The sequence below is a fragment of the Pseudomonas sp. SGAir0191 genome, from assembly GCF_002812565.2.
GTDB classification, from domain to species: domain Bacteria; phylum Pseudomonadota; class Gammaproteobacteria; order Pseudomonadales; family Pseudomonadaceae; genus Aquipseudomonas; species Aquipseudomonas parafulva_B.
In genome coordinates, this window is record NZ_CP025035.2 from 1,481,893 (window position 1) to 1,539,563 (window position 57,671).

A 57,671-nucleotide genomic window follows, 5' to 3' on the forward strand; every position below is an offset into this window, starting at 1 on the left:
CGCGCTTTGAAGGTTGCCAGGGCGACAGCGCCTCGGCGGGGTACAACCTGGGTGGCACCGTTTTCGATTTCCACATCAGGGCCGAGCTGATCGGTTTGCAGGGTTACTTGGTTGACCCGATAAGGGCGCATGTGCGGGGCCAGGATGTAACCATTGCTGTCGGTGCTGCCACCAGGCACGTTATCGACGCCAACACCGGGCACGTCCGGCACGTGCACCAAGGCAGTGGTCTCCCCCAGGTATTGCCCCAGCACGACGCCGCCCGCGTGCGCCAGCACCGCACCACTGGCGTTGACCGAGAGGCTACGGAAATCATCCGCTTCGGTATAGCCGGCACCCAGGTTCACTTTCTGTGTCTGGTAGCCCACCGAGACCGAGGCCGTCTTGTTCTGCTGTTGGTCGTTGGCCAGCGATGCCAGGTAGCTTAGGCGGTTGTCCTGCGAACCGCCGTTCAAGGTGGCGCGTTCACTGAAGTGGCCGTTGCTTTCCTGTACATCGAAACTTGCAGTGGTTGAGGTGCCCCAGCCCAGCGGAATGGTGACCCCCAGGCCAACGATGCGGTCACTGCCGCTGGTGTCGCTCAGCGACTGCGAGGCATACAGATTGATGCTGACGCGACGGTATTGGGTATTGAACTGGAACTGGTATTGGCGACGCTGGCGGTTGGTGTGCCAGTAATCGTCCTGGGACAGGGTCAGGCTCAGTGAGTTGCGGTTGTTGAACGTTTGGTAGATCGAGCCCTCCACGCGGCTGCGACGGTTGCCCTGGTAGCGGCTGGAGGCGTTGCGCTGCTGCACGGCTTCGTCGAATTCGCGATAACCCTCAGTGGAGTAGCGGTAGCCGGCGAAGCGCAGGCTGGTGCCGGTCTGAAAGGCTTTACCATAGCGTACGGAGTAACTCTGCCCCTGCACCTGGCCGCCTTGTTCGCCCAGGTCGGTACGGGCCTGGGTCACATCCAGCGATACTGCGCCAAGGGGGCCGAAGTCGCGAGCGATGCCAAGGTTGGCAGCATCGTAGTACTCGCTGCCCAGCAGCCCGCCATACAGTGTGGTGCCCCACTTGCCGCCGCGGGCCAGGGTGGCTTGCCACAATGCCGGGTTGTCGATGCCGTCGGCGCCATCATAGCGCCCGGCCACCAGGTTGTAGCGCCACACCCCTTCACGCAGCAGGTTGCTGAGCGTGGAATAAGGCTGGATGAAGCGGCGCACCTGGCCGTCGGCCTCGGTGAGGACGATTTCAAGGTCACCGCTGCTGCCACCAATGCCCAGGTCATTGATTTCGTATGGGCCAGGGGCAACGTAAGTGGTGTAGATCGGGTAGCCGTTCTGCAGCACCTCCAGTTTGGCGCGGGTCTGAGCCACGCCACGGATCACGGGTGCGTAGCTTTGCATCACGTCGGGCAGCATGCCCATGTCGGTGGCCAGTTGTACCCCTTTGATGGGCAGGCTGCGAAATACGTCGCCACTGCTGAAGGTTTCACCCAGGGTCAGTGTGCCCCATTGGCCGGGCAGGTCATGCTGGGCATAGGTGTTGAAGTGCACCCAGTCCTGCCCTTCGCCGTCGTCGCGCCAGCTTTGACTGCTGCGCAGGCGCCAGCCGCCCAGGTTGATGCCACCGTTGAGGTTCAGGTCCTGGCTGCTGTTGGACGTGCCGGCGCGGCCGCTGAAATGCTGTGCGGAGGCCTGATAGCTGACGAATGCGGCATTGATGCCGCTGTCCCAGCGCTCTGGTGCGACGCTGCCGGCCACATCTCGGCGCAGGGCGATCTGCGGAATGGACAGTGCCAACTGCAGTTGGCCGGGGTCCAGGTCGTAGGTGGTATCGGGTACCAGCGCGGGTAGGTCCACGCAGCGCTCGTCACTGGGCAAGGGCTCGGCCAGGCCCTGTTCGCGCAGGCCCAGCTCGCGCAACAGGTTGGCGCTGAGGCACGGCTCCAGGCCCTTGCCGTCGTTGCGTGCACGGAAGTCGATTTCGTGCTTGCCTGCCGGGGCCAGGTTGACCATGACTTCAACCTGGTAGCGGCCTGGCGCCAGCGACGCTTGATTGGCCAGCGTGCGCAGGGCGGCCACGCTGGCGTCGCTGGACTGGCCTGGGGTTTGGCGCATGAAGTTGGGGTTGAACTGCAGGGGGCGTTCTTCTGCTTGGGCCGGATCAGCAAGTAAAAAAGACAGGACGTAACCTGCCATGGGTAGACCCAAGGACAAGTAAGAAAGCGTAAGTTTTTGCCGATGGTGAGTCAGTTGGAACATATTAGGCACCGCTGATGTATGCCGCACATTGACTTTGGCGATCCGTCGGGGGTGGTGGTAGGGCGACGAGGCTACGGCAATATACGATAAGGTCGTGTAGGAAAAAGCTGATATAAAGTCAGAAAATCCTACACGTTGCCCTCTATATTCATAGGCATGAGGGCAACCCGTTTGTGGATTGTCCTTATGCGTGTATTACGATTTGATTGTTGGGGCGTATCCCTCTAGTTGAACTTCGGATTTTTAGGAGGAACGTAGCTGTATTTGGTTCGGCTTGGCCAGTGGAGTGTCCCTTCTTTTATTGCGCCGATCGCACTTCCACTCCAATCTCGAGTGGGCGCCGGAGGTACGACTTGAGCGGGCTCGGTAAACAGATTTTCTAACTGGTAGGAGCCAGTTGAATTACCAGATGCAGTCGACGCCGTGGACGCTGTAGACGCCGTGCTGCGAATCGAGTGTTGTGGCGTCATGGAAGTGGCCGCCTCAGCGAATGTTGTAGGGGCCATCTGCGTGCCTGCGTCAACGCCTATACCTGTTGCCACTGTTTGGGTTGAAATATTATTGTTGAATGGCGTTGTCACTTTGCGCCAGAGGAGTCGTTTGGGAGCATTGAATCTAGGCCCGAAGAAAACATCACCTTCTCTGGGGAGCACTTGCGGTCCGCTCAGCGAAGAGGCGCTGTCAGTTTGGGTGCCAATACTGGCGGCCTTGCCCGCTCCCTTCGCCGCCAACCTGCTGTAACCTATGATCCCCAACGTACTCAGTGCACTGGCAATCCCAAGCCCGAATGCCCAGTCATTAACCGTTTCGTTCATTGTCACCAGTCCTACCACAGAAACAACTGTGGCAGCCACGTCAATTGCCAGGCTGGCTGCGCCGAGCGAGAACGCCATGGTTAAGCCCACCGGCGGCAACAGCATGAAACTGACCACAGCGAAAACAGCACCCAGCGCTACACCAAGCCAGGAGCGCCAGTCGGCCTTGGGCTTGGGTTGTGCAACGGGGGGCACGTACGGGTACTCGGTGCTGTTACGCATGCCGTAATGGCCGCTTGGGTCGTACCAATTGACTGGGTTGCCGCCGCAGTACACATACGGGTTGATACCGGCATTTTCTGGTGACGCCGAGTCCGGGCTGTGGAAGCGCATCAGCCCTGGGTTATAGGCGCGGTAGCCGCGCCCCAGCAGCGACCAGCCTAGGGCGCGCTCGCGGACTTCGCCGTTGAAGCCAAGCAGGCCCACCAATGGGTCGTTGTCCGGTGAGTCGCCATAGGCGCTGTAAGTATTAGCGTGCAGTTCGTCTTTGCTGCATTCACCAATCACGCTGTTCGCCGCGTCGGTCATGAACAAGCGGTTGTCTGCTGTGCTGGCAGGGCGTTGCAGCCCCAGGGGGCGCTCGCCTGCGTACAGGTACTCGGTGAGCAAGTCGGCGTCGCGTGTACTGGTTAACCGGTAGCCCTGGTAACGGCGCGTCACTTCCGCGGCTTGCTCATGGCGCACACCTATCAGGTCGTTGTGGCCGTCATAGCGGTAGCGGTAGAGGGGTAGCCCATCGCTGGAACGTTGTACTTCCTGCAGGCGACCGCGGTCGTCGTATACCAGCTTGTTGCCCTGCTCATCGTTCAGCAAGTTGCCCTCGGCATCGTGCTCGAAGGCCTGGCTGGCTGGGTAATCTGGCTGCAGCGAGTGCTCTGCCAGTTTCAGGATGAAACCGTCGTAGGTGTAGAAAGCCTCGTCCGATGTGCCATCGGCAAAATCGGTGTAGCACTCGGTCAGGTTGTTCAGTTCGTCGTAGACGAAAAACTGATTCTTGATAAACCGCCCAGCCCCGTTTTGTGGCAAGGCAGTGCCTTGGCAGTTGTGCTGCTCCAAGCGGTCGAGCGTATCGTAGTCAAAGGTTTCCAGTAAGAGTTGCTTGCCGTCACGGGTAAGGGTGCGGCTACGTAGCTGGTCATCTTCCTGCCATGTCAGGGCGATGCTTTGGCTGAGGGTGGTGCCATCTTGCCGTGTGAGGGTTTGCTCGCGATTTATTTCCCTACCCAGTTCATCGTAAGTCTGCAGGCACACCAATACCTGGGTGTTGCTCAGGTCTTGGGTGGTGGTTTTCCATAGCCGTCCGAGAGCGTCATACTCGAACTGGGCAACCAGGTTGCCCTGGCAGGTCTTTTCAAGTTGGCCCAGGTCGTTGTAGGTGTGGTCCACCTGAACGCCGTCACTTTCCCGATAGCCTAACTGCAAGCCCTGCAGCGAACTGCGGTAGTCGCAATGGTGGCCGATGGCGCCCTCGCCCCCCCATTGGGTTCTCAGCAGGTAGCCTTGATCGGTGTAGGTATAGCTATGCGTGCCTTGGACGTCGCTGGCCGAGCTGATGGACGAGGTCCTGGCGTCGTAATCGAACGTAGCGCTCTTAACTGTGTTGACGTCGATCTGGCTGGGTTGGGCAGAGCGCGTAGGGCGGTAGTGGTAGGTAAAGGTCCGCTGCGCTGTTGTGCGGGTTTCTACCAGCGAGGTGTTGCGCTTGTAGGTATAGGTTTCCTTTTGTTTGCCGGCCGTCAGGGACTTCAAGCGCTCCAGGCCATCGTAGTCCCGTTGCCAGGCAAGGGTGGGTTCAAGGTCTTTACGCCGCTCGACCAGCAGCTGTTCGGCCAACGGGGCGGCACTGTGCAGCGCGAAGCGGCTGAGCACGGCCGACTGGTCGGGCCGTTCGCTACGGGTCACCCGGCCTTCGGTGTCGTAGGTGTATTTGCTGATCCGGCTGACCGGCTTGTCGTTCCGTTTGAAGGTGTGTTCTTCAAGGGTGCAGCGGCCAAGGCCGTCGTAGCTGAAATCCCGGCGGCCAACGATATTGCCTGCGTCGTCCAAGCGGTATTGAGCTGCCGGTTTGTCGAAGCGATTGCTTTCGGCAACCTGCTGCTGCTGACGCACACCAGGGTTGCCCGGTGTTTCGACCCATTGGGTGACGATGTCGCCTGCTTCGCCGAACGGGGAGAATTCGCTGTGCTGGGTAACGCCGTGGGGCAAGGTGGTCTTGCACAGCTTGCCCCAGGCATCGTATTCGAAGGTGGTTTGCAGCGTCAGGGTCTTGTCGTCGAAGTAGTCGAAAAAGGTTTCGTCTTTCAACTGGCCCAGTTCATCGTAGTTGCGCTGTGCTACCCGCTCACGCTTGCGTGGTTTCTCATCGCCCGCTGCGGTGTCTGGGTCTTGTGCAACTTCCGCTTCGCGTTCTTCGGTCACCATGCGGCTGCAGCCATCGAAGGTGAGCACGGTGATCACGCCGGTACTGCTGGTGACCGACTGCGTGGCCAGCCCGGCAGCGCCTTCTTCGGGATGGTTCACTAGCCCGTACTGATAGTGCTGCTTGGACTCCTCCATGCCCTGGCCCGGCGCTAGGGTTTCCTCCACCACGCGGGCCAGGGCGTCGTAGCGGCGGCGAATGCTGTTGCCGGTGTCATCTTCTTCGTAAACGTTCTGACCATGCAGGCTAGATACGGCCATGCTGGTGGTCTTTTGCACCAGATCGAAGCCGAGCATGGTTTCATCGGTCCAGTACTCCAGGCCATAGACGTCGTCGACGACCTTGCGGTACCCCCATTCGATACGTGAACTGCGGCTTTCAATGGCCCGGCGCACCGTGTCGGTACTGTCGTCACCATAGCGGGTGGTTACCTGGTAGTCGGGGCGGCCGTGCAGGAAGGCATTGTCAGGCAGGTTCAGGTAGCCCCGTTCCACCTTCAGCAGCAGCTGTTCGCGCTCATCGGGCTGGCTGGGATTGAACACTTGCAGCACTTGTTCTTCACAAGGCGCAAGCCACTGGCTCGCCTGGCCAAGGCTGGCTAGCGCCGGGAAGGCTTTGTAGGTTAGCCGCGTACGTTGCACGGGGGCGTCGTTGGGCATATTGGGCACGGGGTAAACCGTCTTGCATTTCAAATTGCGCACAAAGCCCTGCGGGTCAGGCGGACAGGCCCAGGTGTCTCCGTCTTTTTCGCCTTCCTTGTCATAGTACTCGTAGGTGGTGCGTACACCGGTGGGGGCTTGCTCCTCGGTGACGTTGCCGTAATCGTCGAAATGGGTGATCGCGGTTTCCAAGTGCAACTTGCTGGCGTCATCACGCAGCTTCCAGCGTTTGGTGATGGTCTTGGGCAATTGGAAGTAGCGCGGCTGATCGTCGAAGCCGATGCCGGGGCGTTCATGGAAAACAGTTTCGGTTTCTTCGATATGGCCATCCTGTTCGAGCGTTTGCCTGGTCATCAGGTGGTAGCGGTTGAACGTCTGTGTCTGCTTGCGTGCGACCTTGCCTGCTTTCCAGTAATGGGCGGTGACGCTGTAGCGGTAGGAGGATTGTGCGCGGTACAGGTTGTCTTCGCCGTCGTCACGCCAGCTGATACCGCTGTTGCTGCCGACAAAGCTGTGTGCCACTTCGATGTTGTTTTCCTCGTCGAAGTGCTTGTAGGTGTAGGTCGTCCTCATCGGTGGCTGATCGGCGCGGGGCTTGACTTCATGGCTGGTTACCCGTGGCCAAGCCCTTTGAGGGTTTGTCCCGGGCAGCAGATGGCCAGGGTCGTCATTCTCACCGTAGCGGATTTCCTCCACGGTGCCCGAGGGTGCGGATACTTTGGCAAGGCAGGTTAGACCGCGGGCGGTGGTGTAGCCGAAGCGCCAGTTGCCGCCCACTTCAGGAGGCAGCTTTACCTCAACCAGTACTCGGTTTTTAAGTTCCAGCATGTAGCGCATGAACGGAAGGCCTTCAGGACCGGCCCCAGGGTGAACATCAATGGTTACCCTGCCATCGGTGTACTTCAACGCCAGCAGCTGTGCGCCATAGTCATCAACGATTTTTTCCAGCCGGCGGTTTTCAGGGACGTAGCTGAGGGTTATCCCGTGGCCGGAGGGCGCCCTGACTTTGCTGGGCAGCGCAATAGGGTTGAGCACATCGTGCAGGGTCAGTATTTCCACAAGGCCAGACTTGTGCTCCACCCGGTACGAGCCATTTTCGCCGTCGTCGTAAAAGTGAAAGCTATGAATTTTCTTTTCACGCATAGCCGGTTGCGGACCACTGCCTGTGACCTTGTAGCTTTCCCCCGTGTGCAAGGTAAGCATCTGGGTTGCGGGGTCGTATCGGGTCAATGCTAACTGCCAGCCGGTGCCAAACCCCGAGTCTTGTGTGTTGAACGGGCTGTACGACAGGCGCAAGGGCAGGTTGGGGCCGGTCAGGTCATTGCCGGCCGGCATTTGCAAGTCGATCGCCAGGTTGTATTGGCCCGTGCGCTGGTCGATCTGGTTTTGTACAGCGCTCTTGAAGTTGGTGGCGTTGCTGTGAGCACCCGCAGAACTGGCCATGTTCAATTACCCCTCTCGGCAAAGGTGACTACGACACAGGCGAGCTCTCCTTGCTTGATTGGGTCACCTTTGCCGGTCACCCTGAAGCCACGGCTTGGCGCATTGCTATCGATGCCGTTGTTGGTCAGGTAGCCCGGTTTCTCGGGGCTACCGGCGTAGGTCCATAATTTGTCGATGCCTATTTTTTCCAGCGAAGCGTTGGCTCGGCTTGTATCGAGTTCAACCCAGGCGCTGTTGACCTTTTCACAACGCTCGTTATTAGTGAGCAGAAGCGTCGATTTGATCGGTACGTTCCGAATGCGGATGGCATGCGGCGCTATGACGCTACCGTCTACTTCCGCGCACTCTTTTTTGGGGAGCAGTTTCTGGGGTAAGCCGCCAGGTATTGCCGTCAGTTCCAGCCCGCAAGCAGGCTCGGTGTTGTTATCCACTGTCTGGTACAGCGCGAGCATAGGCGTTGGGTCGGCCTGGGGTGAATCTGCGGTGCCAGCACCCAAGGCGGCTGTGCCATACACAAGCACGGGTGCGGCCAACATCAACTGTTTCATGGCCGATGGGATGGCTAGGCGCCAGCAGTTTAATGGTCTCATATTTAGGCTCCCTGTTCGTTCAGGTGACTTGAACAGTTAGAAGAAACGTATTTACGTCGTTGGGTGAATAAGGCGGTGTGTTCGGAGCTTATTGAACTTGTTGGGGTGTGACACCTATTAGAATTAACAGGTGCGCTAAAGGTGCCTGCGTGGGCATCGAGGGGCATGCAGTTATTTGAAGGGTTGTCACCTGGTAGATTTATCAGGTGCAAGCGTGCCTTGAGCGGGCGTGCTACCTGTTATTTCTGCCAGTAGCCAGCCATGGGCAGTAGTCTGAAAACTAGGGGCATCTCAACCCGCCTGGAGCCTGTTCATGGTGCCTCAACGCCCAGTGAAAAATAGGGGACAACAGTCCCAGCGTAACCCCGCACCTGAAATCCCCGCGCAAAATGCGTTGGGTGAAATTGATCTCAATGAATTAAATGGCCAGCCGTTGAAGTTTTTGATCAAGGATGCGGACTTAAAGTTCGGTCAGTATATCTACCCAGTCTGGCGAGGCCTCGCCGCAGACGGCACGCCTTTTGATGAACTGGGTGCGCAATGTGAAGTGCCTGTGGACTACGACACTACAAAAATGATGGTGGCCGACGTTTCTAATCGTTATGTTGAACCCTTTGATGGTGGGTGGGCATTTTTATCATACAAGGTTGACAACGCGGCAGAGAGCACCCCGGATTCCCAGCGCATCTTTTGTTACTTGGGTTTGCGCGACCGTGGCGATGTTGCCGAAACCCTGGCGGTTGCTCAGGCGCGAGAGTCGCATGACCGTGTGATTGTCGCAGCAGACCTAGAAACAGAAGGTGTGCGTTTGCTGGCGCCAAGTTACCGGGCCATGCAGGCCGGCGACCGCATCGAACTGGTGGTGCGCAAGTTCAATGCGGCAGGCGACGAGGTAACGCCACCGGCGAGCGAGTTGTTTGAGGTGACCGAGGCCAATGTGGGCGAACCTTTGCAATGGCAGGTGGCCAAGTCGCATTTTATTCGCGTGCAGGAGGGCAGGGTAGCGTTTCAGTACACCGTCACGCTGGTCGGTAACGGCGAAGAAGTTGCTTCCCCTGTGCAGGAAATGGCAGTAGCCAGGGCTTCGAGCCCCGTTGACCTGTTGCCAGAGGCTAAGCTCGATGGTTTTACGGGGGCGCCGCTTGACCCCGGCAAGTTTCCCGGCGGGGTAACTGTGCGTGTGCCGGTAAACCCCGATTTGCAAGCGGGGGACTACTTGCTTCTGCACTGGAAAACACCTCTCAAGACCGAGCCTGAGGTGCAGTTTGCGCGTATGGATGCCAGCAGCCTGGAAAGCGATGAAACCGTGTTTCGAGTTGACGCGGCGTTGCTTGTGCCGGGTGATCACCAGGTGTTCTACCAAATTGCGCGTGCGGGCCATGCGCTGACTTCGCACCGCCTGGATGTCGAGTTCGAAACGGCACGCAACCTTGCTGCGCCAGGCATCGAGCGCGCTAGCGACGATGGCAGTGGCAAGCAAGTGCTATTGGCGGACAGCGCGATTTTAGGGGCTTACGTCACGGTGCCTGATGTGTCTTTGCGCCCCGGCGAACACCTTGAGGTTCACTGGGACGGTTATGAGCACAACGGCAAGCAGATTACCACCACGCCGGTGGAGGAAGGCGGCCGACGCTTCAAGATTGACCCCAGCGTGGTGGCTGCGAACATGCACCAGCCCGGCGCGGACAACAGCAGGCGTTTTAAAGTGTTCTACCACATCGTCGATGACGAGGGGGGGCGCTCGGCGGCTTCCCAAGCTGTGGACTTGCGTGTTCAGCCGCTGACTTTCGATAACAATATCAAGGGCCTGCAAGCCCAGACCAACGGCGAACTTTGGCGGTCCAAACTTGTTGCGAACGGTGCAATGCTCGAAGTGTCCGGCGCGTTACTTTGGCCGTTCGCTGCGCCAGACCAACTGTTCACACTGGCCATTCAAGACGGCGTCATATTACGGGATCGAGTGCCGGTCACACCTGTCGAATTCGCTAACAAGCGGATACAGCAATGGTTGAGTGTTGCAGTTTATAACGGCTTGGACGAAGGCAAACAGTACACCATCAGCGGGACTGTCAGCTTCGACAAGGGCGACAGTTGGCATAAACTTCTGCCGCTATTAATCATTCCTAGAAAGTCAAAGTAAACGAAGCCGGCGTTGGCCTAAATCCGTCTGACGGTCGGGTTGGCGTCGCACCAATCAATGCATGGGACGTGGAGACTAAAGCGATGAAAATTGAAAGTGCTGTAGTGGCTCAAGCGCCAGAAAATCCACTTGAAGCATTTTATAAAGCAATGGATGCGGGCCCTAAAACATGGGGTTGGGACGCGCTGTTAGTGTTTTCCAGGAGCGCTACAAACGCGCTGCTCTCGCAGGAGTACATTGATCGGGCGCATATTCCGGATTTGTTCTTTCCCCCTTTACCCGATGGCAATGTCGACTCCGGGAATGGTATCGAGCATGTCTTGCTCGGGCTGCGTCTCGACAAGGCGAGGCTGTCGTTCGAAAATGCAAACTTGAAGGACCCGAAAGCTAAGTTGCAAATGCGTCTGGTCGGGGGGAAGCATCTTGAAGTGATCGAAACATTTCTGGATGGCAACCCGGTCAGGAGCGTGCAAGCCCTGATCCTCTACAACGCCGCTGCGCACGCTGTGCTGGATATGAACATTACGTTAGACGCCGTGGCCGGTACCGTTGATGAAAGCGGTAAAGTTTTACTTGATATCAATCAAGGTTATGACCATCTGTTCAGTGGTGGCGGCACTGGGCCTGAGCGCGTTCGCTTGGGCTTGTATTTCAGAGATCTGTTTGAAACCTGGGCGAGGGAAAATAAAGAAATGCTGCAGTTCCCGCTCAGCGAGCTGGCCGTTGACGATACTTCGCTGCTCAATCCCGGCGTCTTTATGTTAGGGACTCATGCAGAACCCGGTGCGAAAGTGTTGGGTAGTGCGAATCAGGGGGACGGTGCAGTGGTGGTATTCGTGGCCATGCGCGGAAATCAATCAGGTGGTTATCCTCCAGAGGATAAAGATTTGTTGTACATGCTGCCTGATTCGCCTAACCCGTACACCAGTAATTTAGTGTTGTCGCACAAGCTGGTTGCGCAGCACGTCGTGAAGCTGGGCTTTGACCAGTTTGACTGGATGAAAGGAAAGTTTGACCTGGTGGCGTTGAAAGACGACCTCAACCAAGTGGACGAAAACCGCTACAAATTGGTGGCCAACGCCGTGAGCGGCGGTGGAACCTATGCCGAGTTCAATTACTCTGATGACAACTCTGGTGGGTCACATAACACGTGGCGCTGGAAATTGAGAATGGACGGCGCCACCATCAACCTTTTTGACAAGGGCAGCGAAGTCGTTTTCGATAAAAGAATGCTGAAGATAAACTGGTCCTCCGCTATGCCAGTGGGTACTTTGGTGTATTGGCTTCAGACCAATGATTCCGTCGGCGACACCATTCCTCTGCAGGTCTCTGCGAAGGTAGAAATTCGTGCAGATTGTAAGTTTGATGTTTCGCGGGAGGACAATAAAACCACGCTTAAGTTTTCGGTGAGCAACTTTGAATCGAGTATAGAGATTTCTATTGAAGACGGCTTCCGTTCTGGGGATGCTGGCAACGATGCCAGAGCAAAATCCGAAAATCTAAAAGCGCCACTGGCGGCTGCATTGAGTGAGGCTGCCAAGGCTAAACTTGATAGCCTTAAGGTCATGACGTTCGAAATTGATGCGTTGCGCCTGAACCAATTGCTATTCCGAGGCGATAATGTCGTTGACCCGCGCGACGTGGCGGTGCCGAACGACTTGACCCTGCTCGGTAACTTGGCGCCCAAGCGCACCGCGATGTCCATCACGCCTCTGGAACCGATCGTGGCAAGCGGTGGGTTTATTGATTTCAGCGCCTCGTCTACAAGCGGTATCACCTGGACAGTGGAAAATCTCCCTGGCGAAACTGGAGAAACTGGGAAGTTCGCTACACCGTCGGTGGGGCGATATACGGCGCCATCCGATGACGCCTTGGTTACAGAAGGCCAGCGCCGAGTGATTGTGACGGCCACCAGTGGGGACCAGGTCAGCCGCGCGCTGGTCAGTATTGTACCTAGCCATGTCTCGGTGAACCCTTGGGTGGCGGTGGTAAACCTGGGCAAAAGCTATGCATTGTCGGCAGGCACTCCCGATAATGCCGAGCTGAAGTGGAATCAGCCAGAACTGGGTAAAGTCGATGAGGATACCGACCCGCTTAACCCAGGGGGTCAAAAGTACACCGCGCCAACCTCATTGCCTAAGCGTGAATCAACCCAGCCGAACCATTACAGAGTGCTGCGCCTGGACGAGGTCACCGTTGAGCCGGCTGCAGGTGGCACGCCCGCGACCATCGACATGCTGGTCGTTGGGGCCAAGAGCCCCAACTACTGGATTGAGCCGGCAGTCAATGCCGATGGCTCCGTGGCGCTGCCTTTCTATAGGCTTAGTATGGACATGGAAAAGGTCAAGGTACCTGAGCCAATCGAGTGGCACGTGCTGCGCGGTAGTGGGACCATTGACAGCAACACCCAAACCTATAAGCCCGCACCCGGTTCTGACGACCAGTACGTCATCATATCGGCCTTCTACGTCAACGACTCCCCCGATACCCACGACTATGTGATTTTGCCACTGCCATTCGTACCGGTGCGCAATTACGCCGAGATTCTCAGCCCAACCATCAAGGAGGTTTGAGATGAATACTAAGGCTACTTCGCATGAAAAACAGGAAACATCGGCACGCATAGGCTGGGGTGGCATGCTTGCCTTGGACCGCAGCCTCCTTGACCTTGTGCTACGTGAGCAGTATCTCGATGCGCTTGCTAACTTTGGTGCGATGGACCCTATCCATCTGGAGGCCTATCTTGACGAGGGCGAGCGCATCAGCGTTTCGGTGCAAGGGATGGTGCTGGGCGCGCCCCAGGTAGGCTTCCAGAATGCAACAGGGTTCAGCTCGGACTTGACGCTGCGGATGAACATCATTGCCGGGGAGTACATGCGAATTCTGCATCTTCCTGGCAGGCCTAAGCGCGTCGTGGAAAGCTTCACCATCACCGAAGGCATGGGCTATCGTGTCGAAGCACCGCTGGCCCTGGAGTGTAGCCGGCCAAAGACGAGCCGGTTCGCCTCGCTGGAGTTAAACCTTGCTCGTGCGGTCGAGTTTTCCACCAATCTGGGGCCAACCGAGTATGCCGGGGTCATGATTGGCCGGCGCTTGCAGGAATCGATCAGCTATATGCGGGCTTACCAGCTCACCTATTCCCTGGGCCGTTTCGTCATGGACGACTACCATCCGCTGAGCCCGGATCAATTCATGGTGCGCACCATGCTCGCACCTTGGGGAAAAAGTGAAGGTAGCCCCCGGTACGGGGACGGGGCAGCGCTGGTCTTCATGAAACTGGGGATCGACCTGCGCGCAGGGGGGCAGCCAACCCCGGGTACCGAAATCCCATATCCGATCGCAGAGAGTGCTACCAATTTGCCGGGTACCCTGATCCTTGTTCCGGATATCGCAGAGCTCGGGGCTGGTGGGGTGAAGGATGTGCTGAGTACCTTCAGCCTGCCCAACGGTTACGACTTCGTTACTGGTACACCGCAACCAGGCATCGACCTTGTGGTGCCCGGACAGTGGACAAAAACGCAGAACGCCGCAACGGTAGAGCCTGCTTTGGCGAGCGTGGTATCCGGGCGCACCATCGCCTTCACTGTTGATGGCGCGCCTGGCCCGGTGCAGTGGTCGGCCACCAACCTGAAACGCCCGGCGGCGGTCGGCACATTCAATGGTGCCATCTATAGTCCGCGTCCTGCAGGCAGTTTCGTCGAGGACCAGCAGATGGTGCTGGTGACTGCCACTTCGGCTGAAGGCGGTGACGCAATGCGCAGTCATGCCTTTGTCATGGAAACCGCGCGAGCGGTGCAGGTCGTGCCTCGCGTTGCCACCTGGGTGCAAGGTGAAGAGCCGATCGAGCTGCGCGCCTCTAGTGTCGATGCCGGTAGCCTGCAATGGAGCCTAGTGGAGGCAGTATTGCTGTCGGAGGGGGAGCAGCGAGTTCAGACGCTTGCCGAACCTATAGGGAAACTCGAAGACAAGGGGGGCGGCCGGGCCATTTTCACCCCCGACCCGCCTGGCAGCGACCGCGATTTGTTCAAGGTCCAGCGAATCCGTTGCACCAACCGGCAGAACGGGGACAGTGCTGAAGCTTCGGTGGTGGTGATCAGGTGGCATGCGGGCCTGAATGTGGTGCCGTTCCACGTGGTGCAAGGGCTTTCGGTTCAATCCATACCCTTCACGGTAATGCCTGACGAGCCTGAGCTAGACCTTCGCCGCGATATAACGTGGACTGTGAATGGCGAAGGAGTGTTCGTTGGCAACGTTTACACGCCTCCGGAAGATCCCCGATCACCCATTGCGGTGGTGACTGCGTTCGATGGCGTTGAGCGCACCGGCTACGCCATCGTCGAGTTCAGCGAAAGTCGGCAGGAAACCGCTGGCCTGTTGTCATGGGAGAGCCTTAGCACCTTTGAACTTAAAGCCATCAGCGCGCCGCAGTGCTTCGCCAATGGCTGGCAGCAGATAGAAGTTGAGGTGACCGTTGCTGCGAGTAACGATCACAACGATCAACCGGTCGAGATCTCCGACGCCGATTTGGCAACGTTGAAGTTCTTGAATGTGGACAGCAACAACGAGCTACCTTTCCTGGCGCCGGATGAAGAAGCCTTGGCCGTTGGCAAGGCGGATGAAGAAGAGGAGGACTGGGCGGTAAACAGGGAGGCGAACAACATCAACCGGCAAGCAACAGCGCCCGCTGGGGGGAGCGCGCCGTTGGCGGCCAGAACCCGCCGATTCTACCTGCACTCCCGTAAGGCGGGGGTGATCAACGTGATTGCGTCGATACAGAACACCTTGACGGGCAAGACGGTCACGTCTGCAGCCACCGGCGAGAAAGGTAAGCTCGAGTTGCGCGGGCTGGTCACCCCGTCCTTCACGCAGGAACTGTATTCCTTCAAGCGCACGCGTGTGGCGGGGGATGCGTCACCGTCCGAGGGCGATGAATTCGCTTATGTCGATACCAGTACCGACAACTGGTTGCTTGAGCACGTCCTCAGAGAGGGCCGAGTGATCAAGTTCGCTCGCCTGTTCATCAAGGATACCGAACGAAAATCGGCTGTACGTTGGTCGTGGGAGCCCGGGACGTCGCCGGGGCCAGTCCTGGACGATGATTTCGTCAGCTTCACTGGGTTCTCCTTCCAGTCGGTTGATGGCCGAGTGAAGGACGATGTGCTGTTCGACGGACTTCTTTACCGCATGGCCAAGCATCGAACGTATGCACTGCCGACGCAGGTGCAAGGCACCAAGCCCGGTGCCGGGCAACTGATGATCGTCCTGCAGCGGGATACGGGGTTTGTTCTCTCGAGTAAAAGCGAGGAGTCGGGATATCGCCAGGCGCTTGAAAAAAACTTGGAGTTCACGCTGCTGGATGTGGAAGGTAACGAACATCCCCTGACATTTTCTTTTGCTGTCACGGCTGACGAAGAGAGGCAGGGCATCACCCACCGCGATGTTCTGAAACTTTCAATTCGCTGAGCAACGGCTCACCTGGGTGCATGGGTGTGCCGAGGTGAGCCCACCATTCTTTTTCGGATGATAAACAAGATGGCCATTGAAACCGTACTTCACTCCAATGCACTGAATGCGCTCCCCGTTGAGCAAAAAGTCGACCCACGTACTGGCCAGTATGCGCTAAGTATCAACTTGCCGTCCCTTGTTGGTAATTACCAGGTCGGTCCAGAGCTGCCCATTCGCCTGGTGTTCAATACATTCAGCGACAAGAATGTCGGCTTTGGCCGGGGGTGGTATATCGACCTTACTCAATACGTGCCGGCTACGCGCATGTTGCGGCTTCACACCGGAGAAAGTTTCAAGGTGACCGGGTCTGGTGCAGAGCCGGGCATCAAGGAAAGAAAACTCGAAAGCTTTCGTTTTTTCGACGACAGTGAAGGGGGCAAGAAACAATACCGTGTGGTGCACAAGTCCTATATGGAAGAAGTGCTGAGCGAGTACGGTACCGGGGATAATCTTGTTGCACTGCCGTCTGAGGTTCGCGCCGCTTCGGGCCACCGGATTCTGTTGAGCTACACCGCCAACCAAAGGCTGGAGCGCATTGTCGACGGCACGGGTCAGGCGTTGCTGGAAATCAGCTATGGCAGCACGGTAACACTCAAGCTGCATCCTGGGGCCAATGGCGGCAAGCCGGTCGCCGAATACAAGCTCAGCCTGGTCAATGAGCAGTTGCGTCAGGTCGACTTGCCGGCCGAAGTGGGTGGCAACTGGCGGTTCGAATACACCACGTCTTTTGGTCTGACCTGCCTGGCCAAGGTTTCGACACCCTACGGTAGTGTGGAAGATATCCACTACGGTGAGGACGGTGATACAGGCCATCTGCTGCCAGGCGGTGGAACCCGTGCGGCGATACCGCGTGTGACCTCGCATACGGTCCACCCTGGCGGCGGCCAGCCGTCGATGAAAACCAGCTACACCTACACCGTTCTGCAAGACAGCATTGAGGCGCCGAACAACTTCGTCGGTAACGGCAGCGGTGTCAGCTGGCGTGACGATGGTGAGGACAACCTCTATCGCGCCCGCTCCACCTACCTGTATGGCAGCACGGCGTCTCAATGGGGTAAAGGTGCGGATGGCAAGGACCAGGTATTGCGCACCACCCATCGCACGTACAACCGTTTTCACTTGCAGGTGGGTGAGGTCGTGGTGCAAGGCAAGAACCAACTTGTCAACAGCACGACGTATCACGGCAATGTAACGACTGAGTTCGAGAATCAGCCGCGTAACTTCCAGTTACCGCTGGAGCAGACCCAGGCGTGGTCACTGCTGGGGGATGCTTCCAGGTTTCGCCAAGAGCCTGCCACAAGGACCGTATATGACCTGCATGGCAATTTGGTCGAGCAGATCCTGCCCTCCGGGCAGCGCACCGTGATCGCGTATTACCCTGCCGAAGACGACCCGGACGGCTTCGTACGCAACCAGAAGAGCGTGACGGAACATCCCGCAGCGGTTGGCGACGAGCCTGCGCCGGTACTGCGAAAAAGCTTCCAGTACAAGGCGCTCGCTCGGGTAGCTTATCCGGGTGCCTCGATCAAACAGTCGGCGTCCGGTTGGCTGGTCCTCACGCAGGAAAGCCTGTGTGAAGTCGTTGGCGAGGTAGAGCAGGCAGCGTTGAAAGTGACCACCATGACCCCGGTCGATGACCCTGCCGACTTGCTGCGCCATGGGCGTTCCTCGCTGGAAACCCTGGTCATGGGCGGTAAAACTACCACGACCGGTTTTACGTACAGCTTGGACGATCTCAACGGGCACCCTGTGCTGGTCACTGAGCAGCAGGTGACCGGCTTTGATCATGGGAGTATCGACCAAGAAACTGGCGAGCCGCGCCATGTTTGCAAGGTGATCACGCTGAAGCATTCGATGCTCATTGGCGAGCCGTTGCTCAATCGCGATGACAACGATGTTGAAATCGAGTACGCCTACGATGCGTTACGCCGTGTGGTTCGTGAGACGGTGTCACCCAATGACGGTGCGTATACGGCATCTCGCATCTACAGGTACGGGCTTGTGAGCGCACCGGGTGGTCAGGCCGTGCAAACCCGCATAGACGTCAAGGGAGTTGCCATCAACTCATACATTGATGGCCTGGGGCGAGTGGTCTGCGAAGAGCGGCACGATGCTGACGTCGACGCAGAAGATGTCCGCCTGCGTCAAGTCTTTCGCCCACGCAGCTCGTTTACCTACGATGAACTTGGCCAGTTGACCGAGGCAATTGAATACGACTGGAAAGGCGACCAGCAAATGCCGTTGGCGACCCAGTATGCCTACGACGATTGGGGCGTACAGCGTTGCGAGACAGGGCCGGACGGGGTCAAGCGGTTCCAGGAGCATGACCCGATCGGGTCCAACCCTTACGGGACCGACCCCGAGGGCAATCTGCCCACCCAAACCGAGTGGAGCGAGTCTGCAGATGGCAAGCTGAGCCTGGGCAAGACCATCACCTGGTTGAACCTGTTCGAGCAGCCTGCCCAAGTGCAGCGCTTTGACCTGGCGGATAAAATGTACGCCACGCATGAGTACTTCTATGACGGCTTGGGGCGCAATGTACGGGAGATCGATGCGCGTAAAGCCGTTACCCGCTCCAGCTATGACGCTTTCGGCCGCCTGGTGGACCAGACACTGGCGGACAGGTCGGTGGTGCATCGCGACTATGCCGTGCACAGCAGTGAAGACTTGCCGATCAGTATCAGTGTCAAGGGTGTCCTGCTAGGCGAGCAGGTTTTCGACGGTCTGAACCGTATGATCACCTCTGTTACCGGCGGACGGGCGCGACACATGCACTATGAGCCTGGCCAGATCAAACCGAGCAAGGTGCGGACAGCCGCTGGCAATGTCATCGAGTATGAATACCTTCCTCAACTGGGTGAGGAGCCTCAACTACGGCGCATTCCGGGTAAGCAGGCCGACTATACATTCGACCCGCTCAACGCCCGGCTTACCCACTGCAAGGAGGAGGGAGAGGAATTGAGCCGCGTCTATTTCAGTACCGGCGAAATCAAGCAGGAAACCCGCGTGATCGGCGACGAAACCTATACCATGGAGTACGGCACCAGCCTGTTGGGGCGCCAGTTGTTCTATAAGGACGTTCTCGGCCAGACGCAGACCTACGATTATTATCCCAGCGGCCTGTTGGAGTTTACTGCACTGGGGAGCACAAGCAGTTGGTTCTTCTATGACGGGCTGAGCAATTCCCAATGCATACTCACCCTGGATGGCACTCAAGGACTAGCCACCGAGCTGGAGTACGATCACCAAGGGCGCGAATGCCTGCGTCGGTTTGTGTTCCTCAGTAGCGTGGCTGAAGCGCCGATCGAAGGCTTTAAGTTCGCCAATGAACGTGTGCAGGCGCTGGTTGCAGAGGCCGGGCTTTTGGTGCAGGGAGTACAGGAGCTGGCGCAGGAATACAGCGTGCTCGACCAGATCACGTCAAAACGCTTGAGTGATAATGGCACTGTCTTGCGTGAGGAAACATTCAAGTACGACCTGCGTGGTCGGCTGGAGGAATACAGTTGCGATGGGCTGGTTTCCCATAGCCCGACCGACCCGGCTGGGAAGACTATTCGTCAGCAGTATTTCGAATTTGATGCGCTCGATAACATCACCTGGGTGCTGACCGAATTCGAGGAAGAGGACGGCAGCAAGGGCAGTAACGAGGCTACCTATCTATTCGACAATGAAGACCCTGCGCAATTGAGTGGCGTGCGGAATACCCATTCCGACTATGCAGACTTCACATTGCAATACGACAAGGACGGCAATATGAGCCTCGATGACAAGGGCAAGACGCTGAAGTACGACGCCCTGGGCCGCCTGAGCAGCTATGACGGCAGTGGTTACAGTTACGATCCTTTGGACAGGTTGTCAGGCCAGGAGGTATAAGGGCAGATGAAGTGAAGATCGGGCCGAGGAGCTGGTGCCCCTGAGAGTGTCAGTTTTTTTGTGTGCGGGCCGATAACGGCCTGCCGTCAGGCGGGCCATGCTTTTATTAGGTCGGCCTGATAAACCGATCTCCGTACAGAATCGCGAATTGATTCATCGCACTTTTCCAGTCATGAGCCGCCGAGCCTCAGTTTGCCGTGATGTTACGCAGCCCAAGCCAGATCAGCTTGGTCGCTGCGTCATCCGTCGGGAAGTGGCCCTGGGTCTTGATGATCTTGCGTAGCTGAGCGTTGATGCTTTCGATAGCGTTGGTCGTATGGATCACTTTTCGAATGGCAGGCGGGAAGACAAAGAATGCAATCACCCGATCCCAGGCGCGTCTCCAGGCCGCCCCCACCGTTGGGTACTGCTTACCCCAAGGGCCTTTTTCAAAGTCATCCAGTGCTTGCTTAGCCGCTTCTGCGTTGATGGCTTGATAGACCGGTTTAAGCGCCTTGGCCAGCTCACGGCGCTTGTCCCACGCCGCGTAATCGAGGCTGTTGCGGATCAAGCGGACGATGCATGTTTGCAGCGTTGTCGCCGGAAACACTGCGCTTAGCGCCTCTGGCATGCCTTTGAGACCGTCGGTCACGGCAATCAGCACGTCCTCTATGGCCGCGGGTCTTGAGGTCATTGAAGCCCTTCATCCAGAACTTCGTACCCTCGGTGTTTTCGATCCAGATGCCAAGAATATCGCGCGTTCCATCGGGTAAAACACCCAGCGCCAAGTAAATCGCCTTGTTGCGGACAAGGCCTTCTTCTCGGATCTTGACCCGCAGCGCATCGAAGAAAATAACTGGGTACATCGGCTCAAGCGGTCGCTGTTGCCACGCACCAATTTCCTCCATCACCTCGTCTGTGACTGAGCTGATGAAGTCATGGGAAACGTCCGTCCCGTATTGCTCAAAGAGGAAAGCTCGGATTTCGCGAACGGTCATGCCACGGGCATACATGGCGATGATTTTGTCATCAATACCGGTGGAACGCCGCTCATGCTTGGGGATCAGAATAGGGGCAAAACTGCCATCCCGATTGCGGGGAATCTCCAGCCGCAGCGAGCCATCACCCCTTAGAACCGTCTTGCCCATTTTGCCGTTGCGCTGGTTGGTTTCATCCTCTGGGCGCTGCGCGCCCGGCGGATACCCCAAGTGGCGACCGAGCTCAGCACTCAATGCTCGCTCGATCAAAGCCTTCTTGAAGGCCGCAGAAGCGTCTTCGATAGCCTCTGCGGTCATCAGCCCCTCACCGAACTGCTCGAGCAGCTCCTTGGGAATTTTTGGTAGGTCACGCAGGGGTTTCTTTTTGGTGGGCATACATGCACCTCTTACGCATGTTATGACCGAACACAAAATTTCTGACACCCCCGTGCCCCCTCGGTTAAGCGAATACTCAAGCAAATTGACCCCAGTAACGCTTACGGTATGTCCACCCTGAACTGCACATCACTGTTGGCAAAGCCGGCGGTTACCTGCCTATCGATCGCTTTGTAGGCAGCAGAAAACAGCATGTCGGTGGGTTTGGTGTCATACAGGGGGTACTGTTTGGAGGCTATTCCGTTGTCTACTGGTGTGCCTGTGTTGTCCTTGATGATCAAGGCCAAACCCGTAGCACCACCTGGTTCCAGAGCATACAGTGTACCGCTGGCGCCAGCGCCGCCATAGTTCCCGGTAAAGGTCACGCGGGCATTGGCCCCTGGCAGCAGTATACAGCCACCGCCCGGTGTAAGGCGCAAGCCGAAGGCGCGGTTGGCGGCCTCGTCATCTGCTTGCTTGAATTGGGCTGTGCGCACTGTGCCCATGTAGATTCTGGAAGCAGGCAGACCTGTCGAAGGGTCGATGACTTCAATCGCACAGGTCCCGCTGCTCACCTGGCCGAAGAAGTTGATCGAGCCGCTGTTCGCAAACGCCTGTTGACAGGCCATTGCGAGCGCAAAGGCAATGACGAGAGGCTTCATGGAAAGCTCCTTGATTTCTTGAGTCACAATGGCAAACGAGCCCATAGGGCTCGCTTGCAGGTGTCGGGTGGGAGTGCTCAGGGGCGGCTGGACAGCGCCTTCTGCATCACCGGAGTAGCGACCCCGTAGTCATTGATGGTGGTAAAGGTCAACTGCAAGCCTCTGAGCGATTTGATCCGGGCAAGGTCATAGACCTGCTGGCCAAACGGTGGCGCCATGGCCATGGCCTGTATAGCCTCTGTCGCACCTGCAGCGCTGACTTCCAGGCGGCCGAACGTGTAATGGAAGGGTGTCGGGTTATCGACTACCAGCTGGACACGTCCAGGGCCTTGACGTACGGACCATTTTAGCTCGCCGATGCGGTCGGCGGGCCGGTCAGTCAATTGGCTGGGGCGATAGAAGAGCTTGAGGCGCGTACGCAGTGCGATATTGAGGACGTTCACATCATCAGGGATGACCTCGGGGATTTCCTGAACATTGAGGTAGAACAGTGTTTCCCTGTCATTAGGCAGCGCGTTGGGCAGGTGGTTGATCTGCACCATCTGCTCTTTGCTCGGGTCCAGACGGAACAAACCGGGAGAGGTCACCAGCGGGACGGGTGTGTCTGTATCGTCCTTGGCGGTGTTGACCCAGCTTTGCACCGCGTAGGGGCGAGGGCTGGGATTGGCTATCACCACCGAGGTGCTGCGTTTGTCGCTGTCGAACACGACTCGCGTGGTATTGACGGTGAGCGCTGCCTGAGTAGTCTGCAGGGTGGCTGCCAAGTAAATACCCAATGCGAGGCGGCGCGGGTGAATCTTCATCTGAAGATACCTTCTGAATGATATGAGGAAGCCTCAGGCGGTATCAGCTCGCCTGAGGCGCGTTCTCATGGAATATCGACCAGAAATTGCACATCGGTGTTAGCCGTCCCGGCCGTCACGGCGGTACCTATGGATTTATAGGCCGCAGAGAAGATCATGGTGGTAGGGTTCGTGGCATCCAGTGGGTAATCCTTGGAGGCCAGGCCGTTATCCACGGGGGTGCCGGCATTGTCCTTGATGATCAAGGCCAGGTTGTTGGCTCCGCCTGGTTCCAATGCATACAACGTACCACCTGTGCCGGCGCCGCCATAGGCGGCAGTAAAGGTGACAGTGGCATTGCTACCAGGGGCAACGACGCAACCAGCGCCTGGGGTGACACGCATGCCGAAGGCGCGAGATGCCGCTTCATCGCCAACGGCGGTGAACTGCGAAACACTGACGTTGCCCATGTTGACGCGGGCTACCGGCAGGCCTGTCGACGGGTCGATGATTTCGATCGGGCACGTCCCGGCATGCACCTGGCCGTAGAAGTTGATCGAGCCAGTGTTGGCTAATGCGGCGTTGCTGGCCAGGCCAAGTGTTAAGGCCAGGAGAGTTTTTTTCATTGGGAGCTCCAGGTTAGAGTGTGTCAGGTGGATATTGAGTAAGGCTGCCAAGCATCGCTAAATGCGACGGTGCACAGCGTGCGAGTTTGTTTGTGGTTCGTATGTAGGAAAAATCTGAAGTCCGATTGGCTTGCGCCGATGTTCTCTCCCGGTTCTACAGCAGTTGTTCGATGGAAGGTGGTGCTGTTTCCATGGTCTGTTTCATAGAGCGTGGAAGGGCCGTGTGGTTGCGTCAACTGATAGAAATACCAGTTGCCAAACCGTAAAGGCTATGTAGGCGGGGCAGCACAGTTGCACTGTGAGACTAAACTTTGTCTGGCGACTGATAAAAATGCCAGTTGACTCGATTTTTTTGGAGTGGGGTAATTGGCGCTCATACCAGGCAGGGGGCTCTGAGGTGAAAAAAAACAAAAATGATGAAGCGACTGGCGTCGGCTCACCGTCTACGGAGGCGGTGTGCACAATGTTCACGAATGCATTTTGGATTAATGCGCTGTGGCTAACAGACGCTAATAGTGATTTTCTGATTGAGTCGTTTGTAAAGACTCGGCCGCCTGCTTTAATGGGGCGCGAGGGGGCAGAGGCGTTGCTGAGGAAGTTTTCCAAAATCGAAATACTGTCATGGGGTGATTACAATAAGTTGATTATTCATTCATCCCATGAATACCTCATGTTTACGAAGAGACTCTCCAACTTGGGCGCGGAACAGATCCTGCGCTTGACGGAGATCAACTTTGGCGCCTCCGTGAGATTCTCAGCCACGTTACCAGTGCTAGAGTGCTACCTCCGGTACCGGGCGCAAGGTCAAAGTGTGCTGAGTTTCGAATGGACGGGTGGGGCCGACTATGGCTTTTACGACACGAAGGACTCAACTGTCGAGACTGCAGCGCCTCCCGAGTATATTGAATATTATGACCAGAGAAAGAAAATTGACATTGCGATCATGCCGCGCCCTGAAAGTGCGAAGCTGCAAGATCTTTATATCTACATGATTCCAGACGAAAACCGGTCCGTCCGGCATTTTATTTTTCAGCAGCGGCCCGTTGCCTATGACAGTTTGGTAAGCGGGGTGCAGCAACCCATCGCGCTCGCTCCCGCATCAGATGCAGCCTTGTTTGGCTATTTTCCAGAAAAAAATTTCCCAGAGATGGGGGCAGGTAGAGCACCTGTGGACAGCACATTCGTTGGCGATTTGGTGACCCCACCGGGGTCGACTGAATTGGTTGGCGTAATGGATGACGGGGAGTCGATATTCGTCGGCTACAGGAGTGTCGACAAGAAGTCATTGAAGCCCGCTGAGTCGGCTATCTCAGCCGTGACGTACAAAATTTCACCGTACTCACAAGTTTTCCATGCAGGGGATGCAAAGGAGCGGCTTGGTTTCGTCTATCTACCAATGCCTGGTGTCAATTGGAGTGTGACGGGTGATGCAGGCGGTACCCTTGTCAAAGAGGGTACTGATCACTTCTACGTACCTGCCCTCAAGCCACCCGGTGTCGCCTTCAGTGTACCGGGAGAAACCTTGATCCCAGCCGCTACCAGGGCTAGTTTTCCCCGGGTGCCAGCACGTACCGATGTGCTGACGGCGGCGGGAGATGGGATGAGTGACTCGGTATCTTTCGTCACGACATTCGTGTATCCGACGCATTTCATCCGATTTACCCTTGCAGGCAATGCGTTGCAACTGAACTGCTGGTATTTCAACCTCGACATGGAAGAAACCGCAGTGCCGGCCGAGGATGTTGAGTGGCACATCCTTGCAGGCAACGGTGTGGTATCGGCGCAAGGTGTGTTCACGCCTGCGTCGACAGCGCCGAGTGATGTCACGGTGGTGATGGCTCTGGATACGCGCAATGTTGTTGAGTGGCGCTTCGCGGTGACGATCATTCCATTGCCATTGCTGTCTGCGTACGACGCGTTGCGGCTACAGCAAGCGTGACCAGGGCTGCCCGAGGCGCATCGCCCCAAGCGGATAAAGTCAGTGAGGAGGGCCGGGCTGCAGGCTCAGCATCTGTTTTTCCTGGTTCCAGTCGAACGGTTCATCGTTCTGCTCGGCTTCGTAGCGGCGCTCTTCAAGACGTTGATACAGGTCCAGTTCGTCATCGGGCATGAAATGCAAGCAGTCGCCGCCAAAGAACCACAGTAGATCCCTGGGTACAAGATGAGCGATCTGTGGGTAACGCTGGATCACCTGGCAGATCAGGTCTTGCCCCAGGTATTGACTTTTCAGCGGGTTTTGCGGCAGCAGGGTCAGTAGTTCGTCGAAGCGTTCGAGGAACAGGGCGTGGCTTTCCTCGGGTACCTGCTCGGCTTCGCCCAAAGCCACCAGGATGGTACGCAGGTGGTTAAGCAGTTGCAGGTTGTAATCCAGGTGGGAATTGGCCATGGGGCGGTCCTCGGGGTGATTGAAACGGAGGCGGAGTATACGCCGGTTGGGGATGGGGAGGCAGAGCGCCCCCATCAATCAACGCACCTTGCCAGGTGCTGGCAGCAATTGCTCCTTGTCGAAGGCATCCACATCGATCACTGCCCGGCGTGCCTGTTCCGCTGCGTGCAGCCGTTGCCCTTCGTCAGGCTGCAGCACACCGCTTTCGATGGCCGCATCAATCACCGACTGCCCAGGTGCCGGCCGTACCTTGCCGTCCTTGATCCCCAGGTGCAGCGCCTTGTGCAGTGGCACTGCCTCATCAAGCAAGTCGCAAGCCCGTTGCAGTGCCGCCACTGGGTCACCGTCCGCCTGTGGCCGGAAGCAGCCCGCGAGCAGCTCTTCCAGCGCTGGGTCACCCTTGTTACGCCCAATCAGCGCCGCTACCTCTGCATCCAGTTCATCGCTCGGCCCGGTATGACGACGGCCGAAGGGGAACACCAGGGCCCTCAGTGCACAGCCGACAAAGCGGTTGGGGAAGTTGTCGAGTAACCTATCCAGGGCCTTTTCCGCCTGCCCCATGCTTTCTTCCATGGCCCAGCGTAGCAATGGCTGCATCTGCTCGGGCGAGCCCAAGTCGTGATAACGCTTGAGCGCCGCACTGGACAAGTACAGATAACTCAGCACATCGCCTAGCCGGGCACTCAGGCGCTCGCGGCGCTTGAGGGTGCCGCCCAGCAGCATCATCGACAGGTCCGCCAGCAATGCAAAGGCTGAGGCCTGGCGGTTCAGGGCGCGGAAGTAGCCTTGGCTGAGGGTATCGCCTGGTACGCTTTCCAGGCGGCCCAGTCCCAGATTGAACACCAGTGTGCTAGCCGCATTGCCGGCGGCGAACATGATGTGCTTCATCAACAGGTCATCGAACTCTCTTAGCGCCTGGTCGCGGTCCTCACGGTGGGCCAGAGCCATTTCCTTGAGTACGAACGGGTGGCAGCGAATGGCGCCCTGACCGAAGATCATCAGGTTGCGTGAGAGGATGTTGGCGCCCTCGACCGTGATGAAGATCGGTGCCCCTTGCCAGTTACGCCCCAGGTAGTTGTTCGGGCCCATGATGATGCCCTTGCCGCCGTGCACATCCATGGCATGCTGGATGCATTCGCGGCCGCGCTCGGTCAGGTGGTACTTGAGGATCGCCGACAGCACCGAGGGCTTCTCGCCCAGGTCCACCGCTTTGGCCGTCAGCAGGCGCGCGCTGTCCATCAACCAGGCGTTGCCGCCGATGCGTGCCAGCGATTCCTGGATACCTTCGAATGCGGCCAGCGGCACGTTGAATTGCTCGCGGATGTTGGCGTACTGGCCGGTGACCAGGCTGGTGTACTTGGCGGCGCCGGTGCCCACGGCGGGCAGGGAGATGGAACGGCCCACCGACAGGCAGTTCATCAACATCATCCAGCCTTTGCCGAGCATGGCCTGGCCACCGATAAGGAAGCTCAGTGGCACGAACACGTCCTTGCCGCTATTGGGGCCATTCATGAAGGCGGCGCCCAGCGGCAGGTGGCGTTTGCCGATGTCCACGCCGGGGGTGTCGGTGGGGATCAGCGCCAGGCTGATGCCCAGTTCTTCCTCCTCGCCTAGCAGGTGGTCCGGGTCGTAGGCCTTGAATGCAAGGCCCAGCAGCGTGGCAACCGGGCCTAGGGTGATATAGCGCTTTTCCCAGTTCAGGCGTAGGCCGACGACTTCCTCGCCTTGCCACTGGCTCTTGCACACCACACCAGTGTCGGGCATGGCGCCGGCGTCGGAGCCGGCCAGCGGGCCGGTGAGTGCGAAGCAAGGAATGTCGTCGCCACGGGCCAGGCGTGGCAGGTAGTGGTCGCGTTGCTCATCGGTGCCGTAGTGCAACAGCAATTCGGCCGGGCCGAGCGAGTTGGGAACCATCACCGTGGAAGCCAGATCGCCGCTGCGGGTGGCCAATTTCATCGCTACCTGGGAGTGGGCGTAAGCGGAAAAACCCTTGCCACCGTACTGCTTGGGGATGATCAGGGCAAAGAAGCCATTCTGTTTGATATGCGCCCAGGCCGCGGGTGGTAGGTCCATGTCCTGGCCGATCTGCCAGTCGCTGACCATGGCGCACAGTTGTTCGGTAGGGCCGTCAATGAAGGCCTGCTCTTCGTCGGTCAGCTTGGGTGCCGGGTAGGCCAGCAAGGTGCGCCAGTCGGGGCGCCCGCTGAACAGTTCGCCGTCCCACCATACGGTACCGGCGTCGATGGCTTCACGCTCGGTTTGCGACATGGGCGGCAGGGTGCGCTGAAACCAGTTGAAAACCGGGCCGGTGAACACCTTGCGGCGCCAGTTGGGCAGCGCCAACAAGGCGCCTTTCAGTGCCAGCACGAGCCAGATCAGTGCTAGCAGCCAGCCGGGAGCGCTGCTGAAAATGCCCATCAGCAGCACATAGGCGGCCATGATGCCGAGAATCTGCAAGGGTGCCAGGCGCCTGTGCGTGAGGTACGCCGCGCCTATCACCAGCACTACCAACCACAACAGCAACATAATCGGTCCTCCTTGGAACCAGGGGGCTTGAGCCGTTCCGGACAGCTTAGACGCAACGCCGGGAAAGGCAGGGTCAGAACAGTGACAGGGTGTGGCGGTGGGAGTTTCAGTCCGGTGATTGCCTGTACTGGCCCTTTCGCGGGCGTGCCCGCTCCTACAGGGGGGGGCACCGTTCCCAGATAAGCCCCGATTCTTGTAGGAGCGGGCACGCCCGCGAAAGGGCCGGTACAGGCAACAAAACTCTGGAGTAGACTGTGCAACATCCGCATTCATAAGGACGTTGCCATGCTGAAGATCTGGGGCCGCAAGAATTCGAGCAATGTGCGCAAAGCGCTGTGGATCGCCCAGGAACTGGGCCTGGACTTCGAATCGATCGACGCCGGCGGCGCCTTCGGCGTGGTCAACGAGCCGCACTACCGCGCCCGCAATCCCAATGGCCTGGTACCCATGCTTGAAGACGGTGACCTGACCCTGTGGGAGTCCAACACCATTGTCCGCTACCTGTGCGCCGAATATGGCACCGAGCAAGGTTGGTACCTGGAAGACCCGCGCCAACGCGCTTTGGCCGACAAATGGATGGACTGGGCCACCTCATCCTTCGCAGCGCCGTTCCGCCCGCTGTTCTGGGGCCTGGTGCGCACCCCCGAAGACCAGCGCGACTGGGTGGCGATCAACGCTGCGCACAAGCAGTGCGCCCAGTTGCTGGCCATTGCCGACGAAACCCTGGCCACACAGCCCTATCTTTCCGGTGACCAGATCGGCATGGGCGACATCCCACTGGGTTGTTTCGTCTATGCCTGGTTCGAAATGCCCATCGAGCGCCCGGCCATGCACCACCTGGAGGCCTGGTACGAACGCCTCAAGGCCCGCCCGGCCTACCAGGCTGCAGTAATGACTGCGCTGACCTGATCGAACACTACGGCTGTTTCGATAGTCACTATCAATACACATGACTGTACTTGTGCGGCCGCGCCTTGCACCATTGGCCGCACTCACTGCGCCAGTGACCTTATCTGGCGTGTCCTGCACCTTATTTTTCGGTAAGTGACCCGCTATGAGTTCTGCCCTGTCCATTCGACAGCTGACCAAAACCTACGGCAACGGCTTTCAGGCCCTCAAAGGCATCGACCTTGATGTCGCCGAAGGGGACTTCTTCGCCTTGCTCGGCCCCAACGGCGCCGGCAAATCCACCACCATCGGCATCCTCTCCACCTTGGTGAACAAAACCAGCGGCACGGTCAATGTGTTCGGCCACGACCTCGACCGCGAGCCCTCGGCGCTGAAGCGTTGCCTGGGCGTGGTGCCACAGGAGTTCAATTTCAACCAGTTCGAGAAGTGCTTCGACATTGTCGTGACCCAGGCTGGCTACTATGGCATCCCGCCAAAGATCGCCAAGGCGCGTGCCGAGCAGTACTTGACCCAACTGGGCCTGTGGGACAAGCGCGACGTGCCATCGCGTTCGCTGTCCGGCGGCATGAAGCGCCGGCTGATGATTGCCCGTGCGCTGATCCACGAGCCGCGTTTGCTGATTCTCGACGAGCCGACCGCCGGCGTGGACATCGAGCTGCGCCGTTCGATGTGGAGCTTCCTCACCGAGCTGAACCAGAAAGGTATCACCATCATCCTCACCACCCATTACCTGGAAGAGGCTGAGCAGCTGTGCCGTAATATCGGCATCATCGACCACGGCACTATCGTCGAGAACACCAGCATGCGCCAACTGCTGGGCAAGCTGCATGTCGAAACCTTTGTCCTCGACATCAAGCAGGGCCTGGCCACGGCGCCGGTGTTGCAGGGTTACCCGTGCCGGCTGCTGACCCCGCACACCCTGGAAGTACAGGTAGAGAAAGACATCGGCATCACCGCCCTGTTCGGCCAGTTGGCCCTGCAGAACATCGAAGTGCAAAGCCTGCGCAACAAGACCAACCGACTCGAGGAGCTGTTCGTGGCCCTGGTGGAAAAAAACCTGTCGAAGGTGGCCGTATGAGCGTGGAGCTGCGCACCAACTGGGTCGCCCTGAATACCATCGTCTATCGCGAAGTGCGGCGCTTCCTGCGCATCTGGCCGCAGACCCTGTTGCCGCCGGCAATCACCATGGTCCTGTATTTCGTCATTTTCGGGAACCTGATTGGCCGGCAGATTGGCGACATGGGCGGGTTCACCTACATGCAGTACATCGTGCCGGGGCTGATCATGATGTCGGTGATCACCAACTCCTATGGCAACGTGGTATCGAGCTTCTTCGGTAGCAAGTTCCAGCGCTCGATCGAAGAGCTGATGGTCTCACCGGTATCGCCGCACACCATCCTGGTGGGTTATGCCCTGGGTGGCGTGCTGCGTGGCTTGGCGGTAGGGGTGATCGTCACCATCCTGTCGATGTTCTTCACCGACCTGCAAGTGCACCACCTGGGTGTGACCGTGGTAGTAGTACTACTGACGGCGACCATCTTCTCGTTGCTGGGGTTCGTCAACGCGGTGTTCGCTCGCAATTTCGACGACATTTCGATCATCCCAACGTTCGTGCTGACTCCACTGACCTACCTGGGCGGCGTGTTCTACTCGATCACCCTGTTGCCACCGTTCTGGCAGACCGTATCGCTGGCCAACCCTGTGCTGCACATGGTCAATTCGTTCCGCTACGGCATTCTAGGGGTGTCGGACATCAGCATCGGCACGGCGATCACGTTCATGTTGGTGGCCACCGCCGTGCTCTACCTGTTGTGCGTGCGGCTGCTGGTCAGCGGCCGGGGCATGCGTGCCTGAAACCTTGCACCGGCATTGGCGACGACGCCATTGCCGGCCTACCCACCAGCGCCAGTACATCAGGGTACTGAAATAGCCGAGCAGACCCAGCAGTACGGCGCACACGATTGAACCGAGCAGGAAGGGTTGCCAGACCGTCGACAGTTGTTCAGTGATCCACTGGAAGGTCAACGCGTCGGGCAGCGCGCGTGGCGGTACCTGCATCAGCCAGGCACCGACCATGTAGGTAACGAAGAACACCGGCGGCATGGTCAGCGGGTTGGTCAGCCATACCAGGCTGACGGCAATCGGCAGGTTACCCCGCAGCGGGATGGCCAACGCAGCGGCCAGCAGCATCTGTGCGGGCATCGGGATCAATGCGGCGAACAGGCCGACGCCCATGGCTCGCGCTACCGAATGACGGTTCAGGTGCCACAGGTTCGGGTCATGCAGCAACTTGCCGAAAAAGCGTAAGGACTTGTGTTCCCGAATACTGCTCGGGTCCGGCATGAAGCGTTTGAATAGTCGGCGCGGCATGGGGGCTCCCGGGGCGTTGACCGGGGCAGTATGCCCTGATTCGCGTTCAGCCTCGTTCAGAGTTTGTGACAATTGTTGAGCAAACAGCGCCGGCAAGTGGGCTATGCCTCAGAGGTTGATTCACCTTCTGGAGCTCTACCTCATGCGCACAGGGATGTTGGCGCTCGCCCTTGGTCTGCTCAGTCTTTGCCTGGTACCTCAATTGCCATCGGTCGGATGGCTGCTGATGCTTGCAGCGGGCGCCGTCGTCAGTCTGTTCACCCGGGGTTGGTTATTGGGTTTGTTCCTGCTGGGCTTCTGCTGGGCCTGCTGGTCTGCCAAGCAGGCCGTGGAGGATCGTCTGGCGCCAGGGCTCGATGGTCGCACCTTATGGCTGGAAGGGCGGGTGGCCGGTCTGCCGGCGCGCACTGCACAAGGCGTTCGCTTCGAGCTTGAGGGCGCGTATTCCCGGCGTGTCGATTTGCCGCAACGACTGCAATTGAGCTGGTTTGACGGGCCGCCACTGCGTGCCGGCGAGCAGTGGCGCCTGGCCGTCACCCTGCAGCGGCCGACCGGCCTTCTGAACCCCCACGGGCCCGACCGGGAGGCGCAGCTGCTGGCACGTCGGGTCGGCGCCAGCGGAGCGGTGAAAGCCGGGCAGTTACTGACGCCCGCGGCAGTCGGGTGGCGCGATGGCCTGCGCGAGCGTCTGCTGGCGGTCGAGGCCCATGGTCGGCAAGCCGCGTTGGTGGCGTTGGTGCTGGGCGATGGGACCGGCCTGGCGCGCGAAGACTGGCAGGCGCTTCAGGCCACCGGCACCGTGCACCTGCTGGTGATTTCAGGCCAGCACATTGGCCTGGTGGCGGGTCTGCTCTATGCCGTGGTCGCGTGGTTAGCCCGCTGGGGGCTGTGGCCCACCCGGCTGCCGTGGCTGCCTTGGGCCTGTGTGCTAGCCATGAGTGCGGCGCTGGCTTACGGCTGGCTGGCCGGGGCAGGGGTGCCAGTACAGCGCGCCTGTCTGATGCTGGCCGTGGTGCTGTTGTGGCGCCTGCGCTTTCGTCACCTTGGCGCGTTCCACCCCTTGTTACTTGCCTTGGTTGCCGTTTTGCTGTTCGAGCCGTTGGCGGCGCTGCTTCCAGGCTTCTGGCTGTCATTCGGCGCCGTGGCCACGCTCATCTACAGCTTCAGTGCTCGGCTAGGGGCCTGGCGACCCTGGCAGGCATGGACGCGAGCGCAGTGGGTCATCGCCGTCGGGTTGCTCCCGGTGCTGCTGGCCGTGGGCTTGCCGGTGAGCCTGAGTGCCCCGTTGGCCAACCTGGTGGCGGTGCCGTGGGTGAGCCTGGCGGTATTGCCGCTGGCGCTGTTGGGCACTTTGTTGCTGCCGCTGGGCGACGCAGGTGAGGCATTGCTGTGGCTGGCAGGCGGCCTGCTGGATGTCTTGTTTCGCGCGCTAGCACTGGTCGCCCAGCAGCGCCCGGCATGGGTGCCTCCGGCACCGCCGTTGTGGGCCTGGCTGCTGGTATGCCTGGGTGCACTGCTGCTGTTGCTGCCACGGGGTGTGCCCCTGCGTGGGTTGGGCGCGGTGATGCTTTTGGCGCTCTGGGTGCCTAGGGAGCCGGTCTCGCACGGCCAGGTCGAGGTCTGGCAGCTGGACGTGGGCCAAGGCTTGGCGGTGTTGCTGCGCACCCGGCAGCACAGTCTGCTCTATGACGCCGGGCCGGCCAGGGGCGAAAGCGATCTGGGTGAGCGGGTCGTGTTGCCCACCTTGGGCAAGTTGGGGGTCGACAGCCTGGATGTGCTGCTGGTCAGTCACGCCCATGCCGATCACGCCGGCGGTGCAGGTGCGATCCAGCGCGGGCTGCCAGTCAGACGGGCGATTGGCGGTGAGCCGCTGGAAGAGGTTCAGTTACAGCCTTGCGTCAGTGGCGAGTCCTGGGAGTGGGACGGGGTTCGCTTTTCCCTGTGGCGCTGGGCGGATGCGCGCACCAGCAATGACCGCTCCTGCGTGTTGCTGGTCGAGGCGTCGGGGGAGCGGTTGCTGCTGGCCGGTGACATGGAGGCGGGAGCCGAACGTGCGTGGCTGGCTGCCATGGATTCACCACGCATCGACTGGCTGCAGTCGCCGCACCACGGTAGCCGCAGTTCGTCGACCGAAGCCTTCATCCGCGCTGCGGCCCCGCGTGGGGTACTGATTTCCCGCGGGCGCAACAACAGCTTCGGGCATCCCCATGCACAGGTGGTCGAACGCTATCGCAGGCATGGCATGACCCTGCACGACACGGCAGTGGAGGGGGCGTTGCGTCTGGTGCTCGGTGCGCAAGGCGAGGTCGAGGGTATGCGCAGCCAGCGCCGCTTCTGGCGCGACGCCAGGGGTGGTTAATGCTGATGAGCGCCTGCCGCGCCTATGGTAAAGTGGCGACCTTTTCCAGAGGGCTTCTACTGTGTGGGAATTGGTCAAGTCCGGCGGTTGGATGATGCTGCCGATCATTCTGAGTTCCATCGCCGCCATGGCTATCGTCGTCGAACGCCTGTGGACCCTGCGCGCCAGTCGGGTCAGCCCGCCCCACCTGCTGGGCCAGGTGTGGATGTGGATCAAGGACAAGCAACTGACCAGTGACAAGCTCAAGGCCCTGCGTGCCGACTCGCCCTTGGGCGAAATCCTCGCGGCGGGGCTGGCCAACTCGCGTCATGGTCGCGAAATCATGAAAGAGTGCATCGAGGAAGCCGCCTCACGCGTTATCCACGAGCTCGAGCGCTACATCAGCACGCTGGGCACCATCGCCGCCATGGCGCCGCTGCTGGGCCTGCTGGGCACCGTGCTGGGCATGATCGACATCTTCAGCGCGTTCATGGGGTCGCAGATGACCGCCAACGCCGCGGTGCTGGCGGGTGGCATTTCTAAGGCGCTGGTAACCACGGCGGCCGGGCTGATGGTGGGTATCCCGGCGGTGTTCTTCCACCGCTTTCTGCTGCGCCGTATCGACGAGCTGGTGGTCGGTATGGAGCAGGAGGCAATCAAGCTGGTGGAAGTGATTCAGGGTGACCGCGAGGTGGAAGTGGCTGGAGGCAAGGCGTGAAGTTTCGGCGCAATCGCCAGCGCGAGAATATCGACATCAACCTGGCGTCGTTGATCGACGTGGTGTTCGTGCTGTTGCTGTTCTTCGTGGTCACCACCACGTTCACCCGCGAAACCCAGCTACGCGTCGAGTTGCCCGAAGCGGCCAGCGCCGAGCGTGCACCGGGCGATGAGGGCAAGCTGGTAGAAATCACCATCAGTGCCGAAGGGGTGTACTCGGTCAACAACCATCTGCTGCCCAAGAGCGATCTGGCCACCCTCAGCGAGGCCATCGAGCGTGAATCAGGTGGCGACAACAAGCTGCCCCTGGCCATCAGTGCCGACGGCAAGACCCCGCACCAGGCTGTGGTCACCGCAATGGATGCTGCCGGCAAGCTCGGCTTCAGCCAATTGCGCATGACCACCGTCGAGGCGGCCCAGAGCACACCCTGATGACACTAGCCGATCGCCTGCTTGCTGCCTGGTACACCGGCCACCCGGCACTGGCATTGCTGCGTCCGCTGGAAGCGCTGTACCGCTGGGTGGTCAAACGCAAGCGCAGGCGTTTTCTCAATGACAAACGCGCCAGCTATCGCCCTCCGGTGCCCGTCGTCGTGGTGGGAAACATCACCGTTGGCGGTACCGGCAAGACCCCTATGATTCTCTGGCTGATCGAGCACTGCCGCCAGCGGGGGTTGAGGGTGGGAGTGGTCAGCCGTGGCTATGGCGCCAAGCCGCCGCAGTTCCCTTGGCGGGTGGCGGCCGATCAGGCGGCCGAACAGGCAGGCGACGAGCCGCTGTTGATCGTGCAACGTACCGGTGTGCCGCTGATGATCGATCCGGACCGCGCACGTGCGGTGCAGGCCCTGCTGGTCAGCGAACCCCTGGACTTGATTCTGTGTGACGACGGCATGCAGCACTACCGCCTGGCGCGAGACCTGGAATTGGTATTGATCGACGCAGCCCGCGGCCTGGGCAATCGCCGATGCCTACCGGCCGGCCCCTTGCGCGAGCCTGTCGAGCGTCTGAAAGCGGCCGACGCGGCATTGTTCAATGGTGCAGCACAAGACAGTGCTGAGGGCTTCGGTTTTCGCCTGCAGCCCAGCGCGTTGGTCAACCTGCGCACGGGCGAGCGCCGTGCACTCGACCATTTTCCCGCAGGCCAGCGCCTGCATGCGGTGGCCGGCATTGGTAACCCGCAGCGTTTTTTCAATACCTTGCAGGGCCTAGGCTGGCAGCCGCTGCCGCATCCCTTTGCCGACCACGCGCAATTCAATGCCCGAAACCTTGCCTTCACACCGCCACTGCCGCTGATCATGACCGAGAAGGATGCGGTGAAGTGCCGCTCTTTTGCCGCCGAGAACTGGTGGTACCTGGCTGTAGAAGCACAACCCACGCCGGCATTTGGCACTTGGTTCGACCTGCAGTTGCAACGTTTGCTACCCAAGCCCTGATCCCGTTTTCAATTTCGGCCTTCTGGCCTAGAGGAAGCCTTCAATGGACACCAAACTGCTCGATATCCTGGCCTGCCCGATCACCAAGGGCCCGCTCAAGCTCAGCGCCGACAAGACCGAGCTGATCAGCAAGGGCGCCGGCCTTGCCTATCCCATTCGCGACGGTATCCCGGTAATGCTGGAAAGCGAGGCACGTACCCTGACCGATGATGAGCGCCTGGACAAATGAACCTGGACTTCACCGTCGTCATTCCAGCCCGCCTGCGCTCCACACGCCTGCCAGGCAAGCCCCTGCTGCCCATCGCCGGTAAGCCAATGGTGCAACACGTATGGGAACAGGCGCGCAGGAGTGCCGCCAGTCGCGTTGTCATCGCAACCGACGATGCCAGTATCTTTGAGGCTTGCCAGGCATTTGGCGCTGAAGTGCTGATGACCCGCGTTGACCATGAGTCCGGCACCGACCGTCTGGCCGAAGTGGCCGTGCAGCTCGGCCTGCCCAGCGAGGCCATCGTGGTCAACGTGCAAGGTGACGAGCCGCTGATCCCGCCGGTGATCATCGACCAAGTAGCCGCCAACCTGGCGGCTAATCCGCACGCCGGTATCGCGACTTTGGCCGAGCCCATCCATGAGCCGCAAGCGGTGTTCAACCCCAACGCAGTCAAGGTAGTGAGCGACAAGAACGGCCTGGCCCTGAGCTTTAGCCGTGCGCCGCTGCCGTGGGCGCGCGATGCGTTTGCCAAAGGCCAGGAGCTGCCGGCCGGTGTGCCTTACCGCCGCCATATTGGCATGTACGCCTACCGGGTTGGTTTCCTCCATGATTTCGTCGGTTGGGGCCCATGCTGGCTGGAGCAGACCGAAGCGCTGGAGCAGCTGCGTGCGTTGTGGCACGGCGTGCGTATCCATGTGGAGGATGCCATCGAGGCACCTGCCGTGGGCGTGGACACCCCTGAAGACCTGGAGCGCGTACGGCGCTTGCTGGAGGCCTGATGCGCGTTCTGTTCGTGTGCCTGGGTAACATCTGTCGCTCGCCGACTGCCGAAGGCGTACTGCGTCATCAACTGCAGGCCGCCGGGCTTGCCGATCAGGTGCAGGTGGCCTCGGCCGGCACGGGCGACTGGCACGTTGGCAAGGCGCCCGACGGGCGCAGCCTCAAGGCCGCACTGGCACGTGGCTATGACCTGTCGAAACAGCGCGCCCAGCAAGTCAAAGTGGAGCACTTTGCCGAGTTCGACCTGGTACTGGCGATGGATCAGAGCAACCTGCGCGATTTGCGTGCCCTGCGCCCGCCCACGGCGGTAGGCGAGCTCGACCTGTTTTTGCGCCGCTACGGTTCTGCGCTCGATGAAGTCCCAGACCCGTACTATGGCGGTGCCGATGGTTTCGAGCAGGTGCTCGACCTGATCGAAACCGCCTGCCAAGCGCTGGTCGTGGAAATCAAGGGGCGGTTATGACCGGGCAATGGCAAGAGCAGGTCTCGCTCAAGCCGTACAACACGTTTGGCATCGACGTGAAAGCGCGCTACTTCAGCCAAGCCAAAGACGACCTGCAGGTGCGTCAGGCGCTGGACGCTGCGCAGCAGCAGGGTGTACCCGTGCTGGTGATCGGCGGGGGCAGCAACCTGCTGCTGACCCGCGATGTCGATGCCCTGGTGCTGCACGTCTCAAGCCAGGGCCGCCACGTGGTCAGCGACGATGGTGAGCGCGTTGTGGTCGAGGCCGAGGCGGGTGAAGCCTGGCACCCGTTCGTGCAGTGGACGCTTGCGCAGGGCTTTTGCGGGTTGGAGAACCTCAGCCTGATTCCCGGCACAGTGGGTGCTGCCCCCATGCAGAACGTGGGCGCTTATGGCGTAGAGATCAAGGATGTCTTCGCCGGCCTGACCGCGCTGGACCGCAAGACGGGTGACGTCCGTGACTTCGCCTTGGCCGACTGCGCGTTCGGCTACCGTGACAGCGTGTTCAAGCGTAACCCTGGTCGCTGGCTGATCCTGCGTGTGCGCTTCGCCTTGAGTCGCACCTTGCAGGCGCGCTTGGATTACGGCCCGGTGCGTCAGCGCCTGGCCGAGCAGGGCACCACCGCGCTCACTGCGCAGGCCATCAGCGATGCCATCTGTAGCATTCGTCGTGAGAAATTGCCTGATCCGGCCGAGCTGGGTAATGCCGGGAGCTTTTTCAAGAACCCCGTGGTTGCGGCGCAGGTGGTTGAGCGTATCCGTACGCAATATCCAGATGTCATTGCTTACCCGCAGGCCGATGGCCAGGCGAAGCTGGCAGCGGGCTGGCTGATCGAACAGGCGGGCTGGAAGGGTTATCGAGAAGGCGATGCCGGGGTGCATCGCCTGCAGTCGCTGGTGCTGGTCAACTATGGCCAGGCGAGCGGGGCGCAAATGCACGCCCTGGCGCGGCGGATCCAGGTCGACATTCATGAGCGGTTCGGGGTTGAGCTTGAGATGGAGCCCAATCTCTATTGATGCTCCCTACGGCGACTTCTAGGCGCCGTGTCCGCCCACTAACGTAAACGCCCGACCAAGAAAAAGCCCCGCCAGTTCGCACTGGCGGGGCTTTTTCATTCAGCCTTGGCTATCAACCCTGGTGGGTTTTTTGCTCGTCGGCGGTCTCTGGTGTTGGCTCGTCGGTAGCAGCGGCAGCCTGAGCTGCTTTGGCGGCAGCCTCGGCTTCACGCTTGCGGCGCCGCACTTCACGTGGATCGTTTGGTGCGCGGCCGTTGGACAGCATGACGGTGGCAGGCTCTGCCGCGGCAGCGGGGGCTGGCTCAGGCTCAGGCTCAGGCGCAACCGTTTCAGGCGCGGCCAAAACCTCTGGCTGTGCCTCTACCGCCGGGGCAGGCTGTTCGGCAACCGGGGCGACCTCGATCACAGAGGGTGCCTGCTCGATTTCGCCGGCTTCGATGGCCGGGGCTTCTGCAGGCACTTCGGTGATTAGCGCTTCGGGTGCCTGAACGTCTGCCGGGGCTTCAACGACTGCGGTTTCGGTGGTCGCGGCTGGCTCAGCAATGGGCGCCTGTTCGATTACCGGCTGCGGGGCGACTTCGACCACTGGCACGGCCGAGGCCTCGACAAATGGCGCTGGCTCGCTGATCGGTTGCTCGACCACTGGGGCCACGGCGACCGCTTCTGCTGGAACTACAGTTTCAGCTTGCTCGGCCGGTTGAGCGATTTCGCTGCTGTCGGTTGGGGCAACAGCGGCGACTTCGGCAGTAGCGCGCTCGGCCTGCTGATTGGCCTGGGCTTCGGCGTCGGTGCTGATGTTGCTGGTTGCAACCGCAGCGGTCACTGCAATACCTGCGGCCAGCTCTGCGCCCAGCTCGGTGGCCTGGCGCTGTTGAGGCTGCTCTTCGCTGCCTTCTTCTTCGCCGTCGATCAGCTCACCGTTGGCGTTGCGCTGGCGCTCGCGACGGTTGCTGCGGCGACGCTGGCCACGCGACCGGCGGCGCGGACGCTCGCCATCGTTGCCGTCCTGCTCGTCCTGTAGCTGCTCTTCGTTCGGCAGTTGCTCTTCGGCCATTTCGGCAGCGTGTTCGGCAGCTTCCTCGGTCGCGCGTGGCTGACGTTCTTCACGAGGTTGGCGCGGGGCGCGTTCTTCCCGGGCGGCACGCTCTTCGCGAGGCGCTCGGTCTTCACGTGGAGCACGCTCTTCGCGAGGCGCGCGGTCTTCACGTGGAGCGCGTTCTTCTCGAGGCGCGCGATCTTCACGCGGAGCACGCTCTTCGCGAGGTGCGCGGTCTTCACGTGGAGCCCGTTCTTCGCGAGGCGCACGCTCTTCACGTGGAGTACGTTCTTCGCGAGCTACACGCTCTTCACGGGGCTGACGCTCCTCGCGTTCTACTGGCGGTGTAGCGTCCAACGGCTCGCGCAGTTCACGCACGCGCTCTTCGCCACGGTTGCCGCGACGGTCTTCGCGAGACTGGCGTGGTGCACGCTCTTCGCGCGGTGCGCGTTCTTCTCGTGGGACGCGTTCTTCACGCGCAGCACGCTCCTCGCGTGGCTGGCGATCCTCGCGCGGGGTACGTTCGGCACGTTCTTCACGCGACTTGCGCTCTTCATCGCGGCGACCGTTGCGGTTACGGCTCTGCTGGCGTCCGTTACGGCGTTCCTCGTTACGCGGGCTGCGTTCGGTAGTCGGCTTTTCAGCAGCAGGGGCGACAGGGGCGGCAGCAGGTTCTTCCTTGCCAGCGAACAGGCTCACCAGCGACTTCACCAGGCCCTTGAACAGGCTTGGCTCCGGGGCGCTTGGGGCAGGGGCGGCGGCTGGCGCAGGCTGTGGCACCTCGCTGGCTGGCACGGGTGCATTCGCACGGGCCGGGGCGGTTTTCACGGCGGCTTCCTGGCGAACCAGGGTGCGGGTGGCGGTTGGCTGTGGCGCTTCTTCGGTCTCGCTGGCAGCGATTTCGTAGCTGGACTGGTTGTTCAACACCTCGGGATTGTCGTCGCGCAGGCGCTGGACTTCGAAGTGTGGGGTTTCCAGGTGATCGTTTGGCAGGATGATGATGCGCGCACGGGTGCGCAGCTCGATCTTGGTGATGGAGTTGCGCTTCTCGTTGAGCAGGAAGGCGGCCACCGGGATCGGCACCTGGGCACGGACTTCGGCAGTGCGATCCTTCAATGCCTCTTCTTCGATCAGACGCAGGATAGCCAGCGACAGCGATTCCACGTCACGGATGATGCCGGTGCCCGAGCAGCGCGGGCAGACGATGCCGCTGCTTTCGCCCAGCGACGGACGCAGGCGTTGACGGGACATTTCCAACAGGCCGAAGCGCGAGATGCGGCCAACCTGCACGCGAGCGCGGTCGGCCTCGAGGCATTCACGCACACGCTCTTCCACGGCGCGCTGGTTCTTGGCAGGGGTCATGTCGATGAAGTCGATGACGATCAGGCCGCCGATGTCGCGCAGACGCAGCTGACGGGCGATTTCCTCAGCCGCTTCCAGGTTGGTCTGCAGGGCGGTTTCCTCGATGTCGCTGCCCTTGGTGGCGCGCGCCGAGTTGATGTCGATGGACACCAGCGCTTCGGTCGGATCGATCACGATCGAGCCGCCCGATGGCAGCTCGACCACGCGCTGGAAAGCAGTCTCGATCTGGCTTTCGATCTGGAAGCGGTTGAACAGCGGGACGCTGTCTTCGTACAGCTTGACCTTGCTGGCGTATTGCGGCATGACCTGGCGAATGAAGGTCAGGGCTTCTTCCTGGGCATCAATGCTGTCGATCAGCACTTCGCCGATGTCCTGGCGCAGGTAGTCGCGGATGGCGCGGATGATGACGTTGCTTTCCTGGTAGATCAGGAACGGCGCGGCGCGGTCCAGCGAGGCTTCCTTGATGGCGGTCCACAGCTGCAGCAGGTAGTCCAGGTCCCACTGCATCTCTTCGCTGCTGCGGCCAAGGCCCGCGGTGCGAACGATCAGGCCCATGTCGCCTGGTACGGTCAGGCCATTGAGCGCTTCGCGCAACTCGTTGCGCTCTTCACCTTCGATGCGACGGGAAATGCCACCGGCGCGCGGGTTGTTGGGCATCAGCACCAGGTAGCGGCCGGCCAGGCTGATGAAGGTGGTGAGGGCCGCGCCTTTGTTGCCGCGCTCTTCCTTCTCGACCTGGACGATGACTTCCTGGCCTTCGCTGAGCACTTCCTTGATGTTGACGCGGCCTTCAGGGGCCTTCTTGAAGTATTCGCGGGAGATTTCTTTCAACGGCAGGAAGCCGTGACGTTCGGAGCCGAAGTCGACGAAGGCGGCTTCGAGGCTGGGTTCGATGCGAGTGATCTTGCCTTTGTAGATGTTGGCCTTTTTCTGCTCACGTGCACCGGATTCGATATCCAGGTCGTAGAGGCGTTGGCCGTCCACCAGGGCTACGCGCAACTCTTCGGGTTGAGTGGCGTTAATCAGCATTCTTTTCATGTTGTACCGTCGGTTTCCGGGCTGCCGGAAACGGCGTTCGGCACACACGACGTCTCATGGTCGGTGCCAAGGTGCGCAAAGGGTGGCTAACCACCCCCGTGTCGAGCAACGTTCGGCACCAGCCGGTTGCCCAGCCTGCCGTTGTCGCGACGACGCGTCCTGTTTTGCTGCGGTGCCAACAAGGCCCCGGAGGCTTCGAATTGTTATCCGAATCAACCAAGCGGGCCTGGTGCACTCAGTCAGGAGGAGGAATCAACCTTCAGCCGTGGACGCCCAGGGGCATCTGTTCAGGACCTTATCCGCTCGCCAGCCGTACGATGGGGCTGGTGGCCGGACGCGGTGCTACACGGTCCGAGGGCTGTGCATCTCCACCCTGCACGTATCCCTGATAATTCGGGTGCTGCCGCGCGCTGAATCCGCAACGGGTTGCATTTTTCGCCAGCGCGATTCTGCGCTGGCGCCATTCATGTCCAAGGCAGGTATTTCCGAGGCATTCGCCATGGGTTGCGTGGAAGCGACGGGCGGGCAGAGGTACTGCGAAAAGAAGCGTGTAAGCAGGTTGGACACCGCACTTGTCGTTTATTTTCGGTCTTCTCTACACGGCGCTGGTGGCGATTCCAGGCAATTCGGTAAACTGGCGAACCCCCGTAGGACGGCCTCGCGTCCTGGAGAATTGCGAAGGTCAGTGACTGGCGCACAGCCTGATTCCACTGGCCTGCCGCTTATGGCGGCGTTCGCGACTATAGCAGCAATGATTAAGTGCTTCAATTCCATAAAAATTGTATGATTGCGCCATGACAACCAATACCTCTCCGACTTCCGGCGTTCAGCTGATTGAAGTCGCGCCGGAACTTGCCGGCCAGCGTATCGACAACTTTCTCATCACAGCCCTCAAGGGTGTGCCCAAGACCTTGGTCTATCGCATCCTGCGCAAGGGCGAGGTGCGGGTGAACAAGGGTCGGGTCAAGCCCGAGTACAAGATCCAGGCAGGCGACATCGTGCGGGTGCCGCCCGTGCGACTGCCTGAGCGCGACGAGCCGGCCCCGGTGGCCCAGGGGCTGCTGCAGCGGCTCGAAGCTGCCATCGTTCACGAAGACAAGGCGTTGATCGTGATGAACAAGCCTGCCGGGATCGCCGTGCATGGCGGTAGCGGGCTGAGCTTTGGCGTGATCGAGGCGCTGCGTCAGTTGCGCCCCGATGCCAAGGAGCTGGAGCTGGTGCATCGCCTGGACCGGGACACCTCAGGCCTGCTGATGATTGCCAAGAAGCGCAGCATGCTGCGCCACCTGCATGCTGCGCTGCGCGGGGATGGCGTGGACAAGCGCTACATGGCCCTGGTGCGCGGCCACTGGCCAACTGCGAAGAAGCAAGTCAATGCACCACTGCTCAAGAGCAACCTGCGCTCAGGCGAGCGTATGGTCGAAGTCAACGACGAAGGCAAGGAAGCGCTGACCCTGTTCCGTGTACTGCGCCGCTTCGGCGACTTCGCCACCCTCGTGGAGGCGCGCCCGATCACGGGGCGTACCCACCAGATTCGCGTGCACGCCCTGCATGCCGGGCACATGATCGCGGGCGACAGCAAGTATGGCGACGAGGATTTCAGTCGCGAAATCCGCGACCTGGGCGGCAAGCGGCTTTTCCTGCACGCCTACGCACTGACGGTGCCGCTTCCGGACGGTGGGGAGCTCAAGCTGGAGGCGCCCGTGGATGAAATGTGGGCCAAGACCGTGGAGCGTTTGAGTGCGCCGTGACTACACGCTGCTGATCTTCGACTGGGACGGCACCCTGGCCGACTCCGTCGGGCGCATTGTCGAGGCCATGCAGGTCGCTGCCAAGCGTGCCGGCCAAGCGCCCAGTCAGGAACAGGCCATCAAGGGGATCATCGGGCTGTCGCTGGCTGAGGCGATCCACACCCTTTATCCGCACCTGACGCATGAGCAGGTGGAGCGCTTTCGTCAGCATTATGCCGATGTCTACACGGCACTCGATCAGCAGCCTTCGCCGCTGTTCGACGACGTCGCCGAATCGCTGGCCGCCTTTCGCGCCGAGGGCTATCGAATGGCGGTGGCTACCGGCAAGGCGCGCCGCGGCCTTGACAGGGTGCTCAAGGCCAATGGCCTTGAGCGGTTTTTCGATATCACGCGTGCGGCGGATGAGACGCGCGGCAAGCCGCACCCCTTGATGCTCGAACAAATACTTGATCATTGCGGTGTCGAACCGGGTCGGGCGCTGATGGTCGGAGATTCTGCGTTCGATCTGCAGATGGCCAGCAACGCGGGGATGCACTGCGTGGCTGTAGGTTATGGCGCGATGTCACTCCAGGCGCTGGCTGAGTTCGGGCCGCAGGTTTGCATCGATCACTTTGGCCAGCTGCGTCAGTGGCTGTCCGGTTCCACAGGTCCATTTTCGAGGTAGGTGAGCATGGCAGGCGAATGGAAGGCTCCCGAGGCCGAGCCCGAGGAGCGCGAGGAGCGCGAGGAGCGCAAAAGTTGGAAGCTGCTGGAAAAGACCTTGCTGGCGGGTATCCAGGAGCAGCGCCGGTCGCGACGCTGGGGTATCTTTTTCAAGCTGCTGACGTTCATCTACCTCTTTGGCATCCTGGCGCTGTTCCTGCCCTGGACCGACATGGACAAGGCTGCCTCGCGCAGTGCCAGTCATACGGCCCTTGTGGAAGTGCGCGGGGTCATCGCCGACCAGGAGGCTGCCAGTGCCGACAACATCGTCAAAGGCCTGCGCGATGCCTTCAAGGATGGCAAGACCAAGGCCGTGGTCCTGCGCATCAACAGCCCAGGCGGCAGCCCTGTTCAGGCGGGCTATGTGTATGACGAGATTCGCCGCCTGCGTGGCGAGCACCCCGGCGTCAAGCTGTACGCCGTCATTACCGACCTGGGTGCGTCAGGAGCCTATTACATCGCCAGTGCGGCCGATGAGATCTATGCCGACAAGGCCAGTCTGGTCGGGTCGATCGGCGTGACGGCTGCGGGCTACGGTTTCGTAGGTGCCATGGACAAGCTCGGCGTGGAGCGCCGGCTCTATACGTCCGGTGAGCACAAGGCATTTCTCGATCCGTTCTCGCCGCAGAAGCCTGAAGAAACTCAATTCTGGCAGGGTGTGCTGGACACCACCCACAACCAGTTCATCGCCATGGTCAAGCAAGGGCGGGGCGAGCGACTCAAGGACAAGGATCACCCGGAGCTGTTCAGCGGCCTGGTCTGGTCCGGCGAGCAGGCCAAGGCGCTTGGTCTGATCGATGGCCTGGGCAGCGCCAGCTATGTGGCGCGTGAGGTGGTGGGCGAAAAGGATCTGGTTGATTTCACCGTGCAGGAATCGCCATTTGACCGTTTCTCCAAGCGCATGGGTGCCAGCGTGGCAGAGCGCCTGGCCATGTGGATGGGTTTCCGGGGCCCGCAACTGCGCTAAGGCCAGTCGCCTTTGTGGGGGCGGTGCACGCCCCCTGGTCTGGCTACGGGACGCGCACCCCTTCCAGGGCCAGCATGTCGACGAGCCGTATCAGTGGGAGCCCCACCAGGCTGGTCGCATCGCGTCCCTCGGTGCTTTCGAACAGGCTCACCCCAAGCCCTTCGGCCTTGAAGCTTCCGGCGCAGTCGAGGGGCATTTCCGCTGCCACGTAGCGTTCGATGCGTTCACGGTCCAGCACCCGCAGCTTCACGGTAAACGGCACGCAGTCCACCTGGCACTGCCCGGTGGCGCTGTTGAGCAGCGCCACTGCGGTAAGAAACGTCACCTGTTGGCCGCTGCAGGCGAGCAACTGTTCGCAGGCTCGCTCGACCGTGTGGGGTTTGCCCAGAATGTGCTCGCCTAGCACTGCGACCTGGTCCGAGCCGATGATCAAGTGGTTTGGGTGGCTGCCTGCAAGGGCTTGGGCTTTTTGCATGGCCAGGCGCCGGACCAGGTCGATTGCAGGCTCTGCTGGCTGGCGCGTTTCGTCTATGTCAGGGCTTGCCCAGGTAAACGGAAGCTGCAAGCGCGCGAGCAGCTCGCGACGGTAAAGGGAACTGGAAGCCAGTAACAGTGCAAGCATGGTAAGCTCCTGATTCGGTTGAACCCATCCTATCACGCACGATGCCACCAAATTCCTTTGACAGGGACGGGGGGCATCCCTAGAATGCTGCGCCTATGTTGAATGACCCGATTCCACCTCACGTTGACCCGCGCAAATTGGCTGATCGTGGCGTAACCCTTAGCGGTTCGCTACCACTCGCTGATTTGGAAAGACTCTGCGACCCGCTTTCCGACGATGTCGGTACGGTGCAGGCGAAGTTCGATTTTGAACGAGACGAACAGCATACTGTGGTTATCCACAGCGAGCTGGATGTCGAGGTCAAGATGGTTTGCCAGCGTTGTCTTGAGCTGGTCACCCTGCCGATCCACAGCGAGTGTACCTACGCCGTGGTGAAGGAGGGTGCGAATACCCAGTCGTTGCCGAAAGGCTATGACGTGCTGGAACTGGGCGAAGATCCTTTGGATCTGCAGGCGCTGATCGAGGAAGAGCTGTTGCTCGCCTTGCCCATCGTGCCTGCTCATCATCCGGAAGAATGCCAGCAGCCGGCGGGCGCAGACGAGCCCGACTCGAGCAAGGACGAGGTATCGCGGTCCAACCCGTTCAGTGTTTTGGCGCAGTTAAAGCGTGACCCAAACGTTTAGGAGTTAATCAATTATGGCTGTTCAGCAGAACAAAAAATCCCGCTCTGCCCGTGACATGCGTCGTTCGCACGATGCCCTGTCGGAAAACGCGCTGTCGGTAGAGAAGTCCACCGGCGAAGTGCACCTGCGCCACCACGTTTCGCCAGAAGGCGTATACCGTGGTCGCAAAGTGATCGATAAGGGCGCTGACGAGTAATCCTTGTCCGCTCAGATCATCGCGATCGACGCAATGGGCGGGGACTTCGGTCCCCGCAGCATTGTCCAGGCTAGCATCGCCTGCCTGTCGGCTACCCCCTCGCTTCACCTGACCCTCGTCGGTCAATCCTCCCTCTTGGAAGAACTTGTCAGCGGCTTTTCAGCTGCCGATCGCGCGCGCCTGCAGATTCTCAATGCCGCAGAAGTGATCGGTATGGACGAGCGGCCTTCACAGGCATTGCGCGGCAAACCCGATTCATCCATGCGTGTTGCCTTGGAATTGGTGCGTGACGGCAAGGCCCAGGCCTGTGTCAGCGCCGGTAATACCGGGGCCCTGATGGCGCTGTCTCGCGCCGTGCTCAAGACGTTGCCAGGCATTGATCGTCCAGCCATGGTGGCTGCCATCCCGACACGCACCGGCTACTGCCAGCTGCTTGACCTTGGCGCCAATGTCGACTGCACGGCCGAGCAGCTTCACCAGTTTGCGGTCATGGGGTCGGTGGCGGCGCAGGCGCTGGGCGTGCAGCGCCCGCGTGTGGCTCTGCTGAACGTGGGTACCGAAGACATAAAGGGTAACCAGCAAGTCAGGCTGGCGGCGAACCTTTTGCAAGGGGCTCGCGGCCTCAATTACGTCGGCTTCATCGAAGGTGACGGCTTGTACAGAGGGGCCGCGGACGTGGTGGTCTGCGACGGCTTCGTTGGCAATATCCTGCTCAAGTCCAGCGAAGGGTTGGCCACCATGGTTGCGCAGCGTATCGAGCAGACCTTCAGGCGCGGCCTGTTGTCGCGCCTGGCGGGCGCTGTGGCCATGCCGCTGCTCAAACGCGTGCAGGCCGATCTGGCCCCGGCGCGGCACAACGGTGCCAGCTTTCTGGGGTTGCAGGGCATCGTCGTCAAAAGCCACGGCGCGGCAGGCGTTGAGGGGTTTCAGAGTGCGATCCAGCGCGCCCTGATCGAAATTCAGGAGAATTTGCCCAGGCGCCTTCATGGTCGCCTGGAGGATTTACTCAAGTAATGTGATGCGAGCCCGCGCTTAGCGGTCTTGCCGACGAAATGCTTAAATGTGACCGCAGGGTTTCGGTCTTCATCCAAATGTTCAGATTCCGCGCCTGGCATGCGCCAGGCGCCTCTATCCGACGACAAGATCATAAGGGCTTGTTCAATGTCTGCATCTCTCGCATTCGTCTTTCCAGGTCAAGGTTCCCAGTCGCTGGGCATGCTCGCAGAACTCGGTGCCGAGAAGCCGGTGATCATCGAGACCTTCAAGGAAGCTTCCAAGGCGCTGGGTTACGACCTCTGGAAACTGGTTCAGGAAGGTCCGCAAGAGCAACTCGATCAGACTGATAAGACCCAGCCAGCCATTCTGACAGCCTCCATTGCGCTGTGGCGCCTGTGGCTCGAGGAGGGCGGCGCCAAGCCTGCATTCGTCTCGGGTCATAGCCTGGGCGAGTACAGTGCTTTGGTCGCAGCGGGCAGCATCAGCCTCAAGGACGCCGTTCGCCTGGTCGAGCGCCGCGGCCAACTGATGCAGGAAGCCGTGCCTGCTGGGCACGGTGCCATGGCCGCAATCCTGGGGCTGGACGACGCCGTCGTGGTGCAGATCTGCACCGAAGCGGCTGAAGACGAGGTCGTCAGCGCGGTCAATTTCAATTCGCCGGGCCAAGTGGTGATTGCCGGTAACAAAGCCGCAGTGGACCGGGCCATGGAGCTGTGCAAGGCAAAGGGCGCCAAGCGCGCCTTGCCGCTGGCAGTCAGCGTACCGTCGCACTGCGCGCTGATGAAGCCTGCGGCCGAACGATTTGCCGCCGCGGTCAATGCCATCGATTGGCAGGCGCCACAGATTCCGGTTGTGCAGAACGTGACAGCCGCCATCGCACCCGATCTGGATGCGCTCAAGCGTGATCTGCTGGCGCAGTTGTATCAGCCCGTGCGCTGGGTCGAGTGCGTCCAGGCGCTGGCTGCCAACGGTGCGGTCAACCTGGTCGAGTGCGGTCCGGGCAAGGTCCTGGCTGGCCTCAACAAGCGCTGCGCCGATGGCGTAACCACCTACAACCTCAACACCCCTGACGCCGTTGCCGCCACGCGTGCGGCACTGGCCTGATTTGGAGAAGCTTGCATGAGCCTGCAAGGTAAAGTTGCACTGGTCACTGGCGCCAGCCGTGGCATTGGCCAGGCCATCGCCCTGGAACTGGGTCGCCAAGGCGCCACCGTCATCGGTACTGCGACCTCGGCCTCCGGTGCCGAGCGTATCGCCGCGACCCTGAAGGAGCATGGCATTGCCGGTACCGGCATGGAGCTGAACGTGACCAGCGCCGAATCGGTTGATTCGGTACTGTCGGCCATTGGCGAGCAGTTCGGTGCGCCGACCATTCTGGTGAACAATGCGGGTATCACGCGTGACAACCTGATGCTGCGCATGAAGGACGACGAGTGGTTCGATGTCATCGATACCAACCTCAACAGCCTCTACCGTCTGTCCAAGGGCGTGTTGCGCGGCATGACCAAGGCGCGCTGGGGCCGTATCATCAGCATCGGCTCGGTGGTCGGCGCCATGGGTAACGCTGGCCAGGCCAACTATGCGGCGGCCAAGGCCGGTCTCGAAGGCTTCAGTCGCGCCCTGGCGCGTGAAGTGGGCTCGCGCGGTATCACCGTCAACTCGGTCACGCCGGGCTTCATCGATACCGACATGACCCGCGAGCTGCCAGAAGCGCAGCGCGAAGCCCTGCAGACCCAGATTCCGCTGGGCCGCCTGGGTCATGCAGATGAAATCGCCAAGGTGGTTTCGTTCCTGGCCTCTGACGGTGCAGCGTACGTGACGGGCGCAACCGTGCCCGTCAACGGCGGGATGTACATGTAATATCGCCGGTCAATGTGACGGATTTCGTAAAAAAAGAGTCATACTGCGAGCCTAAAATCCGTTATAAAGCTGCAATCAGATTCCAGGCGGCTGGTCGTGGGACTAGGCTGAAGGCGCGTTGAGCTTGAAAAGCGAACGTTCTTCTATAAAATTAGCCACCGGCCAGCTGCCTGACATATATCCATTAGGAGTGAAAACTAGGTATGAGCACCATCGAAGAACGCGTCAAGAAAATCGTCGCCGAGCAACTGGGCGTCAAGGAAGAAGAAGTGACCAACGAGAAGTCCTTCGTCGATGACCTGGGTGCCGATTCGCTTGACACCGTTGAGCTGGTGATGGCTCTGGAAGAGGAATTCGAGACCGAGATTCCTGACGAAGAAGCCGAGAAGATCACTACCGTTCAAGCTGCCATCGACTACGTCAACAGCCACCAGGCCTAAGACGCTGTAGTCGACGCTTCTTGTCGGGAAAAACCGCACTGCCTTGACTGGCGTGCGGTTTTTTCTTTGCAAGCTTCGGCTGTCGCCGTGTCGGCTGCCAAGCCCCGCATCAAGAGCTTGTTGCCATTTCATTCCGTCCAACTGGATGCAATGGCAAGAAACTCTGTCATTAGAAAAGGAGAGTACTGTGTCGCGTAGACGCGTCGTGGTCACCGGTATGGGCATGCTGTCGCCACTGGGTACGGATGTACCGAGCACGTGGCAGGGCATTCTGGCTGGCCGCAGTGGCATCGGTCCGATCGAGCATACGGATCTTTCTGCCTACTCCACCCGTTTTGGTGGCTCGGTGAAGGGCTTCGAGGTTGAGCAATACTTGTCGGCCAAAGAGGCTCGCAAGCTGGACCTGTTCATTCAGTACGGCTTGGCAGCCGGTTTTCAGGCAGTGCGCAACGCTGGCCTGGAAGTGACCGACGCCAACCGTGAGCGCATCGGCGTGGCCATGGGCTCGGGCATCGGTGGCCTGACCAATATCGAGGAGACCAGCCGTACATTGCACGACGCAGGCCCTCGGCGTATCTCGCCGTTCTTCGTCCCTGGCTCGATCATCAACATGATCTCCGGCTTCCTGTCGATCCACCTGGGTCTGCAAGGGCCGAACTACGCCATCGCCACCGCCTGTACCACCGGTACCCATTGCATCGGCATGGCTGCGCGCAATATTGCGCACGGTGAGGCCGATGTCATGATCGCCGGCGGCGCTGAAATGGCCGCCTGTGGGCTGGGCATGGGTGGGTTTGGCGCATCGCGCGCGCTTTCTACCCGCAACGATGAGCCTGCGCGGGCCAGTCGTCCCTGGGACAAAGGCCGTGACGGCTTCGTCCTGTCCGACGGGGCCGGTGCATTGGTGCTCGAAGAGCTTGAGCACGCCAAGGCGCGGGGTGCAACGATCTACGCCGAGCTCGCAGGGTTTGGCATGAGCGGCGATGCCTATCACATGACGTCGCCGCCCGAATCGGGTGAAGGTGCAGCCCGTTGCATGGTCAATGCCCTGCGCGATGCCGGCGTGCAGCCTCAGGAGGTCAGCTACATCAACGCCCACGGCACCTCGACACCGGCTGGAGACCTGGCCGAAGTGGCAGCCATCAAGCGCGTGTTCGGCGAGCATGCCTATAAGCTGGCCGTCAGCTCCACCAAGTCGATGACCGGGCACCTGCTGGGGGCTGCCGGTGCGGTGGAGGCGATCTTCAGCGTGTTGGCGATCAACAGCCAGATGGCGCCGCCGACCATAAACCTGGATGAGCCAGACGAAGGCTGTGACCTGGACTTCGTGCCGCACCAGGCCCGCAGCATGCCAATCGATGTCGTGCTGTCCAATTCGTTCGGCTTTGGTGGCACCAACGGCTCCCTGGTGTTCCGCCGGTTCGCCGAGTGATGCAAAGCTGGGTCGATGGCACGCCTGCGGCTGCGATCAACCTGCACAATCGCGGGTTGGCCTACGGGGATGGTCTGTTCGAGACGTTCGCTGTACGCCATGGGCGGCCCTTGCTGCTGGATGAGCACATGGCGCGTCTGGCACTGGGCTGTCAGCGCCTGTCCATCGCCACTGACGTGGCCCTGGCGGCCGATGAGGTAAGGCGCTATGCCGCTCAGCTGGGTGAGGGCGTGGCCAAGCTGATCCTGATCCGCGGCGACAGCCAGCGCGGATATGCACCCGCGGCCGGTGTCGCGGCGCGGCGTATCCTGCAAGCCAGCCCGTTGCCCAGCTACCCAGCCGAACACGCCGACGTGGGCGTGCGCCTGTTCATGTGCCAGACCCGGCTTGGGGAACAACCCTTGCTGGCAGGGCTCAAACACCTCAACCGCCTCGAGCAGGTGCTGGCACGTTCCGAATGGCAGGACGGCGAACATGCCGAAGGCCTGATGCGTGACGGGCAGGGCAGGCTGATCGAAGGTGTCTACAGCAACCTGTTTCTGATTAAGCAAGGCACGCTTCTTACTGCCAGGCTTGATCGTTGCGGGGTGGCAGGCGTGATGCGCGCCGCACTGCTGGCGCGGGCGGAGATGATGAACATCCCGGTGCAAGTGCGTGACCTGGCGTACGATGAGCTCGCACAAGCTGATGAAGTATTCGTTTGCAATAGTGTCTACGGCATCTGGCCCGTCCGCGCCGCAGGCGCGCTAAACTGGCGGCCTGGCCCGCTCACCCGTACGTTGCAGGCCGTTGCCCGTACGTTACTGGAAACCTGAATTCGTGAGACGTAAATTCCTGCTGCTGCTGGAAATGTGCCTGATCGTCATGGGCCTGGCCCTTGGCTGGTCGGCATGGAAGGTCCATTCGGTGCTGGATCAGCCTGTGCATGTGGCACAGGAACGCCTGCTGGATGTGCCCAATGGCGCTACGCCCAATCGCATGTTCTACCGCATGCAACAAGAGGGGCTGTTAGACGACGCGCTATGGCTCAGGTTGTACTGGCGCTTCAACATGGCCGGCGTGCCACTGCATACGGGCGAGTATCGCCTGACGCCCGGCATGACCGTGAAACAGCTTTTCGACGCCTGGCAGCGGGCCGACGTGGTGCAATACAACCTGACCCTGGTCGAAGGCTGGACGTTTCGCCAAGTGCGCGCGGCCGTGGCCAAGCACGAAAAGATCAAGCAGACCCTTGATGGCCTCTCCGATGCCCAAGTCATGGAAAAGCTGGGTCACGCTGGCGTTTTCCCGGAAGGCCGTTTCTTTCCGGACACCTATCGCTTCGTGCGCGGCATGAGTGATGTGGAGCTTTTGCAGCAAGCCTACATGCGCCTGGAAGAGGTGCTGGCGCGTGAGTGGGCCGAGCGCGCCCGCGACCTGCCGTACCGCGATCCCTACCAGGCACTGATCATGGCCTCGCTGGTGGAAAAGGAAACCGGTATTCCACAGGAGCGCGGGCAAATCGCTGGCGTATTCGTCCGCCGCCTGCGGCTGGGCATGATGCTGCAGACCGATCCGACGGTCATCTATGGCATGGGCGAGCGCTACAACGGCCGCATTACACGCGCTGATTTGCGCCAGCCAACGCCTTACAACACCTACACCATGACGGGGCTGCCGCCAACGCCTATTGCGATGGTCGGGCGTGAGGCCATCCATGCGGCGTTGAACCCGGCAGATGGCACCAGCCTTTATTTCGTTGCGCGCGGTGATGGTAGCCACGTTTTTTCCGATGACCTGGACGACCACAACTCTGCTGTGCGCGAGTTTCAGCTCAAGCGTCGGGCCGATTACCGTTCAAGCCCTGGCACCGCTCAGCCGACCCCCTCGGACGATGCAGCGCCGTCCGGTTCATCTCAAGTGCCTGGGGCGGGAGCATCGGATGATCCATCTGCTCCAGCCGCTGCGCCTGAACAGGGCAAGATCGAGAGCGATCGGGCAACCGAACCGTCGGCGCTCGACGCCCCCCAATAAGGACTGTTTGTGAGCGGCTTGTTTATTACATTGGAAGGCCCCGAAGGCGCGGGCAAAAGCACCAACCGGGAATACTTGGCTGCCCGGCTGCGCGAGCAAGGGCTGGACGTGGTGCTGACCCGCGAGCCAGGCGGCACGCCACTGGCTGAAAAGATTCGTGAGCTGTTGTTGTCGCCGAGCGATGAAGTCATGCACGCCGATACTGAGCTTTTGTTGGTGTTCGCTGCACGCGCTCAACACCTTGCACAAGTGATCCGCCCGGCGTTGGCGGGTGGGGCGGTGGTGCTGTGTGACCGGTTCACAGACGCTACTTACGCCTATCAAGGGGGCGGGCGCAGCTTGCCCGTCGAGCGTATCGCGACGCTTGAGCAGTTCGTGCAGGACGACCTTCGTCCTGACCTGACCCTGGTGTTCGATCTGCCCGTCGAAGTAGGCCTGGCCCGCGCTGCAGCGCGAGGGCGGCTGGACCGGTTCGAGCAGGAAGGGCAGGCGTTTTTCGAAGCGGTCCGCCGCGCCTACCTGGAACGCGCAGCCGCGGCGCCACAACGCTACACGCTGCTGGATGCATCGCAGCCGCTGGCGGACGTTCAGCAAGCGTTGGACAGGCTGCTACCAGGTATCGTGGAGCGCTGCCGTGGCTGATGCCTACCCTTGGCAGCAGACACTGTGGGAGCAACTGGCTGGCCGCGCCCAGCATGCCCATGCCTATCTGCTGCACGGCCCGAAGGGGATAGGTAAGCGTGATCTGGCCGAGCGCCTGATGGCGCGGCTGCTGTGCCAGCGCCCTAATGGCACCCTGGCTTGCGGACAGTGCAAGTCCTGCCACCTGCTCAAGGCCGGTAGTCACCCCGACAACTTCATGCTTGAACCTGAAGAGCTGGACAAGCCGATCAAGGTGGACCAGGTCCGCGAACTGGTTGCCTTCGTCGCTCAGACCGCGCAGTTGGGTGGGCGCAAGGTGGTCATGATCGAGCCTGTCGAATCCATGAACGTCAACGCGTCCAATGCGCTTCTCAAAAGCCTTGAGGAGCCTTCCGGCGACACGGTGCTGCTGCTGGTGACCCACCAACCCAGCCGCTTGCTGCCTACCATCAAGAGCCGGTGCCAGCAGGTAACCTGTCCACTGCCGACCAAGGCCCAGAGCCATGCCTGGTTGGCCAGCGCCTTGCCGGAGACCGATCAGGCCCGGCGCGACGATCTGTTGACCTTGTCTGCCGGTTCGCCGCTGTTGGCCCTGAGTCTTCATCAGCAAGGCGTGCATGAACAGCGCGCCTTGGTGACCGAAGGCGTAAAGAAGCTGCTCAAGCAGCAACAATCGCCCAGCCAGTTGGCCGACGCATGGACAGCCGTGCCGTTGTTGATAGTGTTCGATTGGTTTTTCGACTGGGCCCAGTTGATCCTGCGCTACCAGTTGACCGAGGACGACGATGAGCTCGGCATGGCCGACATGCGCAAGGTGGTGCAATACCTTGCGCAAAAGAGCCGTCCGGCCAAGGTCCTCGAGGCCCAGGCCTGGATCCTTGAGCAGCGTCAGAAAGTGCTGGGCAAGGCAAACCTGAATCGTGCTTTGCTGATCGAATCGTTGCTGGCCCATTGGCTACAATTGCCAACTGGGCGCTGACTTTAATTCTTATCCGTGTGGGTACCCATGCTTGTAGATTCCCATTGCCATCTTGATCGCCTTGACCTCAGCGCCCATGGGGGTTCGCTCGATGCTGCCTTGCAGGCGGCGCGCGCTCGTGGTGTCGGGCACTTCCTGTGCATCGGTGTCAGTGCCGAAAATGCAGGCGCAGTCAAAGCCTTGACCGAGCAATACAGCGATGTGGATTGCTCGGTAGGCGTTCACCCGCTGGACCTGACGCCGGGTGCGGCGCCTGCTTTGGACTGGCTGTTGACCGAATTGGCTCATCCCCATGTGGTGGCGATCGGTGAAACCGGCCTGGATTACCATTACGAGCCGGAAGCTGCCGAGTTGCAGCAGGCCTCATTTCGCTTGCACCTGGAAGCTTCGCGGCAGACGGGAAAACCGGTGATCGTGCATACCCGAGCGGCCCGTGCCGATACCTTGGCGCTATTGCGTGAGGCGAACTTGCCCCAGGCAGGCGTTCTGCACTGCTTTACCGAAGACTGGGAAATGGCCAAGGCGGCTTTGGATCTTGGGTATTACATTTCGCTTTCGGGGATCGTCACATTCCGTAATGCCGAGGCGTTGCGGGACGTGGCGCGGCAAGTGCCGGCGGATCGGCTCTTGGTGGAAACCGACTCGCCCTATCTGGCGCCTATTCCTTATCGGGGTAAACCCAACCTGCCCCAATATGTGCGGGAAGTGGCTGAATATGTGGCCTCATTGCGGTGTGTCAGTTATGAACAGTTGGCTGAGCAGACCACCACAAACTTCAAGCGGTTATTTCCGTTGGCAAGGGTTCACTAGGGCGCGCACCCTAAGTTAACGTTGCAGTTGCAGTTGCAGTTGCAGTTGCAGTTGCAGTTGCAGTTGCAGTTGCAGTTGCAGTTGCTTTGGCTTTTGCTTCTAAGCGCACGGTAGCTCAGGCGTCGCAGATCGCGACTTCAGGAGGCCGAGCGCAGGGCTTGCGGAGGGAGGTGACAGGCATGGATGCCTGTCAAGCGCTGGGCCCCAGGATGGGGCCTGCAGCGCGGTCCTCCCGGGAGCAAGCCCGGAGCGAGGGAACCCCGGAGCGCAGCGTAGGGGCCGGATGATAGGAGCAGGCGGTTTTTGCTTACTTTTTGACAAGACAAAAAGTGAGCCGCCGTAAGGGCGGAAAGGTGACTGTGCGCCACCCGCGCCAATGAATACCAACTTGCTGTGCACGCCCACGCTTTCAAGTTTCAAGTTTCAAGTTTCAAGTTTCAAGTTTCAAGTTTCAAGTTTCAAGTTTCAAGTTTTAAGTTTCAAGTTTCAAGTTTGAAGTTTCAGGTTTGGTTGCGTTGGTGTGGGTGTCGAAAGAGAGCATAGTCCATTTGCGATGGCGACGCTTAGTCACCTTTTCGCCATTACGGCGAGTCACTTTTTGTCAAACGCGACAAAAAGTAACCAAAAAACGCTGTGCTCCATTCATACGGCCCCTACGCTACGCTTCGGGGTTCCCTCACTCCGGTCTTGCTCCCGGGAGGACCGCGCTGTAGGCCCCATCCTGGGGCCCAGCGCTTGACAGGCATCCATGCCTGTCACCTCCCTCCGCAAGACCTGCGTTCGGCCTTCTGAAGTCGCGAAGATCAAAAGCAAGATCAAGATCAAGAGCAAGAGCAAGAGCAAGAGCAAGAGCAAGAGCAAGAGCAAGAGCAAGAGCAAGAGCAAGAGCAAGAGCAAGAGCAAGAGCAAGAGCAAGAGCAAGAGCAAGAGCAAGAGCAAGAGCAAGAGCAAGAGCAAGAGCAAGAGCAAGATCAAGATCAAGAGCAAGAGCAAGATCAAGAGCAAGAGCAAGAGCAAGATCAAGAGCAAGAGCAAGAGCAAGAGCAAGAGCAAGAGCAAGAGCAAGAGCAAGAGCAAGAGCCAAAGCAAGAGCAGAGGGGTAGCGGGGAGATGGCGGGACCTGCTCAAACACCTTACCCAAAAAAAACCCGGCTTCTGGGGGAGGAATCCGGGTTAAGACCATTAGGAGTAGAACAAAGGTACGCGGTCCCTGAGTACCTTTATCGCCGCGTCACTCGGGGGGATGCGCCGCGCCGACCCTTTGAGTATCGCCCAGGCTACGCACAATGCCAGCCAAAACTGATCGTTTTTTAAACAGATTTGGAATACCCCAGGCCAAGCTGCCAACGATCGAGACCCCCTGCACACCAGTACAAACCGAGATGACCACGGATGATCCGTGCAATTTCGCGCAAGTTAGGCATAATAATCCGCTTCGATCGTCAGCCAGTCCTTCCCATGCAGAAAGAACCTCGTAAGGTCCGTGAGTTTCGCCGTCGCGAACAGGAAATCCTAGACACCGCCCTCAAGCTGTTCCTCGAGCAAGGCGAGGACAGCGTCACCGTCGAAATGATCGCCGACGCCGTGGGTATCGGCAAAGGCACGATCTACAAGCATTTCAAGTCCAAGGCAGAAATCTACCTGCGCCTGATGCTGGACTATGAGCGCGACCTCAACGAGCTGCTGCACTCGGCCGATGTGGACCGCGACAAGGAAGCCCTGTCGCGCGCCTACTTCGAATTTCGCATGCGCGACCCGCAACGCTACAGGCTCTTTGATCGTCTGGAGGAGAAGGTCGTCAAGGGTAACCAGGTGCCGGAACTGGTCGAGCAATTACATAGCATTCGCGCCTCCAACTTCGATCGCCTTACGCAACTGATCAAAGGCCGCATCAGTGAGGGCAAGCTTGAAGATGTACCCCCTTATTTCCACTATTGCGCCGCCTGGGCACTGGTCCATGGG

At 60.0% G+C, this 57,671-nt stretch carries 44 protein-coding genes and 1 pseudogene (2 of these 45 only partly in view); 33 read left to right on the forward strand and 12 right to left on the reverse strand.

What is annotated here, in order from left to right; genetic code table 11:
* From CWR53_RS06765 to CWR53_RS06775, 3 genes are all read right to left on the reverse strand, one after another.
* A protein-coding gene (locus tag CWR53_RS06765; RefSeq protein ID WP_375335487.1) for a fimbria/pilus outer membrane usher protein crosses the window boundary here: on the reverse strand, positions 1–2,105 show its 5' portion. It extends 268 nt beyond the left edge of the window; 2,105 of the gene's 2,373 nt are visible here — the first part of the coding sequence; it begins with the start codon at positions 2,103–2,105; the stop codon falls past the left edge of the window.
* 368 nt (positions 2,106–2,473) lie between these two features.
* Entirely contained in the window at positions 2,474–7,585 is a 5,112-nt protein-coding gene (locus tag CWR53_RS06770; RefSeq protein WP_100851101.1) for an RHS repeat-associated core domain-containing protein, read from the reverse strand.
* 2 nt (positions 7,586–7,587) lie between these two features.
* A complete protein-coding gene (locus CWR53_RS06775; protein WP_138031810.1) occupies positions 7,588–8,175 on the reverse strand; it encodes a hypothetical protein in 588 nt (195 codons plus the stop codon).
* Between the two features lie 313 nt (positions 8,176–8,488).
* Here CWR53_RS06775 and CWR53_RS06780 point away from each other — a divergent pair, with 313 nt between their 5' ends.
* The 4 genes from CWR53_RS06780 (at position 8,489) to CWR53_RS06795 (ending at position 19,693) form a co-directional block, all read left to right on the forward strand.
* Positions 8,489–10,315 (forward strand): hypothetical protein, encoded by a 1,827-nt coding sequence (locus CWR53_RS06780; protein ID WP_138031811.1) that lies wholly within the window; start codon positions 8,489–8,491, stop codon positions 10,313–10,315.
* 83 nt (positions 10,316–10,398) lie between these two features.
* Positions 10,399–12,888, forward strand: coding sequence for a hypothetical protein (locus tag CWR53_RS06785; protein WP_100851104.1), 2,490 nt, complete (start codon positions 10,399–10,401; stop codon positions 12,886–12,888).
* A 1-nt stretch (position 12,889) separates the two neighbouring features.
* Positions 12,890–15,778 carry a hypothetical protein gene (locus CWR53_RS06790; protein WP_100851105.1) on the forward strand — a complete coding sequence of 963 codons (2,889 nt, stop codon included), beginning with the start codon at positions 12,890–12,892 and terminating at the stop codon, positions 15,776–15,778.
* 69 nt (positions 15,779–15,847) lie between these two features.
* Positions 15,848–19,693, forward strand: a complete 3,846-nt coding sequence (locus CWR53_RS06795; RefSeq protein WP_181405470.1) for an RHS repeat domain-containing protein — start codon at positions 15,848–15,850, stop codon at positions 19,691–19,693.
* A gap of 106 nt (positions 19,694–19,799) precedes the next feature.
* Here CWR53_RS06795 and CWR53_RS06800 read toward each other — a convergent pair.
* The 4 genes and pseudogenes from CWR53_RS06800 to CWR53_RS06815 form a co-directional block, all read right to left on the reverse strand.
* Positions 19,800–21,045, reverse strand: a pseudogene (locus CWR53_RS06800) (IS256 family transposase).
* A 101-nt stretch (positions 21,046–21,146) separates the two neighbouring features.
* Positions 21,147–21,731 carry a fimbrial protein gene (locus CWR53_RS06805; protein WP_258313215.1) on the reverse strand — a complete coding sequence of 195 codons (585 nt, stop codon included), beginning with the start codon at positions 21,729–21,731 and terminating at the stop codon, positions 21,147–21,149.
* A 32-nt stretch (positions 21,732–21,763) separates the two neighbouring features.
* A complete protein-coding gene (locus CWR53_RS06810) occupies positions 21,764–22,489 on the reverse strand; it encodes a molecular chaperone (protein ID WP_058605764.1) in 726 nt (241 codons plus the stop codon).
* A gap of 65 nt (positions 22,490–22,554) precedes the next feature.
* Positions 22,555–23,094 (reverse strand): fimbrial protein, encoded by a 540-nt coding sequence (locus tag CWR53_RS06815; protein WP_058605763.1) that lies wholly within the window; start codon positions 23,092–23,094, stop codon positions 22,555–22,557.
* Positions 23,095–23,491: 397 nt separating this feature from the next.
* On the opposite strand from CWR53_RS06815, the gene CWR53_RS06820 reads away from it, so the two are divergent.
* Complete coding sequence (locus tag CWR53_RS06820) at positions 23,492–25,033, forward strand: hypothetical protein (RefSeq protein WP_138031812.1); 1,542 nt, start codon at positions 23,492–23,494, stop codon at positions 25,031–25,033.
* 39 nt (positions 25,034–25,072) lie between these two features.
* Here the strand turns inward: CWR53_RS06820 and CWR53_RS06825 are convergent, their stop codons facing one another.
* Positions 25,073–25,480, reverse strand: a complete 408-nt coding sequence (locus CWR53_RS06825) for a PA2817 family protein (protein WP_058605761.1) — start codon at positions 25,478–25,480, stop codon at positions 25,073–25,075.
* A gap of 78 nt (positions 25,481–25,558) precedes the next feature.
* Positions 25,559–28,006 (reverse strand): acyl-CoA dehydrogenase, encoded by a 2,448-nt coding sequence (locus tag CWR53_RS06830; protein WP_100851108.1) that lies wholly within the window; start codon positions 28,004–28,006, stop codon positions 25,559–25,561.
* Positions 28,007–28,291: 285 nt separating this feature from the next.
* On the opposite strand from CWR53_RS06830, the gene CWR53_RS06835 reads away from it, so the two are divergent.
* From CWR53_RS06835 to CWR53_RS06845, 3 genes are all read left to right on the forward strand, one after another.
* The gene (locus tag CWR53_RS06835; protein WP_058605759.1) at positions 28,292–28,915 is read left to right on the forward strand and encodes a glutathione S-transferase; all 624 of its coding nucleotides are present in this window, start codon (positions 28,292–28,294) and stop codon (positions 28,913–28,915) included.
* A 145-nt stretch (positions 28,916–29,060) separates the two neighbouring features.
* Positions 29,061–29,993 carry an ABC transporter ATP-binding protein gene (locus CWR53_RS06840; RefSeq protein ID WP_100851109.1) on the forward strand — a complete coding sequence of 311 codons (933 nt, stop codon included), beginning with the start codon at positions 29,061–29,063 and terminating at the stop codon, positions 29,991–29,993.
* Positions 29,990–30,769, forward strand: coding sequence for an ABC transporter permease (locus CWR53_RS06845; RefSeq protein WP_100851110.1), 780 nt, complete (start codon positions 29,990–29,992; stop codon positions 30,767–30,769). The genes CWR53_RS06840 and CWR53_RS06845 overlap by 4 nt, the downstream gene beginning before the upstream one ends.
* Here CWR53_RS06845 and CWR53_RS06850 read toward each other — a convergent pair.
* A complete protein-coding gene (locus CWR53_RS06850) occupies positions 30,653–31,285 on the reverse strand; it encodes a DUF2062 domain-containing protein (protein WP_138031813.1) in 633 nt (210 codons plus the stop codon). The two genes, CWR53_RS06845 and CWR53_RS06850, sit on opposite strands and share 117 nt — an antisense overlap.
* A gap of 142 nt (positions 31,286–31,427) precedes the next feature.
* On the opposite strand from CWR53_RS06850, the gene CWR53_RS06855 reads away from it, so the two are divergent.
* From CWR53_RS06855 to murB, 8 genes are all read left to right on the forward strand, one after another.
* A complete protein-coding gene (locus CWR53_RS06855) occupies positions 31,428–33,644 on the forward strand; it encodes a DNA internalization-related competence protein ComEC/Rec2 (protein WP_100851111.1) in 2,217 nt (738 codons plus the stop codon).
* 61 nt (positions 33,645–33,705) lie between these two features.
* On the forward strand, positions 33,706–34,341 hold the full coding sequence (locus CWR53_RS06860) for a MotA/TolQ/ExbB proton channel family protein (protein ID WP_027919457.1): 636 nt from the start codon (positions 33,706–33,708) through the stop codon (positions 34,339–34,341).
* Positions 34,338–34,772 (forward strand): biopolymer transporter ExbD, encoded by a 435-nt coding sequence (locus CWR53_RS06865; RefSeq protein WP_100851112.1) that lies wholly within the window; start codon positions 34,338–34,340, stop codon positions 34,770–34,772. Before CWR53_RS06860 ends, CWR53_RS06865 begins: the two co-directional genes overlap by 4 nt.
* Positions 34,772–35,773 carry a tetraacyldisaccharide 4'-kinase gene (gene lpxK / locus CWR53_RS06870; protein WP_058605754.1) on the forward strand — a complete coding sequence of 334 codons (1,002 nt, stop codon included), beginning with the start codon at positions 34,772–34,774 and terminating at the stop codon, positions 35,771–35,773. The genes CWR53_RS06865 and lpxK overlap by 1 nt, the downstream gene beginning before the upstream one ends.
* A gap of 43 nt (positions 35,774–35,816) precedes the next feature.
* Entirely contained in the window at positions 35,817–36,002 is a 186-nt protein-coding gene (locus CWR53_RS06875; RefSeq protein ID WP_003247142.1) for a Trm112 family protein, read from the forward strand.
* Positions 35,999–36,760, forward strand: a complete 762-nt coding sequence (gene kdsB / locus CWR53_RS06880) for a 3-deoxy-manno-octulosonate cytidylyltransferase (RefSeq protein ID WP_058605753.1) — start codon at positions 35,999–36,001, stop codon at positions 36,758–36,760. Before CWR53_RS06875 ends, kdsB begins: the two co-directional genes overlap by 4 nt.
* Positions 36,760–37,224: a low molecular weight protein-tyrosine-phosphatase gene (locus CWR53_RS06885; protein ID WP_058605752.1), complete on the forward strand. Its 465-nt coding sequence runs from the start codon at positions 36,760–36,762 to the stop codon at positions 37,222–37,224. The genes kdsB and CWR53_RS06885 overlap by 1 nt, the downstream gene beginning before the upstream one ends.
* Positions 37,221–38,240 carry a UDP-N-acetylmuramate dehydrogenase gene (gene murB / locus CWR53_RS06890; protein WP_100851113.1) on the forward strand — a complete coding sequence of 340 codons (1,020 nt, stop codon included), beginning with the start codon at positions 37,221–37,223 and terminating at the stop codon, positions 38,238–38,240. The genes CWR53_RS06885 and murB overlap by 4 nt, the downstream gene beginning before the upstream one ends.
* A gap of 112 nt (positions 38,241–38,352) precedes the next feature.
* Here murB and rne read toward each other — a convergent pair whose 3' ends face one another.
* Entirely contained in the window at positions 38,353–41,676 is a 3,324-nt protein-coding gene (rne, locus tag CWR53_RS06895) for a ribonuclease E (protein ID WP_100851114.1), read from the reverse strand.
* Between the two features lie 794 nt (positions 41,677–42,470).
* Here rne and rluC point away from each other — a divergent pair.
* From rluC to CWR53_RS06915, 3 genes are read left to right on the forward strand one after another with little or no spacing between them, the layout of a single operon-like run.
* Positions 42,471–43,427 (forward strand): 23S rRNA pseudouridine(955/2504/2580) synthase RluC, encoded by a 957-nt coding sequence (gene rluC, locus CWR53_RS06905; protein WP_058605749.1) that lies wholly within the window; start codon positions 42,471–42,473, stop codon positions 43,425–43,427.
* A complete protein-coding gene (locus CWR53_RS06910) occupies positions 43,417–44,091 on the forward strand; it encodes an HAD family hydrolase (RefSeq protein ID WP_100851115.1) in 675 nt (224 codons plus the stop codon). The genes rluC and CWR53_RS06910 overlap by 11 nt, the downstream gene beginning before the upstream one ends.
* A gap of 6 nt (positions 44,092–44,097) precedes the next feature.
* Positions 44,098–45,096, forward strand: coding sequence for a S49 family peptidase (locus CWR53_RS06915; protein ID WP_100851116.1), 999 nt, complete (start codon positions 44,098–44,100; stop codon positions 45,094–45,096).
* 43 nt (positions 45,097–45,139) lie between these two features.
* Here the strand turns inward: CWR53_RS06915 and CWR53_RS06920 are convergent, their stop codons facing one another.
* A complete protein-coding gene (locus CWR53_RS06920; protein WP_100851117.1) occupies positions 45,140–45,718 on the reverse strand; it encodes a nucleoside triphosphate pyrophosphatase in 579 nt (192 codons plus the stop codon).
* 95 nt (positions 45,719–45,813) lie between these two features.
* Here CWR53_RS06920 and CWR53_RS06925 point away from each other — a divergent pair, with 95 nt between their 5' ends.
* The 14 genes from CWR53_RS06925 to CWR53_RS07000 form a co-directional block, all read left to right on the forward strand.
* Positions 45,814–46,341, forward strand: a complete 528-nt coding sequence (locus CWR53_RS06925) for a YceD family protein (RefSeq protein WP_033728387.1) — start codon at positions 45,814–45,816, stop codon at positions 46,339–46,341.
* A gap of 13 nt (positions 46,342–46,354) precedes the next feature.
* Positions 46,355–46,537 (forward strand): 50S ribosomal protein L32, encoded by a 183-nt coding sequence (rpmF, locus tag CWR53_RS06930; protein WP_008096416.1) that lies wholly within the window; start codon positions 46,355–46,357, stop codon positions 46,535–46,537.
* A gap of 3 nt (positions 46,538–46,540) precedes the next feature.
* Positions 46,541–47,551: a phosphate acyltransferase PlsX gene (gene plsX / locus CWR53_RS06935; protein WP_100851118.1), complete on the forward strand. Its 1,011-nt coding sequence runs from the start codon at positions 46,541–46,543 to the stop codon at positions 47,549–47,551.
* Positions 47,552–47,698: 147 nt separating this feature from the next.
* Entirely contained in the window at positions 47,699–48,637 is a 939-nt protein-coding gene (gene fabD, locus CWR53_RS06940; protein WP_100851119.1) for an ACP S-malonyltransferase, read from the forward strand.
* A 15-nt stretch (positions 48,638–48,652) separates the two neighbouring features.
* A complete protein-coding gene (fabG, locus tag CWR53_RS06945) occupies positions 48,653–49,393 on the forward strand; it encodes a 3-oxoacyl-ACP reductase FabG (RefSeq protein ID WP_100851120.1) in 741 nt (246 codons plus the stop codon).
* Positions 49,394–49,596: 203 nt separating this feature from the next.
* Positions 49,597–49,833 carry an acyl carrier protein gene (gene acpP, locus CWR53_RS06950; RefSeq protein WP_027914361.1) on the forward strand — a complete coding sequence of 79 codons (237 nt, stop codon included), beginning with the start codon at positions 49,597–49,599 and terminating at the stop codon, positions 49,831–49,833.
* 187 nt (positions 49,834–50,020) lie between these two features.
* Entirely contained in the window at positions 50,021–51,265 is a 1,245-nt protein-coding gene (gene fabF / locus CWR53_RS06955) for a beta-ketoacyl-ACP synthase II (protein ID WP_058605743.1), read from the forward strand.
* Positions 51,265–52,080, forward strand: a complete 816-nt coding sequence (gene pabC / locus CWR53_RS06960; protein WP_058605742.1) for an aminodeoxychorismate lyase — start codon at positions 51,265–51,267, stop codon at positions 52,078–52,080. Before fabF ends, pabC begins: the two co-directional genes overlap by 1 nt.
* A 4-nt stretch (positions 52,081–52,084) precedes the next feature.
* Positions 52,085–53,278 carry an endolytic transglycosylase MltG gene (mltG, locus tag CWR53_RS06965; RefSeq protein WP_100851121.1) on the forward strand — a complete coding sequence of 398 codons (1,194 nt, stop codon included), beginning with the start codon at positions 52,085–52,087 and terminating at the stop codon, positions 53,276–53,278.
* A 9-nt stretch (positions 53,279–53,287) separates the two neighbouring features.
* Positions 53,288–53,920, forward strand: a complete 633-nt coding sequence (gene tmk, locus CWR53_RS06970) for a dTMP kinase (protein ID WP_100851122.1) — start codon at positions 53,288–53,290, stop codon at positions 53,918–53,920.
* Positions 53,913–54,899, forward strand: coding sequence for a DNA polymerase III subunit delta' (locus CWR53_RS06975; RefSeq protein WP_100851123.1), 987 nt, complete (start codon positions 53,913–53,915; stop codon positions 54,897–54,899). The genes tmk and CWR53_RS06975 overlap by 8 nt, the downstream gene beginning before the upstream one ends.
* Positions 54,900–54,926: 27 nt before the next feature.
* Positions 54,927–55,709 carry a TatD family hydrolase gene (locus CWR53_RS06980; RefSeq protein WP_100851124.1) on the forward strand — a complete coding sequence of 261 codons (783 nt, stop codon included), beginning with the start codon at positions 54,927–54,929 and terminating at the stop codon, positions 55,707–55,709.
* 748 nt (positions 55,710–56,457) lie between these two features.
* Positions 56,458–56,886 (forward strand): hypothetical protein, encoded by a 429-nt coding sequence (locus CWR53_RS22925; protein WP_181405502.1) that lies wholly within the window; start codon positions 56,458–56,460, stop codon positions 56,884–56,886.
* A gap of 281 nt (positions 56,887–57,167) precedes the next feature.
* Positions 57,168–57,671: the 5' portion of a TetR/AcrR family transcriptional regulator gene (locus CWR53_RS07000; protein WP_100851125.1), read on the forward strand. Its footprint extends 138 nt past the window's final position; only the first 504 of its 642 coding nucleotides appear in the window; its start codon is at positions 57,168–57,170; the stop codon falls past the right edge of the window.

Excerpts from the sequence above, each read along its gene's own strand:
- CWR53_RS06770 (WP_100851101.1), bottom strand. The coding sequence starts at position 7,585 with ATGGCCAGTTCTGCGGGTGCTCACAGCAACGCCACCAACTTCAAGAGC.
- CWR53_RS06775 (WP_138031810.1), bottom strand. The coding sequence starts at position 8,175 with ATGAGACCATTAAACTGCTGGCGCCTAGCCATCCCATCGGCCATGAAA.
- CWR53_RS06780 (WP_138031811.1), top strand. The coding sequence starts at position 8,489 with ATGGTGCCTCAACGCCCAGTGAAAAATAGGGGACAACAGTCCCAGCGT.
- CWR53_RS06785 (WP_100851104.1), top strand. The coding sequence starts at position 10,399 with ATGAAAATTGAAAGTGCTGTAGTGGCTCAAGCGCCAGAAAATCCACTT.
- CWR53_RS06790 (WP_100851105.1), top strand. The coding sequence starts at position 12,890 with ATGAATACTAAGGCTACTTCGCATGAAAAACAGGAAACATCGGCACGC.
- CWR53_RS06795 (WP_181405470.1), top strand. The coding sequence starts at position 15,848 with ATGGCCATTGAAACCGTACTTCACTCCAATGCACTGAATGCGCTCCCC.
- CWR53_RS06805 (WP_258313215.1), bottom strand. The coding sequence starts at position 21,731 with ATGGGCTCGTTTGCCATTGTGACTCAAGAAATCAAGGAGCTTTCCATG.
- CWR53_RS06810 (WP_058605764.1), bottom strand. The coding sequence starts at position 22,489 with ATGAAGATTCACCCGCGCCGCCTCGCATTGGGTATTTACTTGGCAGCC.
- CWR53_RS06815 (WP_058605763.1), bottom strand. The coding sequence starts at position 23,094 with ATGAAAAAAACTCTCCTGGCCTTAACACTTGGCCTGGCCAGCAACGCC.
- CWR53_RS06825 (WP_058605761.1), bottom strand. The coding sequence starts at position 25,480 with ATGGCCAATTCCCACCTGGATTACAACCTGCAACTGCTTAACCACCTG.
- CWR53_RS06830 (WP_100851108.1), bottom strand. The coding sequence starts at position 28,006 with ATGTTGCTGTTGTGGTTGGTAGTGCTGGTGATAGGCGCGGCGTACCTC.
- CWR53_RS06835 (WP_058605759.1), top strand. The coding sequence starts at position 28,292 with ATGCTGAAGATCTGGGGCCGCAAGAATTCGAGCAATGTGCGCAAAGCG.
- CWR53_RS06840 (WP_100851109.1), top strand. The coding sequence starts at position 29,061 with ATGAGTTCTGCCCTGTCCATTCGACAGCTGACCAAAACCTACGGCAAC.
- CWR53_RS06845 (WP_100851110.1), top strand. The coding sequence starts at position 29,990 with ATGAGCGTGGAGCTGCGCACCAACTGGGTCGCCCTGAATACCATCGTC.
- CWR53_RS06850 (WP_138031813.1), bottom strand. The coding sequence starts at position 31,285 with ATGCCGCGCCGACTATTCAAACGCTTCATGCCGGACCCGAGCAGTATT.
- CWR53_RS06855 (WP_100851111.1), top strand. The coding sequence starts at position 31,428 with ATGCGCACAGGGATGTTGGCGCTCGCCCTTGGTCTGCTCAGTCTTTGC.
- lpxK (WP_058605754.1), top strand. The coding sequence starts at position 34,772 with ATGACACTAGCCGATCGCCTGCTTGCTGCCTGGTACACCGGCCACCCG.
- CWR53_RS06875 (WP_003247142.1), top strand. The coding sequence starts at position 35,817 with ATGGACACCAAACTGCTCGATATCCTGGCCTGCCCGATCACCAAGGGC.
- kdsB (WP_058605753.1), top strand. The coding sequence starts at position 35,999 with ATGAACCTGGACTTCACCGTCGTCATTCCAGCCCGCCTGCGCTCCACA.
- CWR53_RS06885 (WP_058605752.1), top strand. The coding sequence starts at position 36,760 with ATGCGCGTTCTGTTCGTGTGCCTGGGTAACATCTGTCGCTCGCCGACT.
- murB (WP_100851113.1), top strand. The coding sequence starts at position 37,221 with ATGACCGGGCAATGGCAAGAGCAGGTCTCGCTCAAGCCGTACAACACG.
- rne (WP_100851114.1), bottom strand. The coding sequence starts at position 41,676 with ATGAAAAGAATGCTGATTAACGCCACTCAACCCGAAGAGTTGCGCGTA.
- rluC (WP_058605749.1), top strand. The coding sequence starts at position 42,471 with ATGACAACCAATACCTCTCCGACTTCCGGCGTTCAGCTGATTGAAGTC.
- CWR53_RS06915 (WP_100851116.1), top strand. The coding sequence starts at position 44,098 with ATGGCAGGCGAATGGAAGGCTCCCGAGGCCGAGCCCGAGGAGCGCGAG.
- CWR53_RS06920 (WP_100851117.1), bottom strand. The coding sequence starts at position 45,718 with ATGCTTGCACTGTTACTGGCTTCCAGTTCCCTTTACCGTCGCGAGCTG.
- CWR53_RS06925 (WP_033728387.1), top strand. The coding sequence starts at position 45,814 with ATGTTGAATGACCCGATTCCACCTCACGTTGACCCGCGCAAATTGGCT.
- rpmF (WP_008096416.1), top strand. The coding sequence starts at position 46,355 with ATGGCTGTTCAGCAGAACAAAAAATCCCGCTCTGCCCGTGACATGCGT.
- fabD (WP_100851119.1), top strand. The coding sequence starts at position 47,699 with ATGTCTGCATCTCTCGCATTCGTCTTTCCAGGTCAAGGTTCCCAGTCG.
- fabG (WP_100851120.1), top strand. The coding sequence starts at position 48,653 with ATGAGCCTGCAAGGTAAAGTTGCACTGGTCACTGGCGCCAGCCGTGGC.
- acpP (WP_027914361.1), top strand. The coding sequence starts at position 49,597 with ATGAGCACCATCGAAGAACGCGTCAAGAAAATCGTCGCCGAGCAACTG.
- pabC (WP_058605742.1), top strand. The coding sequence starts at position 51,265 with ATGCAAAGCTGGGTCGATGGCACGCCTGCGGCTGCGATCAACCTGCAC.
- CWR53_RS06980 (WP_100851124.1), top strand. The coding sequence starts at position 54,927 with ATGCTTGTAGATTCCCATTGCCATCTTGATCGCCTTGACCTCAGCGCC.
- CWR53_RS22925 (WP_181405502.1), top strand. The coding sequence starts at position 56,458 with ATGCCTGTCACCTCCCTCCGCAAGACCTGCGTTCGGCCTTCTGAAGTC.